Below are 56654 nucleotides of genomic sequence, written 5' to 3'. Positions count from 1 at the left end.
CGACGACGGGGTGGCGGAACGTCTTCTGCCCGGCGTAGTGCCGGCGCACGTCGTGGGACGCCCACAGCTCGCGGAACCGCTCGCTCCGCGTCGAGAGCTCGCCCACGAGGGCCTGGAGGCGCCGGTCGTGCGGGCTGCGGCCGGCCTCGCGGCGCAGGATCGTGACGTTCGTCCACGCCGCGCGGTCCCAGTCGGGGTAGAAGTCGTGCGACGCGGGGTCGAGGAAGATGTGCCGCGAGAAGTTCGCCGGGCCCGCGGAGCCCGCGGTCATCGGCGCGTACATCGCGTACCCGAGCGCGTTGGCCGCGACGAGGTCCATGCGGTTGTTCTGGATGAACGCGGGCGCCGTCGTGATCGCGTCGAGCAGGTACTGCAGCTCGGGGCGCACCGGGGTGTCGCCGTGGCCGCGCTGCGGGCGGGCGCCGACGGGGTTCGCGGTGCGCGCGAGGTCGAGCAGGTGCTCGCGCTCGGCCGCGTCGAGGAGCAGGGCACGCGCCACCGACTCGAGCACGACGTCGGACACGCCCCGCAGGTTTCCGCGCTCGAGCCGCGTGTAGTAGTCCACGCTCACGCCGGCGAGCCGGGCGACCTCGTCGCGGCGTAGTCCCGCGACGCGGCGACGGCCGCCGAACGTCTCGATGCCGGCCTGCTCGGGGGTCACCCGGGCCCGGCGGCTCATGAGGAACTCGCGCACCTCGGAACGGTTGTCCATGGCCTCCACGTCTTTCACGGTACGTCGGGACGACGGCGGGCCGCGCGGGCGGGAGTGCCGTGGCCTCCCACCCGCGCGGGGGCACGTCAGCCCGGGTACTCCTCGGGGGCGAGGAGGTCGCCCCACGTCGTCTCGGGCTCGTCGACGCCGGGCGCGGGCGCCTCCCACAGCGCGAGATGGCACAGGAAGCTGTCACCGCTCGCGCCGTGCCAGTGCCACTCGCCCGGGGGCGTGTAGACGGTGTCGCCCGGCCGGAGCTCGACGACCTCCTCGCCCCGCGACTGCACGTAGCCGAACCCCTCGGTGACGTGCAGCGTCTGCCCGACGGCGTGCCGGTGCCACGCGGTGTGCGCGCCGGGGGCGAAGCGGACGAGGTTCAGGCGCGCCCGCGACGGCTCCGTGCCCGCGTAGTAGGAGTTGAACCAGACGTCACCGGTGAACCACGAGGCGGGTCCCTTCACGGTCGGCGTCGTCGGCTGCCTCTCGGTGCTCATGTCTCTCCTCCTGTCAGGACGTCGTTCAGAACGCGACGAGCGTCTTGAGGGACTCGCGGCGGTCCATCGCGGCGTAACCCTCGGCGATGTCGTCGATCGCGACGGTCTTGTCGAACACCCGGCCGGGGTCGATCTCCCCGCGGAGCACCTGCGGGATCGCGTCCTCGAGGTACGCGCGGACGGGTGCGGGCCCGCCGGTGAGCGTGATGTTGCGGCCGAAGAGCGAGCCGAACCCGACCGGTGCGTCCTCGTACTGCGGGACGCCGACGCGGCTGATCACGCCCCCCGCGCGCACGACGCCGTAGGACTGCTCGTAGGCGGGCATGTGCCCGACGGCCTCCAGCACGACGTGGCTGCCCAGGCCGCCGGTGAGGTCACGGACCCGCTGGATCCCCTCGGCGCCCCGCTCGGCGACGACGTCGGTCGCGCCCCACTCGCGCCCCAGGTCGGTCCGCGACGTGTGGCGGCCCATGAGGATGATGCGCTCGGCGCCCATCTGCCGTGCGGCGAGCACGGCGGACAGCCCGACGGCGCCGTCGCCGATGACGGTGACGGTCGTCTGCGCGGAGACGCGCGCCATGTGCGCCGCGTGGTAGCCGGTGAGGTACACGTCCGAGAGGGTGAGCAGCGAGGGGAGGAGCGGGCTCGTCTCGTCGACGTCCGGCACGGCGACGAGGCTGCCGTCCGCGAGCGGGATGCGCGCGAGCTCGGCCTGCTGGCCACCCACGTCGCCGGGGTTGCCGTAGAACCCGCCGTGCGGGCACGCGGTCTGGAAGCCGTCGCGGCACACGGGGCACGTGTTGTCCGACCACGCGAACGGCGCGATCACGAGGTCGCCCGCGCGGACGGTCGTGACGGCAGAACCGGTCTCCTCCACGATGCCGAGGAGCTCGTGCCCGATCGGGACGCCTTGGTCGGTGTGCGGCATGGAACGGTAGGGGTGCAGGTCGGACCCGCACACGCACGCGCGCACCGCGCGCACGATCGCGTCGGTCGGCTCGACGATCGTCGGGTCGGGGCGGGTCTCGACGCGGACGTCGCGCGCGCCGTAGATGACGGTGGCCTTCAAGGAGCTCTCCGTTGCCGGTGGGGAACTGGGTGCGATCACCATTCGACACCGGGTGCGCGTACTCCTGGGAGTCCCGCTCCTACAGGGTTCTGGCAGTACCTCCCACGACCGGATCGGTGCAGCGACCGGGGGACGGTCAGACATCGGGCCCGGTGGAAGGCTCCCCGTCGTCGACGTGCACCATGACGAGGGCGACGTCGTCCTGGGCGCCGTGGGGGACGAGCTCCGCGAGGAGCGCGTCCAGCAGTTCCTCGGGGGCCACGTCGCCGAGCCCCTCGACCCGGCCCGGGAGCTCGTCGAGCACCTCGCGCAACGACCGGTCCCGGCGCTCGACGAGCCCGTCGGTGTAGAGCAGGAGCGTGTCGCCCGGGTCGAGCGACGCCTCGTGCTCGGTGCGCGGGCCGCCCAGCCCGACGCCGAGCATGGGCGACGGGCGCGCCGTGAGCAGGTGCGCGGTCCCGTCCGCGCGGCGCACGACCGGCGGGACGTGCCCGGCGCTCGCCCAGCGGACCGCGCGCCGTCCGGCAGGTCCGGGGGCGCCGATGCGCGCGACGGCGACCGTCGCCAGCGCCTGGAGGCCGAGCCCCTCGGCGGTCTGCTCGGCGGCGTCGAGCGCGGTGGCAGGGCCGGCGTCGGTCGCGAAGGCGACGGAGCGGAGGACGCCGCGCAGGTGGCCCATGTGGGCCGCGGCGGCGACGTCGTGCCCGGTCACGTCGCCGACGACGACGGTCGTCTCGCCGTCGGGGTGCACGAACGCGTCGTACCAGTCGCCGCCGACGTGCACCTCGGGGACCGCCGACCGGTAACGCACGTCGATCGCCAGCCCCGGGATGTCGGGGGGCGGGGTGAGGATCGAGTCCTGGATCGCGAGCGACGCGCTCCGCTCGCGCGTGATCACCTCGGCGTAGCGGTCGACCGACGAGCCGAGGAGCAGCCCGCGGTCGACGAGCGACATCGCGTCCGGGCAGTCGCTCACCTCGCCCCGGCCGGTGTCGGGCGCCGCGGGGCCGCGCGCGAGCACGACGCTCGTCACGTCCTCGGCGCGGTGCACGACGGCCGACACCCGACCGCCCGCGTCCAGGACGGGGAGGTTGGTCGTGATCCACCACCGCTCGGCCCACCTGCCGTCGGGGCGGCGCAGGTCGTACCGGTGCGGCCCGATCATCTCGAGGCGGCCCGTGCGTGCGACCCTCTCGAGCGACCGGACGACCCGTTCGACGGAGCTGCCGTCGGGGCCGTGAGCGGGGAACACGTCGAGGTAGTGGCGGCCGACGACGGCGCTCGCGGGCACGTCGATCGTGCGCAGCAGCGACTCGTTGGCGTCGAGCACCGTGAGGTCCGGGGAGAGCACGGCCTTGGGCGCCGTGAGGACCGCGAAGACGGCGTGGTAGTCGACGGGGCCGGCGGCCCCGTCCGCGTCGCGAGGCGTCCGGACGGCGCCCCCCTGGTTCCCTGCCACACCACGAGCCTGCGCCCATCGCCGGTACTCGCAAGGGCGGGCGACCGCGACGTCCCGCTCGGGACGCCCTGGCGCCCTCGCCGGCGGCCGTCGACCGGGGGCTACCCGACCGCCGTGACGGGCGAGGCGAGCGGCGTGCCGGACCCGTCGCGGCGCTGGTCGACCTCCGGCAGGTCGACGGCCTGGCCGCCGGAGCCCGTGGCACGGGCGGGACCCTGCCCGACCCACGCGAGGATCAGCGCGTCCTCGCCCTTGAGGAACCGCTGCGCCCGGACGCCGCCGGTGCCGCGGCCCTTGCCGGGGTAGAGCTCGTACGGCGTGACCTTGCCGGCCCCGGTCTGGGTGCCCGCGAGGGCGCCCGACGACCCGGCGACGGTGACGACGACCCCGAGGTCGCGCACGTCAGCCGGCACGACGCCGAAGAACGCGACCCGGTGGCCGTCCGCGAGCCGGATGCCGGCCATGCCGCCGGCCGCACGCCCCTGGGGCCGCACCGCGGACGCGTCGAAGTGCAGCAGCGACGCGTCGGTGCTGACGAACACGACCTCGTCCGCGTCGGTCGCGGGCGCTGCGCCGACGACGGTGTCGCCGTCCTTGAGGCCGATGACCTCCCAGTCGTCGCGGTTGCTCGGAACGTCGCCCGGGGCGACGCGCTTGACGACGCCCTGCGCGGTGCCGAGGGCGAGCGGGGGAGCGTCCGCGTCGAGCGACGCGATCGTCACGGCCTCCTCGCCGGGCGCGAGCGCGACGACCTCGCTGAGCGGCACGCCGCCGGACAGGCTCGGCGCGCTGTCGGTCGGTGGCAGCGCGGGCAGGTCGAGCACGGAGACGCGGACCATCCGCCCGCGGCTCGTGACGAGCCCGACCTCACCGCGCGCCGTCGTGCGGACGGCGGCGCGCAGCACGTCGTGGGCGGCGCGCGGGCCGGAGCGCGCCGGCTCCGTCTCGTCGCTCGTGCGGGCCAGCAGACCGGTGGCGGAGAACAGCGCCCAGCAGGGCGTGTCCGCGACCTCGAGCGGGACGGCCGCGGTCGTGGTCGGCGCGGCGCCGGCCGACTCCAGGAGGATGGTGCGGCGCGGGGTGCCGTACGTCTTGGCGACGTCCGCCATCTCTGCCGACACGACGGCGCGCAGCTTCGCGTCGCTGCCGAGGATCTCCTGGAGCTCCTCGATCTCGCGGCGCAGCGTCTCCTGCTCCTTCTCGAGCTCGATGCGCGAGAACTTGGTGAGGCGGCGGAGCTGGAGCTCGAGGATGTACTCGGCCTGCGGCTCGGAGAGGTCGAACACGGTCTGCAGGCGTCCGCGGGCCGTCGCGGCGTCGTCGGACGAGCGGATCACCTGGATGACCTCGTCGATGTCGACGATGGCGATGAGCAGGCCGTCCACGAGGTGGAGCCGCTCGGACCGCTTGCGCAGCCGGTAGGCGGAGCGCCGGCGCACGACGTCGATGCGGTGGTCGACCCAGACCGAGAGCATCTCGCGCAGGCCGAGCGTGCGCGGCTGCCCGTCGACGAGCGCGACGTTGTTCATGCCGAACGAGTCCTCGAGCGGCGTGAACTTGTAGAGCTGCTCCAGCACCGCCTCGGGGTTGAAGCCCGTCTTCACCTCGACGACGATCCGCAGCCCGTGCTCGCGGTCCGTGAGGTCGGTCGCGGCGGTGATGCCCTGGATCTTCTTCGTCCTGACGCCCTCGGCGATCTTCTCGATCACCTTCTCCGGGCCGACGAGGTACGGCAGTTCGGTGATGACGATGCCCTTGCGGCGCGGGGTGAGGTTCTCCACGCGGGCGGTGGCGCGCGTGCGGAAGGTGCCGCGGCCCGTGCGGTAGGCGTCGCGGACGCCGTCGAGACCGACGATCTTGCCGCCCGTCGGCAGGTCGGGGCCGGGGACGAACCGCATGAGCGCGTCGAGGTCGGCGTCCGGGTGCGCGACGAGGTGGCGCGCCGCGGCGACGACCTCGACGAGGTTGTGCGGCGCCATGTTGGTGGCCATGCCGACCGCGATGCCCGACGCCCCGTTGACGAGCAGGTTGGGGATCGCCGCCGGGAGCACCTCGGGCTGCTGGAGCTTGTTGTCGTAGTTCGGCACGAAGTCGACGACGTCCTCGTCGAGCCCCGCCGTCATCGCGAGCGACGGGGGAGCGAGGCGCGCCTCGGTGTACCGGGAGGCGGCGGGGCCGTCGTCGAGCGTGCCGAAGTTGCCGTGCCCGTCGACGAGCGGGAGGCGCAGCGAGAAGTCCTGCGCGAGGCGCACGAGCGCGTCGTAGATCGCGGCGTCCCCGTGCGGGTGCAGCTTGCCCATGACCTCGCCGACGACGCGCGCCGACTTCACGTGCGCGCGGTCGGGGCGCAGGCCCATGTCGGCCATCATGTAGAGGATGCGGCGCTGGACGGGCTTGAGGCCGTCGCGCGCGTCGGGCAGGGCGCGGGAGTAGATGACGGAGTAGGCGTACTCGAGGAACGACGTCTCCATCTCCGCCTGGACGTCGACGTCGACGATCTTCTCGTTCACCTCGGCCGGGTCGAGCGAGGGGGTCGAGGACTTGCGCGCCATGTGCCTGCGGGCTCCTGCCGTTCGGTGCGCCGCGAGGGCGCGGGATCTGTGCCGGCGTGCGCCGGTGGTGACGTGCTGCGGTCGCGCGCCGCACGCGAGGGTACGCCAACCGTCCGACATGCCGCGTCGCGTCGCCTGTCGAGGGACCATTGTCCTCCCTGGTCGGGCCGGGGTGGCGCAGGCGCACCGCGCCACCCACCGCATAGCCTGGGGGCGTGAGCGACGGCGGCGCAGCCGGGCGGGGCCCGGACCGGTACCCGGTGGAGTGGGAGGCGGACGTCGTCCTGCGCGACGGGACGACGACGCACGTGCGCCCCATCCGCCCCGAGGACGCCGACGCGCTGCAGCGATTCCACGTGGGCCAGTCCGAGCGCTCGACGTACCTGCGCTTCTTCGCCCCCATGGAACGGCTCTCGGAGCGCGACCTGGAGCGGTTCACGCGGGTCGACCACGTCGACCGCGTCGCGCTCGTCGCGGTCCGTCCGCGCGACGAGGCGGCCGGACCCGCGGAACCGGCCGGGGAGGAGAGGACCGGCGACGTCGGCGAGGACATCATCGGCGTCGCGCGCTTCGACCGCACGGGCGCGAGCGAGGCCGAGGTCGCCTTCAACATCGCCGACTCGGCCCAGGGCCGGGGGCTCGGCTCCGTGCTGCTCGAGCACGTCGCCGCGGCGGCGCGCGAGCGCGGCGTGCGGCGCTTCACCGCCGAGGTGCTGCCGCAGAACGGCAAGATGCTCGCCGTCTTCCGCGAGGCCGGGTACGACGTGCGCCAGCAGATGGACGACGGGTTCGTCCAGGTGAGCGTCGACCTCGACCCCACGGAACGGTCGCGAGCCGTCATGGCGGACCGCGAGCACCGCGCCGAGGCGCGGAGCATGCAGGGGCTGCTCGGTGCGACGAGCGTCGTGCTCGTGGGCCCGGGCGCGCCGGTCGACGGCGGCCAGGACCCCGACGGCGCGCCCCTCGACCGCGTCCTCGCGCACCGCGCCCTGGCCGCGCTCGTGCGCAGCCCCGACGTGACCGTCCACGTGGTGGGTGCCGGCGTGGGCGGGCCCGACGGCGGGGCGGCGCCCCGCACGCACGCGACCCTCGCCGACGTCCCGGGCCCCGTGGACCTCGCGGTCGTCGCGCTGCCGCCCTCGGACGCGATCGAGGCGGTCCGCCAGCTCGCGCGCCTCGAGGTGCGCGGCGTCGTCGTGCTGTCCGCCGGGTTCGCCGAGACCGGGCCGGACGGGCTCGCGCTCCAGCGCGAGCTCCTGCGCGTCGCGCACACGGCGGGGCTCCGCGTCGTCGGGCCCGCAAGCTACGGCCTGCTGCGCACGGGCGAGACCCGCGAGCGGCCCGCGCTCGCGGCGACGCTCGCCGAGGACCTGCCGCTGCCCGGCGTCGTGGGCCTGTTCAGCCAGTCGGCGCCCATGGGCGTCACGCTGCTCGCGACCACGGCGCGACGCGGGCTGGGCGTGTCGTCGTTCCTGTCCGCGGGGCACCGGGCCGACGTGTCGGGCAACGACCTCATGCAGTACTGGCAGGACGACGCCGCGACGCAGGTGGTCTGCCTGTACCTCGAGTCGATCGGAAACCCGCGCAAGTTCTCGCGCATCGCGCGCCGCCTCGCGTCGGTCAAGCCGGTCGTGGTCGTCACGGCCGGGCGCTCCGGCCAGGTCGTGCCGCCGGGCCACGCCGTGCGCTCGACCCGTGCGCCCCGCCGCACGCTCGAGGAGATGCTGCGCCAGTCGGGCGTGATCCGGGCCGAGAACACGCACCACATGATCGACATCGCCCAGCTTCTCGCGCACCAGCCGCTCCCGGGCGGGCGCCGCGTCGGCATCCTCGCGAGCTCGGCGTCGCTCGCCGCGCTCGTGGCGGAGGCGTCGTCGTCGGCGGGCCTCGTCGTCGCACGGTCGGACTTCCTGCCCGAGGACGCGTCGTCGGACGAGCTCGCCGCCACGGTCGACGCGCTCTACGCGCCCGACGCGTGCGACGTCGTCGTGGTGGTCCAGGTCCCCGTGGTGCACCCGCGCCGCGAGGACCTCTCCCGGGCCGTCGCGCGCGCGGCGGCGCGCACGGGCCGCACGACGGTCGCGAGCATGCTCGGGCTCCACGGCCTCACCGACGAGCTCGCGGCCCCGGCGCCCGACGCGTCGGGCGGTGCGTCCGACGTCCTGCTGCGGGTCCCGGCCTACTCCACGCCCGAGGACGCGGTCGCCGCGCTCGGGGCCGTCGTGCGCTACGCCCGCTGGCGCGAGGCGGACCACGGGACGCCGGTGCGCCCCGCGGGCGTCGACGCGAGCCGCGCCCGCGCCCTCGTCGAGAGCGCCCTGGCGGGCCGGGACGCCGTCGACCTCGACCCCGCGACGACCGCCGAGCTGCTCGCGTGCTACGGCGTCCGCGTGTGGCCCGCCCGCCGCGTCCGGACCGCCGACGAGGCCGTCGCGGCCGCGCGCGAGATCGGCTGGCCCGTCGCGCTCAAGAGCACGGCGGCCGGGCTGCGCCACCGCGCGGACCTCGGCGGCGTGCGCCTCGACATCGCGGACGAGGCGGAGCTGCGGTCCGACGTCGCGCAGATGCGCGAGGCGCTCGCGGCCGTGCTGCCCGGCGCCGCCGACCAGCCGTTCGAGGTGCAGGCGATGGCCGACGCCGGCGTCGCGTGCGTGGTGCGCTCGACGGAGGACCAGCTCTTCGGGCCGGTCGTGTCGTTCGGCCTCGCAGGTGACGCGGTCGACCTCCTGGGCGACGTCGCGTACGGGGTGCCGCCGCTGACCGACGTGGACGTCGCGGCCATGGTGCGCTCGGTGCGGGCGGCCCCGCGGCTCTTCGGGTACATGGGCACGCACGTCGTGGCCACGGCCGCGCTCGAGGACGTCCTGGCGCGGGTGTCCGTGCTCGCGGACGACCTGCCGGAGGTGCGCAGCCTCGAGCTCTACCCCGTCGTCGTGTCCGAGCACGAGGCCGCGGTGCTCAGCGCGCGCGTCACGCTCGCGGACGCCCAGCGCGCCGACGCGCTGCGCCGCGCGCTGCCGGGCTGACGTCCGGTCGTCCGTCCCCAGGCGGTACGAGCGGGTGGCCGCGGCCGCTCGCCGGATGGGAGAATGCGCGGGTGCCCTCAGCAACCTCGAACCCCTGGACCGACCTGACGACCCAGCTCCACCGCGCCGGCTACTACCCGGAGCTCGTCGCGGACGTCCTCGACCTCGCGGTCGCGGGGGAGGAGATCGTCTCGCACCTCGTGCTCCCGGAGACGACGTTCGACGCGTCCGAGGTGCGCCGGCACCTCACCGTGCTCGTCCTGACCCCCACGCGGCTCGTCACGGCGCACGTCGACGACCACCCGGCCGACAGCGAGAACCCGTCCGCGTCCGCCGCCGCCACGACCGAGTCGGTGCCGCTGGCCGAGGTGCGGTCCGTGTCGCTCACGCACGTCGTGGCCGAGCCGCACGAGCACCGCGCGGGCGCCGCCCCGCTCGAGGTGACGCTCGCCCTCGGCTGGGGCGCGGTCTCGCGCGTCGACCTCGAGCCCGCAGGGTGCGCGGACCCGAGCTGCGACGCCGACCACGGGCTCACGGGGCAGATCACGCCGGACGACGTCGTCGTCCGCGTGAGCGCCGAGGCGGAGGGTCGTGACGCCGTGCGCGCCGCGGTCGACTTCGCGCGCGCCCTCTCGCGCGCCACCGCGAGGCACAGCGCCCGGTGAGCGAGGCACGCACGGACGAGGCCCCAGCCACCCCCGCGCTCCCCGCGGGCCTGCTCGCGCCCGACCTCGGGCTGGGCGGTCTCTCCGCGGTGCTCCCCGGGGCGGCGGGCGCCCTCGGCGTCCGGTTCGCGACCGCCACGGGGCTCGGGAGCGAGGAAGCGCGCTCGGCGCTCGACCTGCCGCGCGCCGAGCGGGTGTGCGTCGTCCTCGTCGACGGGCTGGGGCACGTCAACCTCGCGGAGCGCGCCGGGCACGCGCCGTTCCTCCGCTCGCTCCTGCCCGACGCGCGGGCGCTCACCTCGACCTTCCCCAGCACGACGGCCGCCGCGATCGGCGCGTTCGGCACCGGCACCGCCCCCGGGCGCACGGGCATGCTCGGGTACACGCAGCGCAACCCGGCGACGGGCGGGCTCGCCAACATGGTGTCGTGGGACGGCGCCCCGCCGCCCGCGGAGCTCCAGCGCGAGACGCCCGTGCTCGAGCGGCTCGCCGCGGTGGACCTCGCCGTGACCTCGACCGGCCCCGCACGGTTCGCCGGGTCCGGCATGACGGTCGCCGCCCTGCGGGGAGGGTCGTACGCCGCCGCCGAGGGACTCGGGGCGCGCGTCGACGCCGCGGTGCGGGCCCTGTCCCGGCCGGGCCTCGTCTATCTGTACTGGGGCGAGGTGGACAAGGCGGGGCACCACCACGGCAGCACGTCCTGGCAGTGGGGCGACGAGCTCGAGGCGCTCGACCGTGAGCTCGCCCGCCTCGCCCGGTCGGTCCCGCGCGGCACCCTCGTGCTCGTCACCGCGGACCACGGGATGGTCGACGTCGACCCGGCCCTGCGTCGCGACGTCGCCACGGACCCGGTGCTCGCGCGGGGCGTCGCGCTCGTCGGCGGCGAGCCGCGCGCGGTGCACGTCTACACGGAGCCGGGGGAGACGACCGCCGTCGCGGCGCGCTGGCGCGACGTCCTGGGCGACGACGCGCTCGTCCTGGAGCGCGAGGAGGTGCTCGCGCGGGGTCTCCTCGGGCCCGACCCGCGGCCGGAGGCGGTCGCGGCGGCGGGCGACGTGATCGTCGCGCTGCGCGGCCGCGCCACGGTGGTCGACTCGCGCACCCAGACGCCTGCGTCGCTCGCGCTCGTCGGCGTGCACGGCTCGCTCACCGAGCGCGAGATGCGCGTCCCGCTGCTCGTCGCGGGGACCTGACCCCGGCGACGCCCCGCGCCACGCCACGACGCGGCCGCCCGCGACCGCACCGACCGACCCGCACCGACCTCGCGAAGGAACGCCCGATGGCCGAGCTCGTCTTCTTCTCCGGGACCATGGACTGCGGCAAGTCCACCCTCGCCCTGCAGCTCGACCACAACCACGCCGCCCGTGGCCGCCGGGGGCTCATCTTCTCCCGCAACGACCGGGCCGGCTCCGACCGGCTCTCGTCGCGGCTCGGGCTCGAGGTCGTCGCGCGCGAGGTGCGCGACGACACGGACTTCTGGTCGCTCGTCACGGCCGAGCAGGACCCGGTGGACTACCTGGTCTGCGACGAGGCGCAGTTCTACTCCCCGGCGCAGGTGGAGCAGCTCGCGCGGCTCGTCGACGAGACGGAGATCGACGTCTTCGCGTTCGGCATCACGGCCGACTTCCGTACGCGGCTCTTCCCCGGCTCGGCCCGGCTCATCGAGCTCGCCGACCGGGTCGAGGTGCTGCAGGTCGAGTCGCTGTGCTGGTGCGGCCGACGCGCGACGCACAACGCCCGCACGGTCGACGGCAGCATGGTCGTCGAGGGCGACCAGGTCGTCGTCGGGGACGTCGGGGCGGGCTCGGGGGAGATCGGCTACGAGGTGCTGTGCCGTCGGCACCACATGCGCCGCATGACCACGGCCGTCGCGCGCCGCCAGGCCGCGGCCGACGGGCTGCCGTTCGACCTGCCGCACTGAGCAGGCGCCCGGCGACGGTGCCCTCGGCCGGCGCGCTGCGCCTACTCGGGGCGCGCCCCGAACACGATCTCGTCCCAGCTCGGGACCTTCGCGCGGGAGCGGTTCTTGCCCTTGCGGGGCTCGCGCGCGGTCTGGGGCCGCGCCGCGCGCTGCGGCTCGTCCGCGTCCACCGAGACCGTGCCGCCCGAGCGCTCCTCGCGCGGAGGAGGGCCGCCCGCGCCGTCCTGCGGGCCCGAGGAGGGGTCGTCCGGGGCGTCGTCGGGCACCGGGTCCGGGAGGCGCACCGCGTCGAGCGGACGGACGGTCGGGAGGTGGACCACGGTCGCCCCCGCGGGTGCGGCCGTGTCGTCCGGAGCGTCCTGCGACGCGTCCTCGTCGTGCCGGGCCCCCACCTGCGGCCCGAACCCCTCGAACGGCTCCTGACCCTCGACCTCGACGGGGCCGGCCGGGGCCTTGCGCGGGCGCACGCCCCGGCGCTGGCTCAGGTCGTCGAGGAGCTCGGCCGTCCCGTCGTCGGGCGGGGTCGGGGGAGCGGCACGGAGCCCCCGACCGCGCCCCGTCGCGTCGACGTCGAACACCGCGACGGCGCCGGGCGTCGGGTCGCGCGGGGCGTCGGTGCCCGAGAGCCAGCGGGCCTCGTCGTCGAGCGCCTGGAGCGCGCGCGTCGCCGCGTCGTACTCCCAGCGGGCCGTCCGGCTGCCCGTCCCGACCTCGAACGCCGCGGTCACGACCCACGACGCCCCGGGCTGGCGAGCGGCGCTCCACTCCACGGCGTCGGGCTCGACGTCGCGCGCGGCGAGCCGCTGCGCGACGAGCTCCCCGACCGTCGGCGAGTCCTCCTCGTGCCCCTGGCGGGACGCGCGGACCCGGTCGACGACGTACTCCTGCTCGGCGACGACCGGGCCCGCGAAGCGGCGCACGTGCTCCACCCCGAGGCCCGCGGCCTCGGCGACCGCCTCCACGGACTCCCCGGCGCGCAACCGGGCCTGGATCTCGCGCGGGGCGAGGTTGCGCTCGCCCTCCGCGCGCAGGTGCTCCAGGTGCGGGCGGTCGCGGCGCACGGCCGCGCGCAGCGCCTCGGTGATCGGCAGCGTGAACTCCGCGCCGCCCCGCGCGCGCAGGACGAGGTGCTCCCCGTCCTCGTGCAGTCTCACCAGCTCCAGCTCGTCCATGGACCCTCCCGTGTCGCCGCGCCCGGTGGCGCTCGCGGTGCCGCTCCCGGAGCCGCCCGGTCGCCCGATGCCGCCCCGGTCGCCGGTGCCGTGCCGCGACCCCGTCTCCCGGGCCGGCGGACCGCGACGACCGCGTCACCGCTCCCTCGAGGGTGCCATCGTCCCACCCGCGAGCCGCGCAGCACGCGCGGTGTGCCGCGGACTCGGCGCGCGCTCGTCCGCGCCCCGGGTGCGGGCGGCTGGGATGATGCCGGGTGTGATCCTCGACCTCGTGCCCGGCGACGCCCTCGAGCTCGGCGGCGTCTTCTTCGCGGCGCTCTCGGGCGGGCTCGCCGCCGTGCGCAAGCGGTTCGACCTCGTGGGCGTCCTGGTCCTCGCCTGGGTCGCCGGCCTCGGCGGCGGTCTGCTGCGCGACGTCCTGATCGGCGCGATCCCCCCGGTCGGGATCTCCGACTGGCGGCTCGTCGCCGTCGCGGTGCTCGCGGGCGTCGTGACGTTCTTCTGGCACCCACGTCTGGAACGGCTGCGGCGGAGCATCATCGTGCTCGACGCGGGCGCGCTCGCGCTCTTCGTGCTCTCCGGCACGATGAAGGGCCTCGAGTACGGGGTGGGCCCGCTCGCGGCGGTCTTCGCGGGCGTCATCACCGGCGTCGGCGGCGGGATCCTGCGCGACCTGCTGACCAACGAGGCGCCGCTCCTGTTCCAGGACAAGCAGCTCTACGCGATCCCGGCGCTCGCGGGCGCCGCGCTGACCGCCGCGCTCGCGGAGGCCGGCGCGCTCGGCCTGCTCTCCCAGGCGGCGGTCCTCGCGCTCGTGTTCGGCTTCCGCCTCGTCTCCCTCCGTCTGGGCTGGTCCGCCCCGGGCCCCTGGGAGGGTCGCACCGCACGCCGTGGGTCGGGCAGGATGTGACCCGTGCGCCTCTTCATCGACGACCCCCGACAGCCCGACGACGTGACCGTGGCCGACCTGCGCGACCTCGCCGAGCGCCTCGCGCGCGAGGCCGGGGACCTCGTCCGCTCCGGCCGCCCCGACCGCGTCGAGGTGGCCGCCACGAAGTCGACGGCCACGGACGTCGTGACGCGCATGGACGCCGACTCCGAGGCGCTCCTGCGACGCGGCATCGCGGCGGCCCGCCCGGACGACGCGATCCTCGGCGAGGAGGAGGGCGCGTCCGCAGGCACGTCCGGCATCACCTGGGTCATCGACCCCGTCGACGGCACGGTCAACTACCTCTACGGGATCGCGTCGTACGCGGTGTCCGTCGCCGCCGTGGTGGGCCCGCCGGACCCGCTCGAGTGGACCGTCCTCGCCGGTGCGGTGCACTCCGTCGTCGACGGCCGCACCTGGACCGCGGGCCTCGGGGCCGGGGCGACGGTGGACGGGCGTCCGGTCCGCGTGAACGCCGAGACCGACCTGGGGCAGTGCCTGGTCGGCACGGGCTTCGGGTACGACGCGGGGCGGCGCCGCGCACAGGCGCGCGTGCTGGTCGACGTGCTGCCCCGGGTGCGGGACATCCGTCGCCTCGGCTCCGCGGCGATCGACCTGTGCCTCGTCGCCTCGGGCGAGCTCGACCTCTACTACGAGCGCGGCCTCAACCCGTGGGACATGGCTGCGGGCGCCCTCGTCGCGCACGAGGCGGGCGCGCGCGTGACGGGTCTGCGAGGCCGTGCCGCGGACCGCGAGATGACCGTCGCGGGGCCGCCCGAGGCGGTCGCCCGGCTCGTCCGGATCCTCGAGGACGCGGACGCCGACTCGGACTCCTGAGCGCGGCCGGGTGGACTGGGAGCGTTCCCGCCCGGCCGGCCCGGACGACCCCGTGTTCGCCCGTGACGAACGACACCGGGCGGGCGGGGTGCCACAGGGTGCATCCCTCCCGGAAATGGTGCAGAATCCGGTGGCCCGCCGGGAACAATTCCGGTGCGCCGTGCATTGACCAGCGTGCAACGCCTCGACGACCTCGGGGCACGACACGTCACGGGGTGCCCCCGCGCCCCGCACCTGTGCCGCCCGGCACGACCGGCCATCGCCGGTGGTCCCGGACGAGCACTGTCGCGATCGACGAATACTCCGGAGAGTGACCCCACAGATGGCAACAGACTACGACGCCCCCCGCAAGAGTGAAGAGGAGCTCAGCGAGGACTCGCTCCAGGAGCTCCAGGCTCGTCGCTCCGACAAGAGCTCGGGCGTCGTTGACGAGGACGAGACCGAGGCGGCGGAAGGTTTCGAGCTGCCCGGTGCCGACCTGTCCGGCGAGGAGCTCTCCGTCCGGGTCCTGCCTCGTCAGGCCGACGAGTTCACGTGCTCGAGCTGCTTCCTCGTGCACCACCGCAGCCAGCTCGCGTACGAGAAGAACGGGCAGCAGATCTGCTCGGAGTGCGCCGCCTGACCTGCACGACGCCCGAAGGCCGCCGCCCCCTCCCCCGGGGCGGCGGCCTTCGCCGTTCCTGGCGGCGCCTCGCGCCGCACCCGTCAGGACGCGCGTGCGGCCCGGACCGCGTCCGCGAGGCGCTGCGGGTGGCGCGTGGAGACGAGCCAGTACGGCGTCGGGTCCTGCGGGTCGTCGAGCACCACGTGCACGCCGGTGCGGGCCCACGCGCGCAGGCACACGTAGGCGCGGGCGTCGAGCCGGGGCCCGAGCTGGACGCGCATCGCCTCCGCGTCCAGGGTCGTGACCTGACCGAGCAGCGACGCCGGGACGTGCGCACGCCCGGCGCGGAGCTCGCCGTCCGCCACCGCGACGACCGGGGAGGTCCACCAGAGCGCGACGACGCCCGCCACCGCGGCGAGCGCGCCCACGCCGAGCGCGATCGCGTGGCTCGCGGGCCACAGCGCGATCCCGAGCACCAGGGCGAACCCGAGGGCCGCGGCCCAGCCGCCGACGCCCGGGACGAGCCGCTCGCGGTACGACGTCAGGCCCTCGGCGCGGGGTGCCCCGGCGGTTCCCGGGGTCGAGGAGGGCGTGCTGCGGTCGGCGGGGTCCGTCATGGGTCCATCATCCCAGCAGTCGGGGCGTCGCCCGACGTGCTCGCCCGGCCCGCCCCGGACCATTAGGCTCTGCCGGGTGCCGAACCACCACCAGCCCGAGACCGGGGACGTCGACGTCCTCATCACGCTCCTCGACGACGTCCCGGTGCCGTCCTACGCCCACCCGGGCGACGCCGGCGCCGACCTCGTGACGACCGTCGACGTCGAGCTGGCACCGGGGGAGCGCGTCGTCGTCCCGACGGGCGTCTCGATCGCGCTGCCCGACGGCTACGCGGCGTTCGTGCACCCGCGCTCCGGCCTCGCCGCGAAGCACGGCCTGACGGTCGTCAACGCGCCGGGCACCGTCGACGCCGGCTACCGCGGCGAGATCAAGGTGACGCTGCTCAACACCGACGCGCGGGAGGCCGTCGCCCTGCGCCGCGGCGACCGCGTCGCGCAGCTCGTGGTGCAGAAGGTCGAGCGCGCGCGGTTCGTGCAGGCCGAGCGGCTGCCCGGGTCGCACCGCGGCGAGGGCGGCTTCGGGTCGAGCGGCGGGTGGGGCGCGGCGACCTGACAGGTCGCGTACGGGCGACGGCGCGGGAGCCGCACGCCCGTCGTCGCACAGCGAACGTCGCACCACGACCGTCGCTGCGCGGGCTAGTGTGGAAGCAGCGCGGGGCGAGCGCCCCGCGAGGAGTCCCGGCCGAGGGCCGGGCAGGTGAAGGAGTTCCTCCGTGGGTCTGTTCCGTCGCTCCAGGTCGTCCGAGCCGACCGAGTCGCCCGAGCCGTCGGCGCCGTCGGGCGCGACGTCCGAGCAGGTCGACGACGGCGCTCCCGTCGCCGACCCGACCGACGCGAAGCCGGCCCGCGGCCCGTACGACTCCTCCCAGGTGCCCGAGCGCGGGCCCCGCCTCGACCTGGGCGCCGTGTGGCTGCCCGGCGTGCCCGGCATGGAGCTGCGCATGGAGGTCGACAAGAAGACCCAGCGCATCACCGGCGTCGCGTGCGCCGTGGCAGGCTCCGGGCTGCAGGTTCAGGCCTTCGCGGCGCCGCGCACGGAGGGCATCTGGGACGAGATCCGCGGCGAGATCGCCGCGTCGGTGACCAAGCAGGGCGGCACGGTCGACGACCTCCCCGGCCCGTTCGGCCGCGAGCTGCTCGCCCGCATCCCCGCGCAGACGCCGGACGGGCGCCCGGGCGTGCGCCCCGCGCGGTTCGTGGGCTTCGACGGCCCCCGCTGGTTCCTCCGCGGCGTCCTCACGGGCAAGGCGGCGGTCGACCCTGCCGAGGCCCGGCTGCTCGAGTCCGTGTTCGCCAACATCGTCGTCGTGCGCGACCAGAGCCCGCGCCCGCCGCGCGACCTCCTCGCCCTGCACCTGCCGGGCAAGGGGCCGGCCGCGGCGGCACCGGCACCCGCCGGCGCGCCGGAGACGCCCTCGTTCGACCCGCTGACGCGTGGGCCGGAGATCACGGAGATCCGCTGACATGGCCCCCACCCTGCGGGACGCCTGGCGCACCGCTCTCGCCTCCCAGGAGGAGCTCGCCGCCGACGAGGAGCGCTCCGAGGCCGCACGGCAGAAGGGCTGCCGCGCCGTGTCCGAGCTGCCCAACCGCCGCCGGGCCAAGATCTCGGGCGTCCTCCGGTCGGTCGTGCTGCGTCCGCGCGAGGGCGTCCCGACGGTCGAGGTGGAGCTGTTCGACGGCTCCGGCGTCGTGGACCTCGTGTGGCTGGGCCGTCGTCGCATCGCGGGGATCGAGCCCGGCCGTCGCGCCCTCGTCGAGGGCCTGGTGTGCGACGTCGACGGTCGCCGCACCATCTTCAACCCGCGCTACGAGCTCCTCGCCAAGCCGGGGGAGTGACCTCGCGCCCGCCCGCGCGGCGGTGCCGTACGATCCTGCGGACGTGCGGTGGCCGATCGGGCCGCACGCCCGGACCGTGACCGACCGATCCCGAGCCACCGAGGACGCCACCAGATGACGACCAGCAGCGACGCGAGCGGCGGTCCCGCGGACGGCCGTCCCGGCCCCGGGCAGGCTCCGGAGGGGATCGCTCACGACGCCGAGGTCGCGGAGACGGTCGTCGACGACGTCGCCGCGCCCGAGGACGGTCGCGCCCGGGGCGTCCGCGCGCTCGCCGGGCAGGACTTCTCCGTGGCCGACGCGATCGGGGGCGTGCGCGGGCTCGTCGAGTCGGTCGCCCCGGGCCTCGTCTTCGTCGTCGTCTACGTCGCCACGACGAACCTGCGGTGGGCGCTCGTGACCTCGGTCGCGGCGGCGCTGATCGCCGTCGCGGCGCGACTGGTCCAGCGCACTCCCGTCACGCAGGCGTTCGGCGGTCTCCTGGGCGTCGGCATCGGCGTGGTCTGGGCGTGGCGCTCGGGCGAGGCGCAGGACTACTTCGCGTGGGGCCTGTGGACGAACGCCGCCTACCTCGTCGCGCTCCTCGTCTCCGTCCTGGCCCGCTGGCCGCTCGTCGGGCTCGTGGTCGAGGGCTTCCGCAGCGGCTTCGGCGCGGGCGGCGCGTCCGGGTCGGCCGGGACGACGGCGGAGGGGACGCCCGACGCGGCCGCCGCCCCGGACGCCTCGGCCGAGCAGCCCGTGGGGGCCGCGACGTCGGCCGCAGCACCTGCTGACGCGAACGGCGGCGAGCCCGGCGCGTTCGCCCGCTGGGCCCGCGCCTGGCGGTCCGACCGGGCCCTGATGCGCCGGTACACCGCCGCGACGTGGCTCTGGATCGGCCTGTTCGCCGCCCGGCTCGCGGTCCAGGTCCCGCTCTACCTCGACGGCGACGTCGGCTGGCTCGGCACCGCGCGCCTCGTCATGGGCATCCCGCTGTGGGCCCTCGTCCTGTGGCTCACGTGGATCCTGGTGCGCCGGCCGCACGGCGCGGCGGCCCCGTCGGCGTAGAGCCGACGACCGCGGCCGCGCGCCCCGTCAGAGAAGGGTGTCGTCGGCCTCGGGCGCCTCGACGGGCGCGTCCGGAGCGGTCGGCTCCACCTCGGTCCGGCCGGCGAGGAGCCGGCCGAGGGCACCCTCGTCCGCCTCGTCGCCCGTGACGAGCAGCAGCTCGTCCCCGGCCTCGAGCGTGTCGTCCTGGCTGGGCGCGATCGGCCGCGTGCCGCGGACGATCGCCGCGAGCACCGTGTCCGCGGGCCAGCTCACCTCGCCGACCCGGTGACCGACGAGCGGCGAGGTCGGCGGCAGCGTGACCTCGAGGATGTCCGCGCCGGACTGGTGGAACGTGAAGATGCGGACGAGGTCGCCGACGGCGACGGCCTCCTCGACCATCGCGGTCATGATGCGGGGCGTCGAGACGGCGACGTCCACGCCCCACGACTCGTCGAACATCCACTCGTTCTTCGGGTTGTTCACGCGGGCGACCGTGCGGGGCACCCCGAACTCGGTCTTGGCGAGGAGCGACACGACGAGGTTCACCTTGTCGTCGCCCGTGGCCGCCACGATGACGTCGCACTCCTCGACCTTGGCCTCGGCGAGCGTCGAGAGCTCGCACGCGTCGGCGAGCAGCCAGTCGGCCTCCGCGACCTGGGCGACCCGCATGGCCGCCGGCTGCTTGTCGATCAGCATGACCTCGTGGTCGTGGCTGAGGAGCTCGCGGGCGATCGAGCGGCCGACCGAGCCCGCCCCGGCGATCACGACGCGCATCACTCGGCCTCGACCTTCGGGGCGTGGGTGAGCTTGCGTTCGACGACGGCGGCCTGCTCGTCGTCCATGAGCACGTGCAGCACGTCGTTCTCCTGCAGGACGGTGCGGTCGGTGACGAGGACCCCGTCGCCGAAGCGGCTGACGAACGCCACGCGAGCGCCGGTGGCGTCCTCGATGGCGCGGACGGTGCGCCCGACCCAGTCGGGGTGGAAGTCGACCTGCGCGAGCCGCACGCGCCCGGACGGGTCGCGGTACTCGTCGGTCGCGCCGAACGGGAGCATGCGGCGCAGCACCTGGTCCGCGGTCCAGCGCACGGTCGCGACCGTGGGGATGCCGAGGCGCTGGTAGATCTCCGCGCGCTGGGGGTCGTAGATGCGGGCCACGACCTTCTCGACGCCGAACGTCTCCCGCACGACGCGCGCGGAGAGGATGTTCGAGTTGTCGCCGTCGGAGACCGCGGCGAACGCGTAGGCCTCCTCGATCCCGGCCTGCACGAGCGTGTCGCGGTCGAACCCGACCCCGGTCACCTTCTTGCCGGTGAACTCGGCCGGGAGGCGCCGGAACGCGTCGGGGTTCTGGTCGACGACGGCGACGGAGTGGCCGCTCGACTCGAGAGACTGGGCGAGCGTCGCGCCCACGCGGCCGCAGCCCATGATGACGAAGTGCACGCACCGAACGCTACCGCTCGCGGCGCGGTCGGGCGCGCACCAGCGCGACCGGGCGCCGTCGGGCATAGCATGTGGCCTCGTGTCGGAGATCGCTGATGCCGCGAAGCGGCTGCTGCTCGGGCGGCCGGTCCGCAGCGAGCACCTGGGGCACACGCTGCTGCCCAAGCGTGTAGCCCTGCCCGTGTTCGCGTCCGACGCCCTGTCGTCGGTCGCGTACGCCCCGGACGAGATCCTCCTGACGCTCGCCCTCGCAGGCCTCAGCGCGACGATGATCTCGCCGTGGGTGGGCCTCGCGGTCGTGGTCGTGCTGCTGACCGTCGTGGCGTCGTACCGCCAGAACGTGCGCGCCTACCCCTCGGGCGGCGGCGACTACGAGGTCGCCACGGTCAACCTCGGCCCGACGGCGGGAGTCGGCGTCGCGTCGGCGCTCATGGTCGACTACGTCCTCACCGTCGCCGTCTCGATCTCGTCGGGGGCGCAGTACGCGGCCAGCGCCATCCCGGCGCTGCGCGACCACGAGGCGGCCTTCGCGATCGGGCTCGTCGTCGTCCTCACGCTCGTCAACCTGCGCGGGGTCAAGGAGTCCGGGACGTTCTTCGCGATCCCGGTCTACCTCTTCATGCTGGCCATCGGCACGACGGCGATCGTCGGGTTCTTCCAGTACGTCACCGGCAACCTCGGCCCGGCGGAGAGCGCGGAGTTCGAGCTCACGGCGGAGAGCGGGTTCGACCAGGGTCTGATCGGCATCGCGGGCGCGTTCCTCGTGGCCCGGGCGTTCGCCTCCGGCTGCGCCGCCCTGACCGGCGTCGAGGCCATCAGCAACGGCGTCCCGGCGTTCCGCAAGCCCAAGTCGCGCAACGCCGCCACGACGCTGGCCCTGCTGGGTGGCATCTCCGCCGTGATGATGATGTCGATCCTCTTCCTCGCGCGCGCGACCGGCGTGCACTACGCCGAGGACCCGCACACGCAGCTCTCGCTGAACGGGGAGCCGCTGCCCGTGGACTACGTGCAGCACCCGGTGATCGGGCAGCTCGCCGAGACCGTGTTCAGCGGGGCGCCCGTGCTCTTCTACGTCGTGTCCGCGGTGACGGGGCTCATCCTCGTGCTCGCGGCGAACACGGCGTTCAACGGCTTCCCCGTCCTCGGCTCGATCCTCGCGAAGGACGGCTACCTGCCGCGCCAGCTCCACACGCGCGGCGACCGGCTCGCGTTCTCCAACGGCATCATCACGCTGGCCGTCGCGGCGATCGTGCTCATCTGGGCGTTCGACGCGCAGGTCACGCGCCTCATCCAGCTCTACATCGTCGGCGTGTTCGTGTCGTTCACCCTGTCCCAGCTCGGCATGGTGCGGCACTGGACGCGCGCGCTGCGCACCGAGCACCAGCCCCGCGAGCGGGCACGCATGCGGCGCTCGCGCGTGGTCAACACGGTGGGTCTGGCGATGACCGGGACGGTCCTCGTCATCGTCCTCATCACGAAGTTCACCCACGGCGCCTGGATCGCGATCCTCGCGATGGCGCTCGTGTTCGTGCTCATGAAGTCGATCCGCAAGCACTACGACAGGGTGCGCGACGAGCTCGCGCTCGGCGACGAGGCCGCCGCGGCCCGCGCCCTGCCCAGCCGCGTGCACGCGATCGTCCTCGTGTCCAAGATCCACCGCCCCACGATGCGGGCGCTCGCGTACGCACGGGCGTCGCGCCCGTCCGTGCTGGAGGCCGTCACCGTCGGGGTGGACTCGGAGGACGTCGAGGACCTCATGCGGCAGTGGGAGGCGCTCGACCTCCCGGTCCCGCTGCGCGTCCTGGACTCGCCGTTCCGCGAGATCACGCGCCCGGTGCTGTCGTACGTGCGCTCGGTCCGCAGAGAGTCGCCGCGCGACCTCGTGGTCGTCTACATCCCCGAGTACGTCGTGGGCCACTGGTGGGAGCAGCTCCTGCACAACCAGAGCGCGCTGCGCCTCAAGGGCCGCCTGCTCTTCACGCCGGGCGTCGTCGTGGCGTCCGTGCCGTGGCAGCTCGCCTCGACCGAGGGGCAGACCGGGCTCGAGGGCGAGGGGTTCCGCCAGCGCTTCACCGGGTACTGATCCCCGCGCGGCCACGGTCGTGACCCGGGCCCGTTCCCGAGGGGGGAGCGGGCCCTCGGCGTGCGCGGAGCGGCGTCCCGGCGGGTGCGTCGGGCCGGGTCCGGGATACTGGGGGCATGCCGTCCTCCTCGCGTGGTCCTGCCGTGCCCTCCGACCGACCGTCCGACCCCTTCGCCGACCGCCGTGCCGCGCGGGGTGGCCGACGCACGACCCGTCGCGCGGCGGGGCGGGCGACGCGACAGTCGGCACGGGTCGACCCTCGACCTGAGGTCGAGGTCGAGCTCGAGGTCGGCCCCGTCGCGCACGGCGGACACTGCGTCGCGCGGTACGAGGGTCGAGTCGTCTTCGTCCGTCACACCCTGCCCGGGGAGCGCGTGCGAGCCCGCGTCACGGAGGGCGGGGACGCCGCGAAGTTCTGGCGCGCCGACGCCGTCGAGATCCTCGAGGCGTCGCCCGACCGCGTCCCGTCGGTGTGGCCGGAGGCCGGCCCCGGGGGCGTCGGGGGCGGCGAGCTGGCGCACGTCGCGCTCGACGCGCAGCGCCGCTGGAAGCGGGACGTGCTGGCGGAGCAGCTCCGTCGGCTCGGGAAGGTCGACCTCGACGAGGTTGACCCTCAGGTAGAGGTCGAGGGTCTGCCCGGCGACGCCGAGCGCGGCGGCCTCGGCTACCGGACGCGCGTGGATCTCGTGGCCGACGGCACGGGCCGCGCGGGCATGCACCGCTTCCGGTCGCACGACGTCGTCGCGCTGGACGGCATGCCGCTCGCCACCGAGGACGTGGCGGAGCTCGCGGCGCGCGAGAAGGTCTTCACGCGCACCTGGCGTCCGGGCACGCGGATCGAGCTCGTCGCCCCGGCCGGCTCGGCGCCGGTCCTCCTCGTGGACGGCGAGCCGTGGCGGTCGGGCTCGCCCGACCAGCGCCCGAACGCGCGCCGCAGCGTGACCGAGCGTGTCGTGCTCGGCGACCGGCAGCACGAGTACCGGGTCGCGGCGGGCGGGTTCTGGCAGGTGCACCGCGAGGCACCGGCCACGCTGGCGCGCGCGGTGCTCGACGGTGCGGGGGACGTCGAGGGCGCGCGCGTGCTGGACCTCTACGCGGGTGCCGGGCTGTTCACCGCGCCCCTGGCGGCGGCCGTCGGGGCGACCGGCTCGGTGGTCGCCATCGAGGGCGACGAGCGGGCCGTGCGCGACGCGCGCCGCAACGCGCACGGGCTCGACCGGGTGGAGCTGCACCACGGCCCCGTCGAGCAGGTGCTCGCGGGCGACGAGACCGGCGCCGACGTCGTCGTGCTCGACCCGCCGCGCGTCGGCGCCGGCCGCGCCGTGGTCGAGGCGATCGCCTCCCGGCAGCCGTCCCGGGTCGTGTACGTCGCGTGCGACCCGGCCGCGCTCGCGCGCGACGTCGCCTACCTCGCCGGCCACGGCTACGGGCTCGCGTCCCTGCGCGCGCTCGACCTCTTCCCGATGACGCACCACTTCGAGGCCGTCGCGGTCCTGACGCGCTGACGTCGCCGGACGCGCTCGGCCCTGCGCGAACCCGGGTACGCCGGAGCGCGTGCCGGGAGGACGATGAGAAGACGGTCGGACGAGCGGGACGGTGAGGGACGTGACGAGCACCAGCACGACGAGCGAGACCACGGCGAGCGGGACGACGGCGGTGACGGCTCCGGCGGGGGACCGGGCGTTCCCCGTGCCCGACGACGTGCGCGACGTCGTCGGCGTCGGCGTCCTGCTGCCGAACGGACGGCTCGCCGGGCGGAGCTTCGCGTCGCGCGCCGAGGCGGAGGCGTGGGCGCGCCCCGACGAGGGGGAGCAGGTCGTCGAGCTCAACCTGCTGTGCGACTGCGACCTCTGAGCGGATGGGACGGCCATATATCTTGACGTCAAGATATATGGGGTATGCTGGTCGCGGTGCAGGTCGCAGCGGGTCGTGGACGAGCCGCCGACCACCGCTAGGGCGGTCCTCCGGGCCCGGCCTGAGCGGCGCGCCGGCCCGGCGTAGGCTGGGCGAAGCCCCCTGAACCATGGCATCCGTGCCACCGTCTCGCCACGAAGGAGCTACGAGTGAGCAGCGTCGACACGTTCGGGTCGAAGGGAACGCTGGAGGTCGGTGAGAACTCGTACGAGATCTTCCGCCTGTCCGCCGTCGAGGGTGTCGAGCGCCTCCCGTACAGCCTGAAGATCCTTGCCGAGAACCTCCTGCGCACGGAGGACGGCGCCAACATCACGGCCGACCACGTGCGCGCGCTCGCGTCGTGGGACCCGGACGCGCAGCCCGACACCGAGATCCAGTTCACGCCCGCGCGCGTGATCATGCAGGACTTCACCGGCGTGCCCTGCGTCGTCGACCTCGCCACCATGCGCGAGGCCGTCGCGGAGCTCGGCGGCGACCCGTCGCGCATCAACCCGCTGGCACCGGCCGAGATGGTCATCGACCACTCGGTGCAGATCGACGTCGCGGGCCGCTCGGACGCGTTCGAGCGCAACGTCGAGTTCGAGTACCAGCGCAACCACGAGCGCTACCAGTTCCTGCGCTGGGGCCAGACGGCGTTCGACGACTTCAAGGTCGTCCCCCCGGGCACCGGCATCGTGCACCAGGTGAACATCGAGTACCTCGCGCGCACGGTCATGACCCGTGAGGTGGGCGGCGTGCTGCGCGCCTACCCGGACACGTGCGTCGGCACCGACTCGCACACGACGATGGTCAACGGCCTCGGCGTGCTCGGCTGGGGCGTCGGCGGCATCGAGGCCGAGGCGGCCATGCTCGGCCAGCCCGTCTCGATGCTCATCCCGCGCGTCGTGGGCTTCAAGCTCAACGGTTCCATCCCGGCGGGCGTGACCGCGACCGACGTCGTGCTCACCATCACGCAGATGCTGCGCCAGCACGGCGTGGTCGGGAAGTTCGTCGAGTTCTACGGCGCGGGCGTCGCCCAGGTGCCGCTCGCGAACCGCGCGACGATCGGCAACATGAGCCCCGAGTTCGGCTCGACCGCCGCGATCTTCCCGATCGACGGCGTGACGATCGACTACCTGCGCCTCACGGGTCGCAGCGACGAGCAGCTCGCGCTCGTCGAGGCGTACGCCAAGGAGCAGGGCCTGTGGCTCGACCCCGCCTCCGACAGCTACGTCGAGCCCGTCTTCTCGGAGTACCTCGAGCTCGACCTCGCGACGGTCGTCCCGTCGATCGCCGGCCCCAAGCGCCCGCAGGACCGCATCGAGCTCTCGAACGCGAAGTCGGCGTTCGAGCGCGACCTGCCCACCTACGCGCCCGAGGTCCGCGACCTCGTCGACGAGGCGGAGAAGGAGTCGTTCCCGGCGTCCGACTCGCCCGCCATCACGCCCAACGGCCGCAAGACCGTGAGCGTCACGGACACGGACGGCAAGACGTTCGACCTGTTCCACGGCGCCGTCGCGATCGCGTCGATCACGAGCTGCACCAACACCTCGAACCCGTCGGTCATGCTCGCCGCCGCGCTCCTCGCGAAGAAGGCGGTCGAGAAGGGCCTCGAGGCCAAGCCGTGGGTCAAGACGTCCATGGCCCCGGGCTCGCAGGTCGTGACGAACTACTACGAGAAGGCCGGCCTGTGGCCGTACCTCGAGAAGCTCGGTTTCCACCTCGTCGGCTACGGGTGCGCGACGTGCATCGGCAACTCGGGCCCGCTCGACGAGAAGATCTCGGAGGCGGTCAACGAGCACGACCTCGCCGTGGTGTCGGTCCTCTCCGGCAACCGCAACTTCGAGGGCCGCATCAACCCCGACGTGAAGATGAACTACCTCGCGTCGCCGCCGCTGGTCATCGCGTACGCGCTCGCGGGCACCATGGAGTTCGACTTCGACCACGACCCCCTGGGCCGGGACGAGGCGGGCCACCCCATCTTCCTGCGCGACATCTGGCCGACGCCGGACGAGGTCCAGGCGACGATCGACGCGTCGATCGACCGCGACATGTTCACCAAGGACTACGCGGACGTCTTCACGGGCGACGACCGGTGGCGCGCGCTCGAGACGCCCGAGGGCGACACGTTCGCGTGGGACGCCGAGTCGACCTACGTGCGCAAGCCCCCGTACTTCGAGGGCATGGGCATGGAGCCGTCGCCGGTCACGGACATCTCCGGCGCGCGGGTCCTCGCGAAGCTCGGTGACTCGGTCACGACCGACCACATCAGCCCCGCGGGCGCCATCAAGGTGGACTCGCCGGCCGGGAAGTACCTCGCCGAGCACGGCGTCGCGCGTCGCGACTTCAACTCCTACGGCTCGCGCCGCGGGAACCACGAGGTCATGATCCGCGGCACGTTCGCGAACATCCGCCTGCGCAACCAGCTCCTCGACGACGTCGAGGGCGGCTACACCTTCAACTTCGTCAAGGGCGCGCAGGACACGATCTACGACGCCGCGCAGGACTACGCCGCGCAGGGCACCCCGCTCGTCATCCTGGGCGGCAAGGAGTACGGCTCCGGCTCGTCGCGCGACTGGGCGGCCAAGGGCACGGCGCTCCTGGGTGTCAAGGCCGTCATCACCGAGAGCTTCGAGCGCATCCACCGCTCGAACCTCATCGGCATGGGCGTCCTGCCGCTGCAGTTCCCGGCGGGCGAGAACGCCGGGTCGCTCGGCCTCGACGGCACGGAGACGTTCGACATCGCCGGCATCACGGCGCTGAACGACGGCTCCACGCCCGCGACCGTGAAGGTCACCGCGACCAAGGCCGACGGCACGACGGTCGAGTTCGACGCGGTCGTGCGCATCGACACCCCCGGCGAGGCGGACTACTACCGCAACGGCGGCATCCTGCAGTACGTGCTCCGGTCGCTCGTCGCCTGACCCGGTCCGGCCCGACGGCGCACGCGCACCCCGGCGGGGCGCTCACCTCTCGAGGTGGGCGCCCCGCCGTCGTCTCCGGACGGCGCGCCGATCTCGCCCTGAGATCGGCATGCTCGGTCGAGGTCGGCACGTCCGGCCGACATCGGCGGCCACGATCGCCGAACCGTCACCGGAGTGCCGATCTCGCGCGTCGCCGCCTTGCGGCGAGAGACTGGGGCATGGGTACCGAGAACATGACCCGGCCGAGCGGCGCGGACGTCGAGGCGTTCCTCACGGCGGTGGAGCACCCCGTCCGGCGCCGCGACGCGTACCGGCTCGTCGAGCTGATGGGACGGGTCACGGGGGAGCCCGCGCGGATGTGGGGCTCGTCGATCGTCGGGTTCGGCACCTACCACTACCGCTACGCGAGCGGTCGCGAGGGCGACATGGCGGCGGCGGGCTTCTCGCCGCGCAAGGCCGCGACGACCGTGTACCTCATGGACGGCGTCGACGCCCACGCCGCGCTCCTGGAGCGGCTCGGCCCGCACACCGTCGGCAAGGGCTGCCTCTACGTCAAGGACCTCGACGCCGTCGACCTCGACGTGCTCGAGGAGATCGTGCGCCGCTCCTCCGCGACGCTCACGGACGACCCCGCGTTCGGCAGGCGGCTCTCCGGTCCGACGGCGCAGGATCCGACGGCGCAGGGGCCCTCCTCCTGACGCGAGGGTGCCGCCGGGTCAGAGCGGGGCGTCGAGCGTGCGGGTCCGGTCCCAGGGCTCCGTCCAGCCGAGCCGGTCGAACAGCGCGTCGAGGATCCCGCCCGTGAACCCCCAGACGAGGTGCTCGCGCCCGTCGGCCTCGACGAGGAAGCCGGGGCTCTTGTGCACCCGGCGGTCGCGCCGCACCGTCACCGTGCGCCGCCGCTCGGGGTCGAGGAGGTCGGCGACGGGTACGCGGAACACGTGCGCGGACTCGGCGGCGTCCACCGCGCGGACGGGCGTGGGCCGCGACCACCACGCCAGGACCGGGGTGACGAGGTGGTTGCTCACCGGCACGGGCAGCTCGCCGAGCGTCCCGAGCACGTCGACGCCGTCGGGCTCGAGCCCCGTCTCCTCCTCGGCCTCGCGCAGCGCGGCGCCGACCGGGCCCGCGTCCTCGGGCTCGAGGCGGCCTCCGGGGAAGGCGACCTGGCCGGGGTGGTGGCCGAGCGTCGCGGCGCGCGCGAGCAGGAGCACGTCGAGGTCGCGGGGCACCGAGGCCGCGGCGTGCTCCGCGGGGACGCGGTCGAGCGCGCCGAACAGCAGGAGGACGGCGGCCCCACGGGCGTCGGCGCGCAGGGCGCCGACGGCGTGCCGCCACGGCTCGGGCCAGGCGCCCCCGTCGCGCGCGAGCGCGGCGAGCTGCTCGCGCGCGGCCGGGCGCGAGCCCGCCGGGTCGGCGGTCACCAGCTCACCGGGAGCGGGCGGCCCTCCTCGTAGCCCGCGGCGGACTGGATCCCGACGACGGCGCGGTCGGCGAACTCCGCGAGGCTCGACGCGCCCGCGTAGGTCGCGGAGCTGCGCAGCCCCGACGTGATCTGGTCGAGGAGGTCCTCGACGCCCGGGCGCTGCGGGTCGAGGAACATGCGCCCCGAGCTGATGCCCTCCTCGTAGAGCGCCTTGCGCGCACGCTCGAACGGCGACCCGCCCGCGGTGCGCGCCGCGACCGCCCGCGCCGACGCCATGCCGAAGCTCTCCTTGTAGAGCCGACCCGTCCCGTCGTCGTGCAGGTCGCCGGGGGACTCGTACGTCCCCGCGAACCACGAGCCGATCATCACCTGCGAGGCACCCGCGGCGAGCGCGAGGGCGACGTCGCGCGGGTGGCGCACGCCGCCGTCGGCCCAGACGTGCTTGCCGAGCTCGCGCGCCGCGGCGGCGCACTCCAGGACGGCGGAGAACTGCGGGCGCCCCACGGCGGTCATCATGCGCGTCGTGCACATCGCGCCCGGGCCGACGCCCACCTTGACGATGTCGGCGCCCGCGGCGACGAGGTCGCGCACGCCGTCCGCGGTCACGACGTTGCCCGCGACCACGGGGACGTCCGGGCCGACGGAGCGCACGGCGTCGAGCGCCTGGAGCATCTTGGCCTGGTGGCCGTGCGCCGTGTCGACGACGAGCACGTCGACGCCGGCCGCCAGGAGCTCCTTGGCCTTGGCGGCGACGTCGCCGTTGATCCCGACGGCGGCTCCGACGCGCAGGCGGCCCGCTGCGTCGAGCGCGGGTGCGTAGACGGACGAGCGCAGCGCGCCCTTGCGCGTGAGGACGCCGACGAGCGCCCCGTCGCGCGTCACGGGCGCGACCTTGAGGCGCGCGCTGTGGAGCTGCTCGTAGGCCGCCTCGAGCCCGGCGCGACCGCCGTCGAGGACGGACGCGTCGAGGACGAGGGGGTCGGTGGTCATGACCTGGTGGACCTGGGTGAAGCGGTCGACGTCGGCGCAGTCGGCCTCCGTCACCACGCCCACGGGCCGGCCGTCGTCCACGACGACCGCCGCGCCGTGCGAGCGCTTGCCGATGAGGGTGAGCGCCGTGTGCACGGTGTCGTGCGGGCCCACGACCACGGGCGTCTCGATGACGGGGTCCTTGGACTTCACGTCGGCGACCACGTCGGCGACGACGTCGGTCGGCACGTCCTGCGGGATGATCGCGACGCCTCCGCGGCGCGAGACCGTCTCCGCCATGCGTCGGCCCGCGACGGCGGTCATGTTCGCGACGACGACGGGGATCGTGGTCCCCGTCCCGTCGGCGGAGGAGAGGTCGACGTCGAAGCGCGAGGCGACCTCGGAACGCGACGGGACGAGGAAGACGTCGCCGTACGTGAGGTCGGTCGCGGGGGACTGGCCGGGCAGGAAGCGCATGCCCCCATCCTACGAGGTCGGAGCCCGTCGTTGTCCGCAGTGCGGAAGTGAGATTCCACGAACGGGTGGTCCGTGCGTCGGGCGCCGGAGTGTGCGTCAATGGCGTGAAGGTCCCGTCGCCCCGCGCACCGCTGCGCAGGTCACCTGCCCGGACGGCCTAGAGTTGTCGGGCTGGTCGCACGGGAACGGAACGGAGCATCTGCATGAGCCTGCTTGGCACGATCACCTCGCCCGAGGACGTGCAACGGCTGACCCTCGAGCAGACGCGGGAGCTCGCCGGCGAGATCCGTGCGTTCCTCGTCGACTCGGTCTCGCGCACCGGCGGGCACCTCGGTCCGAACCTCGGGGTCGTCGAGCTGACGATAGCGATGCACCGCGTGTTCTCGTCGCCGACCGACACGTTCGTGTTCGACACGGGCCACCAGTCCTACGTGCACAAGCTCCTCACCGGGCGCCAGGACTTCTCCGCGCTGCGCAAGCAGGGCGGCCTGTCCGGCTACCCGTCGCGCGCCGAGTCCGACCACGACGTCGTCGAGAACTCGCACGCGTCGACCGCGCTCTCCTGGGGTGACGGCATCGCGAAGGCGAACGTCGTGCGCGGCCTCACCGACCGGCACGTCGTCGCGGTCATCGGCGACGGCGCCCTCACGGGCGGCATGGCCTGGGAGGCGCTGAACAACATCGCCGAGAGCCAGGACCGGCGCCTCGTCGTCGTGGTGAACGACAACGGCCGCTCCTACTCGCCGACCATCGGCGGGCTCGCGCACCACCTGTCGACGCTGCGCACCACGCACGGCTACGAGAGCTTCCTGCAGTGGGGCAAGCGCACCCTCAACCGGTCCGGCGCCCCGGGTCGGTTCGCGTACGAGTGGCTGCACGGCCTGAAGAAGGGCCTCAAGGACGTCGTCGCCCCGCAGGGCATGTTCGAGGACCTCGGCATCAAGTACGTCGGTCCCGTCGACGGGCACGACGTCGAGGCGATGGAGCACGCGCTGCGCCGGGCCAAGGCGTACGGGGCGCCCGTGATCGTGCACGCGATCACCGAGAAGGGCCGCGGCTACACGCCCGCCGAGCAGGACGTCGCCGACCGCTTCCACGCCGTCGGGAAGATCCACCCCGAGACCGGGCTCCCGGTCGCGCCGTCGCGCTTCGGCTGGACGAGCGTCTTCGCGGACGAGATCGTCCAGATCGGCCGCCGCCGCTCCGACGTCGTCGCGATCACGGCGGCCATGCTCGAGCCGGTGGGCCTCAAGCCGTTCGCGCAGGCCTTCCCCGAGCGCACGTTCGACGTCGGGATCGCCGAGCAGCACGCCGCGACGTCCGCCGCGGGCATGGCGTTCGCGGGCCTGCACCCCGTCGTCGCCGTCTACGCGACGTTCCTCAACCGCGCGTTCGACCAGGTCCTCATGGACGTGGCGCTGCACAAGGCCGGCGTGACGTTCGTGCTCGACCGCGCCGGGATCACGGGCGACGACGGCGCGAGCCACAACGGCATGTGGGACATGGCGATGCTGCGCATCGTGCCCGGCCTGCGGCTCGCCGCGCCGCGCGACGAGGAGACGCTGCGGACGGCGCTGCGCGAGGCCGTGGACGTGGACGACGCCCCGACGGTCGTGCGCTACCCGAAGGGAGCGCTCGGGGACGCGCTGCCCGCTGTCGACACGGTGGACGGCGTGGACCTGCTCGCCGTGCCGGACGACGCGCCGAAGATCGCTCCTCAGGGTGCGGCCCCCCGCGCCCGGGTCCTGATCGTCGGCCCCGGGTCCATGGCGCGTGTCGCGCTCGACGCGGCGCAGACGCTCACGGCCCACGGCGTCGACGTCACCGTCGCGTCCCCCACGTGGGTCCTGCCGATGCCGAGCGCGCTCGTCAAGCTCGCCGGCGAGCACGACCTCGTCGTGAGCGTCGAGGACGGCGTCGCCGACGGCGGCGTGGGCGCGCTCCTCGCGCAGCGCTCGCTCGAGGGCGGCGTCCGCACGCCCGTGCACGCGCTCGGCCTGCCCGCGCAGTTCCTCGACCACGCGACCCGGGACCAGGTGGCCTCGGCGTACCGGCTCACGCCGGCCGACGTCGCGCGCGACGTGCTGGACGCGCTCGCGGCACTCACCCGCGGCTGAGTCGTCGGAGCGAGGGCGCTCGTCGCGGACGCCTCGGCGGTGCGGGGGTCGTCCGGGCTAGGGTCCAGGCGTGATCTGGCTCCTCGACCTCGACAACACGCTCGTCGGCCGCGACGACGCCTTCGCCGCCTGGGCGGCCGCCGCCGTCGCCCACGCCGGTCGTGACGCGTCCGACCTCGCGGCGATCGTCGCGGCCGACCGGGGCGGGTTCGCCGTCAAGACCGACGTGGCGCGCGTCATCGTCGACCGTCTCGGCTGGGACGAGGACCTGCCCGCCGCGGTCGACCGCTTCCGCGCCGGCATCCTCGACCACGTGCGCGCGTACGACGGCGTGCTCGACCTGCTCGACGCCCTGCGCGCCGACGGCGACCTGGTGGTCGTGGTGACGAACGGGACGTCCCCCCAGCAGCGCGGCAAGCTCGCCCGCTGCGGGGTCGGGGCGCACGTCGACGCCGTCGTCGTGTCCGGCGAGGAGGGCGTCGACAAGCCCGACCCGCGGCTCCTCGAGATCGCGCTGGACCGCGTCGGTGCGACCGACGCCGACCGCGCACAGGTCTGGATGGTCGGGGACGCGGCGCACGCCGACGTCGCCGCCGGCCGGGCCGCCGGCACGCGCACCGGCTGGGTCTCCCACGGGCGCCCATGGACGGACGGGCTGCTGCCGGACGTCCTGGGGGCGACGGTGCACGACGTCGTCGCCCGCGCCCGCGCGGCGGCCCTCACCGCGCCGTAGCGCGCGCCGGGCACCCGGCCACGGGCGCCCCGGCGGGGCGTCAGGAGTGCGTGACCTCGACCGCCTGCTCGACGACCGCACGCAGGTCCCCGCCGGACGCCGCGTGCCACGCGCGCTGGCGCTGGGCGCCGTTCCCGCCGGACCAGAGGCGTCCGAGGAGCTCCGTCACGGCGTCGAGGTCGCCCGCGTCGACGAGGGCGTCCCGCACGTGCGCGACGAGCTGTCCGACGACGTCGTGCGCCGGGGCGGGACGCCAGGTGAGCGGCGAGACGAGGTCCTCCTCGAGGCCCGAGCGCCCGGCGCGCCACGACGCGGTCCGCAGGATCTCGGGGCGGAGCTCCGGGGGCGCGACGCCGTCCGCGGCCTCGCGCGCCGCGGTCTCGACGAGGCCGCGGCTGAGGGCCGCGAGGAGCGTCGCCGTGTCGGGGTCGAGGCACACGTCGGCGACGCGGATCTCGACGGTCGGGTAGCGCGACGAGAGCCGCGCGTCGAAGTAGACCATGTTCTCGTCGAGGATCGTCCCGGTCGCGACGAGGCCGTCGACCGCCGCGCGGTACGCCTCGGGCGTCCCGAACGCGCGGGTCGGGCCCGACGTCGGCCAGCGGGACCAGACCTGGGACCGGAAGCTCGCGTACCCGCTGTCCTGGCCCTGCCAGAACGGGGAGTTGGTGCTCAGCGCGAGGAGCGTGGAGAGCCACGGCCCGATGCGGTCGAGGACGGTGACCCCCTCGGCGTCGTCCGCGACGGCGACGTGCACGTGGCACCCGCTCGTGAGCTGCTCGCGCGCCGTGAGGCCGAACGCGGCGCGGGCCTCGAGATAGCGCAGGCGGGAGACGGTGGTGCCCTCGAAGGGCAGGGGCGAGGTGGAGAGCGCCGCGACCCGGGCACCGACGCGGTCCGCGGCCTCCTGGGCGCGCTGCCGTCCCGCGCGGATCTCCGTCGCGAGGTCGTCGAGCTCGCGACGCGGGTGGGTCGCGGTCTCGAGCTGCTCCTCCATGAACTCCGACTCGAGCGAGCCGGTCCCGCCGCCCTTCTCGTCGGTGCCCGACGCCTCCAGGGCCTCCGCGGCCCGGGCGACCGGATGGCCGTCGTCGCCGACGAGCAGGAACTCTTCCTCGACCCCTACGGTGCGCTTCACCCGGGCAGTCTCACACGGAAGCCGCGAGCACGTCGGGCGGGCGTGTGACGTGCGTCCGTGTCGTGCGTCACGGGCGCGTGCCGCCTCGGTCGCGCCCGGGTCCCGAGGGCTTGTGAAGGTCATCACAAGGGGTGGTCCCGACAGGGTGCGAGGGGCGAGAGAACCGCGAGATCCCGCGGTTCCTGCGGGGTCCCGCCCGGCTCGGGACCTAGGTCCCCGGACGGCCCGAAACCCCTCCGCGCGACGCCGCGTGAACCTAGCCTGGAGGTGGCGAAGGAGCCCGTCGGAACCTCGACCGAGGGCCTCCACCCGAGGCCCCCGCGAGGCCGGCGGGTCCGGCCGGCGCGCGGACCCGCGCGTCAGGCACGAGGGAGGTCCAGATGACCAGCGTTTCCGAGGCACCCGGCACGACGAGCGGCGGCCGTGCGGTGGAGGGCGGCGTCGACGCGCAGCACGACACCGCGCACGTCCCCGCGTGGGAGGGCTTCACCGACGGCCCGTGGCGCGACACGGTCGACGTGCGCGACTTCATCCAGCGCAACTACCGCCCGTACACGGGCGACGCGTCGTTCCTCGCCGGGCCCACGGAGCGCACGACGGGGATCTGGGACACGCTGTCCGCGATGTTCCCCGAGGAGCGCGAGATGGGGATCTACGACGTCGACCCCCACACGCCCGCGGGGATCACGGCGCACGCCCCGGGCTACATCGACAAGGCGCACGAGGTGATCGTCGGCCTGCAGACCGACGCCCCGCTCAAGCGCGCGATCATGCCGAACGGCGGCTGGCGCATGGTCGAGGGCGCGCTGCAGACCTACGGCTACGAGGTCGACGAGACCCTGAAGAAGGTCTTCACCGAGTACCGCAAGACGCACAACCAGGGCGTGTTCGACGTCTACCCGCCGAACGTGCGCGCGGCCCGCAGCTCGCACATCATCACGGGCCTGCCCGACGCCTACGGCCGCGGCCGGATCATCGGCGACTACCGCCGCGTCGCGCTCTACGGCGTCGACGCCCTGATCGCCGCGAAGAAGCTCGACAAGCTCGGTCTCGACACGCAGCCGTTCAGCGAGCAGGTCGTGCGCGAGCGCGAGGAGCACGCGGAGCAGATCCGTGCGCTGGGCGAGCTCAAGGAGATGGCGGCCGAGTACGGCTACGACATCTCCGGCCCCGCGACGTCGGCGCGCGAGGCCGTCCAGTGGCTCTACTTCGCCTACCTCGCCGCGGTGAAGGAGCAGAACGGCGCCGCGATGTCGCTCGGCCGCACGTCGACCTTCCTCGACGTGTTCATCGACCGCGACCTCGAGGCCGGACGCATCACGGAGTCCGAGGCGCAGGAGATCATCGACGACTTCGTCATCAAGCTGCGCATCGTGCGGTTCCTGCGCACGCCCGAGTACGACGCCCTGTTCTCCGGCGACCCGACGTGGGTCACCGAGACGATCGGCGGCATGGGCGAGGACGGGCGCCCGCTCGTCACGAAGAACTCGTTCCGGTTCCTCCAGACGCTCTACAACCTCGGCCCGGCTCCCGAGCCGAACATGACGGTCTTCTGGAGCCCGGCGCTGCCGCAGGGCTTCAAGGAATACTGCGCCCAGGTGTCGATCGACACCTCGGCCGTGCAGTACGAGTCGGACGAGCTCATCCGCCAGCACTGGGGCGACGACGCGGCGATCGCGTGCTGCGTGTCCCCGATGCGCGTCGGCAAGCAGATGCAGTTCTTCGGCGCTCGCGTGAACCTCGCCAAGACGCTGCTCTACGCGATCAACGGCGGGCGCGACGAGATCTCCGGCAAGCAGGTCTCGCCGGTGGCGGCTCCCGTCGAGGGCGACGTGCTCGACTTCGACGACGTCATGGCGAAGTTCGACGCGACGATGGACTGGCTCGCCGAGACGTACGTCGAGGCGCTCAACTGCATCCACTGGTCGCACGACAAGTACGCGTACGAGCGCATCGAGATGGCGCTGCACGACAAGGACGTGCTGCGGACCATGGCGTGCGGCATCGCGGGCCTGTCCGTCGCGGCGGACTCGCTGTCGGCGATCAAGCACGCGAAGGTCTCCGTCGTCCGCGACGAGCGCGGCCTCGTCGTCGACTACGTGACCGAGGGCGAGTACCCCACGTACGGCAACGACGACGACCGGGCCGACGCGATCGCCGTCGACCTCGTCGAGCGGTTCATGGCGAAGGTGCGCACGCACCCGACGTACCGCGACGCCGTGCCGACGCAGTCGGTCCTGACGATCACGTCGAACGTCGTGTACGGGAAGGCGACGGGCAACACGCCCGACGGCCGCCGCGCCGGCGAGCCGTTCGCCCCGGGCGCCAACCCGATGAACGGGCGCGACACGCACGGCATGCTCGCCTCGGCGCTGTCGGTGGCCAAGCTGCCGTACGACGAGGCGCAGGACGGCATCTCGCTGACCAACACGGTCGTGCCGAGCGGCCTCGGGCGCACCCAGGAGGAGCAGGTGACCAACCTCGCCGGCCTCCTGGACGCCTACATCGGGTCCGAGGGGTACCACATGAACGTCAACGTGCTGAACCGCGAGACGCTCCTGGACGCCATGGACCACCCGGAGAACTACCCGCAGCTGACGATCCGCGTGTCCGGGTACGCGGTGAACTTCGTCCGCCTCACGCGCGAGCAGCAGCTCGACGTGCTCTCGCGCACCTTCCACGGCGCGCTCTGACGAGCGCTGAGGAGCCAGCCATGACCGTCACCCTTCCCGGCCCCGCCGTCCGCCCGTCGCGCGGGTGCGGCGTCGTCGAGAGCAACCTGCCCGACGACGCCACGCGCCTCGACGTCCCGGGCGCCCCGACCTCGGCGGCCGAGCCCGCGGCGTCGGGCACGCCCGTGGGCCACGCCCGCCGGGCGGGCGCGGGCCTGGACGGGCTGACGGTCGCGGACGTGGACCGGGCCGACAAGCTCGCGGCGATGCGCGCGGGCGAGCTCGGCTCGGTCCACTCCTGGGAGCTCGTCACCGCCGTGGACGGCCCGGGGACCCGGCTCACGGTGTTCCTCAACGGCTGCCCGCTGCGGTGCCTGTACTGCCACAACCCCGACACGTTCGCGATGAAGGACGGCAGGCCCGTCACGGCGGACGAGCTCCTCGGGCGCCTCCGGCGCTACCTGCCCGTCTTCCGGGCCACCCACGGCGGGCTCACGCTCTCCGGCGGCGAGGTGCTCATGCAGCCTGCGTTCGCCGCCCGCGTGCTGCGCGGGGCCAAGGCGATGGACGTGCACACCGCGCTCGACACGTCGGGCTTCCTCGGCGCGAACGCCACCGACGCGATGCTCGACGACACGGACCTCGTGCTGCTCGACGTGAAGTCGGGCGACCCCGACACGTACACGAAGGTCACGAGCCGCGACCTCGAGCCGACCCTGTGGTTCGGGCGGCGGATCGCCGAGCGCGGGCTCACCGGCCACGCGCCCGAGGTCTGGGTGCGCTTCGTCCTCGTCCCGGGCCTCACCGACGACCCGGACAACGTCGAGAAGGTCGCCGCGTACGCGGCGTCGCTCAACGCGATCCGCCCCGGCACGGTGACACGCGTCGAGGTGCTGCCCTTCCATCAGATGGGCCGCGACAAGTGGGACGCCCTCGGGCGTACCTACGAGCTCGACGACACGCCCACGCCGTCCCCGGAGCTCACGGAGCGCGTGCGCGACCAGTTCCGCGCCCACGGCCTGACGACGTACTGACCCGACCCGCCGACGAGCGCCCGCTCGCCGAGACGTGAGAAGTGGCCCCGGACCGCCGTGCTCCCGGGGCCACTTCTCTCGTCTCGGCGGGTGCGCGCTCCCCGGGGCGGGGTCAGGTCGTAGGGTGCGCGGGTGCCTGCCGCTACCGTCGACGCCCACGACCCCCGATGGACCGACGCCGGGAGGCGGTGGACGGAGCGCGTCGCCGGCGCGCTGGCCAACCTCGCGAGCCCCGACGGCGGGGGCCCTGTCGTCGTCGAGCACATCGGGTCGACGGCGGTCCCCGGGCTCGCGGCGAAGCCGATCATCGACCTCCAGGTGCGCGTCGCGCCGCTGCCCTCCGAGGCGGAGCTCGACGCCGCGCTCGGGCCGCTCGGGTTCTCGATCGAGCGCGGCGCGCGCCCCGACTCGCCCGGCGTGTACCGGGACGTCCCGCGCCCGGGCGCCGACCCTGACCCCGAGCTCTACGCCAAGCGCCTGCTCACCCGCCCCGGTGACGAGGGTGAGCCGCCCGTGATCCTGCACATCCGGCGCCTCGACTCGCCGTTCGCGGCGTACGTCGTCGCGTTCCGCGACTGGCTGCGCGCCGTCCCCGCCGAGGCCGCGGCGTACGAGGCGACGAAGCGCAGCCTCGCCGCGCGCCACGCGGACGCCGACGACTACGACGACTACACGCGCGACAAGACGGCGTTCCTCGACGCGGCGCAGTCCCGGATGGAGCGCTGGACGGCGGAGGCCGGCAGGTCGTCGTGAGGGCGCCGGAGCGTGCCTGCGGCCGGGAGCGATACTGTGGTGATACCACGTCGGGAGGTGCGGGATGAGCGGCAACCAGATGGTCGTGCGGTTCACCGAGGACGAGAAGCGCGTCCTCGAGGCGGCCGCGGAGCGCGAGGGGCGCTCGCAGAACGAGATCGTCCGTGAGGCCGTACGACGGTACGGCGCGGAGCGCGACGCCCTCCGTGATCGACTGATCGCGGACGCGATCCGCGAGTACGGACCCGTGCTCGACAAGCTCGCCTGAGGTGGTCGCGTCGCGAGAGGTCGAGTACCTCGAGGTCGGGGACCTGCTCGCGGCGGCGCGCGCGCTGCTCGGGGCAGAGCCGGTCGTCCGCGACTGGGGTGCGCTCGACTCGGCCGAGCATCGTCCGCGCGCCTCGATGTTCGGTGAGGAGGCGTACCCGTCGCTCGACCTGAAGGCGGCCGCGCTGATGCTCTCCGTCGTCCAGAACCACGCGCTCGTCGACGGCAACAAGCGGCTCGGTCTCGTCGCCGTCGTCGTGTTCTACGGCATGAACGGTGTCGCGCTGCGTGCTCCCCACGACGACGTGTACGAGCTGACGATGTCGATCGCCGACGGTTCGACGCACGACGTGACGTACGTCGCCGAGTGCCTCGCTCGCTGGCACGCGTGACCGCGCCGCGCGCGACGCTGCCCGACGTCGCCACCGCTCGGGCGGTCGTCGCGGACGCGGACGCCCTCGCCGCGCAGCTCGCGGCGCTCTCTGCCGCGCCGGCGACGGCCCGCGACCAGGTGCGTGCCGCCTTCGGCGACAGCCGTGAGGAGAAGGTCCTGGCGCGCCTCGACACGGTGGACGTCGGCTCGCTGCGCGACGTGACGCGCGAACGGCTGCGGCTCGGGGCGCTCGCGGACGCGGGCGTGCGGACGGTCGGGGCGGTCGCGCGGCTCGGGCGCGACGGTCTGGAGCGGGTCCCGGACATCGGCCCGCAGACGGCGACGCATCTGCTCGCGGCCGCCGAGCAGGTGGCGCGCGCCGTGCGCGAGAGCCTGCGCTTCCGGATCGACCTCACGCCGACCGACCCGGTCGCGACCGCGCTCGTCCAGGCGCTGCACACGCTCGACCAGGCCGACGCCGCCGTCGCGCGGTACGGCGACCAGGTGCGCGCCGCGCTCGCCGAGCACGAGCGCGTGCGCGACGACGCGCGGGTCGCCGCGAGCGGAGCGCGTCGCCTCCTCGCCTGGGGCGAGCGCCGGCGTCGGGCGTTCGCGGCGGTGGCGACGCTCGCCGGGGTCGCGGAGCGGGCGCGGGAGACGGGGCTGGACGAGGAGGCCCGGCGCGTCACCGCGCTGCTCGCGGAGCCCGCGCGCCCCTACGACGCCTGGGCGGACTTCCGGCGCCGGTCCGCGGCGTACTACGCGCTGCTCGACGGCGTGGCCCCCACCGGGCGCGACGTCGTCGCTGCCGCCGGCCACCTGCCCGCGGAGCTCGTCGACCGCGTGCAGACGCAGGCGCTCGACGAGACCCTGCTGCGGGTGTCGTTGCGCGGGTACCAGGCGTTCGGGGCGCGCTTCGCGCTCGCCCAGCGGCGCGTCGTCCTCGGCGACGAGATGGGGCTCGGCAAGACCGTGCAGGCGATCGCCGTCGTCGCGCACCTCCTCGCGCGCGGCGCGACGCACGCGCTCGTCGTGTGCCCCGCGAGCGTCCTGGAGAACTGGGTGCGCGAGCTGCGGACGCACGCGGACGTCGCCGTGCACGTCGTCCACGGCGAGGACCGGGACGACGCGGCGGAGGCGTGGCGTGCGTCCGGCGGCGTCGCCGTCGTGACGTTCGCGGGCCTGCGCCGCGCGGGGACCGAGATCCTCGTGCCAGCGGGGTCCAGCGCCCCCGCCGTGCTCGTCGTGGACGAGGCCCACTACGTGAAGAACCCGCTCGCGAAGCGGTCCGTGGCCGTCGCGGCCCTCGCGCGGGGGACCGAGCACGTGCTCCTGCTCACGGGCACGCCCATGGAGAACCGCGTCGAGGAGTTCCGCACCCTGCTGGGCTACCTCCAGCCCGCGCTCGCCGCACGCCTCGACGCGGCCCACGGCGCGGCGGGCCCCGACGCGTTCCGGCACGCCGTCGCGCCCGCCTACCTGCGGCGCAACGCCGAGGACGTGCTCGAGGAGCTGCCGGAGCTCGTGCAGGTCGACGAGTGGGAACGGCTCGGGGCGGTCGACGGCGCGGCGTACCGCGCGGCGGTCGCGGCGGGGTCGTTCATGGCGATGCGACGAGCGGCGTTCGCGGTCGACCACCCGGAGGACTCGGCGAAGCTCCGCCGACTCGTGGAGCTCGCGCGCGAGGCGGCCGAGAACGGACGCAAGGTCGTGGTGTTCTCGTACTTCCGCGACGTGGTGGACACGGTCGTGCGCGCGCTCGGCGACCTCGCGCTCGCTCCGCTGACCGGCTCCGTGCCCGCCCGGACGCGCCAGACGATCGTCGACGACTTCACGGTGGCCGAGGTCCCGCGCGTGCTCGTGAGCCAGATCGACGTCGGGGGAGTGGGCCTCAACCTCCAGGCGGCCTCCGTGGTCATCCTGTGCGAGCCCCAGACCAAGCCCACAACCGAGGCGCAGGCCGTCGCGCGCGCCCACCGCATGGGGCAGGTCGAGACCGTCCAGGTGCACCGCCTGCTCACGGTCGACAGCGTCGACGAGCACCTCGTGCGCCTGCTCGGGACGAAGGCGCGGCTGTTCGACGCGTACGCGCGGCGCAGCGCGCTCGCCGAGGAGGTCGCGGGCGCGGTCGACGTGTCCGAGGCGTCGCTCGCGCGCGCCGTGGTCGACGCCGAGCGGGCGCGGCTCTTCGTCGACCCCGCCGTCACGTCGGTCGAGGACGCGGTCACCGAGGACTGAGCGACGGTCCGGACGCGCCGGTGCGCCTGACGGCCTAGCGTCTGTCGTATGACCGACGACACCGGCACGTCCGCGATCCCCGCCCCGCCCCTGACCCCGCTGCCCGAGGACTGGTCCACGGCGCTCGCCGTGGTCGCCCATCCCGACGACATGGAGTTCGGCGCCGCCGCTGCCGTCGCGCGGTGGACGGGGCAGGGCAAGCGGGTCGTGTACTGCATGGTCACGAGCGGCGAAGCCGGCATCGACGGCATGGACCCGGACGAGGCGCGACGCGTGCGCGAGGCGGAGGAGGTCGAGTCCGGGCGGGTCGTCGGCGTCGAGGAGGTCGAGTTCCTCGGGCTGCCCGACGGCGTGCTCGAGTACGGCCTGCCGCTGCGGCGGGCGATCGCGGGCGCGATCCGGCGCCACCGGCCCGACGTCGTGATCACCGGGAACTACCGCGAGACGTTCCCCGGCGGGATGCTCAACCAGGCGGACCACATCGCGACGGGACGGGCCGTCGTCGACGCCGTGCGCGACGCGGGGAACAGGTGGGTGTTCCGCGAGCAGGTCGAGACCGACGGGGTCGAGCCCTGGGGCGGCGTGCGCCAGGTCTGGGTCGCGGGCTCGCCCGACGCCGCGCACGGCGTCGACGTCAGCGCGACCTTCGACGCGGGGGTCGCGTCGCTGCGCGCGCACGCCGCCTACCTCGACGGGCTGGGGTGGGAGGACTTCGACCCCGCGGCGTTCCTCGCGTCCATGAGCGCGCCCACGGGGGAGCGCATGGGGGTCGCGCACGCGGTCGCGTTCGAGGTGCTGCGCATGGGCTGGGAGGACTGACTCACGCCCGGTCGGGCTGCTCCTCGATCGTGACGACCTTGAGCTCGGGCGCGAACCCGTAGAGCCTGCCGTCCTGCGCGCCGACCCACCACTTCCCGCACATCGCGGTCGCGCCCTGCTCGGTGCCCGCCTCCCACCAGGAGGCCTCGAGCGTCGCAGCGGTGCGGTAGTCGTCCGCGGTCAGGTCGCCGCGCTCGGGCCGGGGCTCCAGGGGGTGCTCCGACGAGACTGCGGTGCAGCTCGCGGGCAGCGCCCCCAGGTCGGCGGTCATCGAGAGGATCCGCTCGTCGCCCGTCGTGCGGACCACCTCGCGCACGTCCGTGGCCGAGTCGGGCACCCAGTCGGGCAGGACGCCGTCGGCCTTGCCGGCCTCTCCCGTCGCGAACTCGTAGGTCTTGGTGTGGCCCGCACGGTTCTCCGCGACGGCCTCGCCGATGCTGCCGCACGCGGAGAGCAGGAGGGCAGCGCCGGCGGCGAGCGTGAGGGCGCCGAGCATCCGGCGCTCGGTCGTGCCGCGGGGCGTGGTGGTCAGAGGGAGGTCGGTGGCGGGCTGGGCGGGGGTGCGGTTCGTCATGGCCACGACGCTACGGAGCGCGTGGCGTCGGCGGATCGGGCCGCGAGCGGAACCTCCGCGCGGTCGTCGTACGACCACGGGAGGGCGCTCGCGGCCCGGCGTCCGACCCCGGTCGGTCAGGCGCGCGACGCCGCCGGGACGTTCGCGACGCCGTCGGGCAGGAAGCGGCGGCCCAGGACCTTCTCGCTGTAGCCCGTGCGGTCGAGGTACGGCGTGATGCCGCCCAGGTGGAAGCCCCACCCCGCGCCGAGGATCATGCACAGGTCGACTTGCGACGGGCTCGCGACCACGCCCTCGTCGAGCATGAGCCCGATCTCCCGCGTGAGCGCCGTGAGCACGGAGTCGAGGACGCCGGCCTCGTCCAGCGCCCCGTCGCCGCCTGCCTCGCCGGTGCCGAAGACCCGCTGGATCGCCGGGTCGACGGGCTTGGGCAGGCCCTTCGGCGCGTCGAGGACGACGGGGATCTGCTCGTCCACGATGCGCTGCAGGCCGGGCGACTCGGGGAACCGGTCGCCCAGGTCCTCGCGCAGCGACGTGAGGACGTGCAGGCCGACGGCCGGTCCGACGAGGTCGAACAGCGCGAACGGCGGCATCGGCAGGCCGAGCGGCGCGACGGCGCGGTCCGCGATCTCGACCGACGTGCCGTTCTCGACCGCCTCGACGATCTTGCCCATGAGCAGGATGAGCAGGCGGTTGACGACGAACCCGGGACGGTCGGCGACGAGCACGGCCGTCTTGCGGAGCTTCTTCGTCATGGCGAACGCCGTCGCGAGGGCGGCGTCGTCGGTCTTCGCCGCCTGGATGATCTCGACGAGCGGCATCTGGGCGACGGGGTTGAAGAAGTGCATCCCGACGACGCGCTCGGGGTGCTGCAGGTCGGCCGCCATCTCGGTGATCGACAATGCGGACGTGTTGGTCAGCAGCACGGCCTCGGGCGACAGGACGCCCTCGAGCTCGGCGAACACCTTCTTCTTGAGCCCAAGGATCTCCGTGACCGCCTCGATGACGACGTCGCAGCCCGCGAAGTCGCCGAGCTCGGTCGTGCCGTGCACGGAGCCGACGACGCGCGCGCCGGTGTCCGCGGACATGCGGCCCGAGCGCACGAGCTTCTCCACGGTGGAGCGGACGTAGCCGAGGCCCTTGTCGACGCGCTCCTGGTCGAGGTCGCGCATGACGACCGGCACCTGGAGGCGCTGGGCGAACAGCAGCGCGATCTGCGCGGCCATGAGGCCCGCGCCGACGATCCCGACGCGGGTGACGGGGCGGGCGAGCTTGGCGTCGGGCGCGCCCTGGGGCCGCTTGCCCTTCGAGACGAGCTGGAACGCGTAGACGCTCGCGCGCATCTCGTCGCTCATGATGAGGTCGGCCAGGGCCTCGTCCTCGGCGGCGAACGCCTCCTCGCGCGACGCGGTGCGCGCGGCGGCGACGAGGTCGAGCGCGCGGTACGGGGCGGGGCGCGAGCCCGCGACCACGGCGTCCAGGCGCTGGCGCGTCCCGGCGACGACGGCGTCCCACACGGGCTGCGGGTCGAGCTCGCGCCGCTCGACCACGATCTCGCCGCGCAGCACGGCCTCGGCCCAGCGCAGCGAGGACTCGAGGAAGTCGGGCGCCTCGAAGAGCGCGTCGACGAGCCCGATCTCGTACGCCTCCTTCGCCTTGAACGGCTTGTTCGCGGCCGGGCGGGCGAGGATGACGTCCATCGCCTTCTCGACGCCGAGCAGGCGCGGCACGAGGTACGCGCCGCCCCAGCCGGGGACCAGGCCCAGGCCGACCTCGGGCAGCGCGAGCGCGCCGGCGTCGGACGCGACGGTGCGGTACGTGCAGTTGAGCGCGACCTCGAGGCCGCCGCCGAGCGCGACGCCGTTGACGAACGCGAACGTCGGCACGCCCATGTCCTGGAGCAGCGTGTACGCGGCGTGCCCGGCGCGCCCGAGGGCGAGCGCGTCGTCGCGCACCTGAACGGCCGCGGCCTGCGTGAGGTCCGCGCCCGCGGCGAGGAAGTAGGGCTTGCCGGTGATCGCGACGGCGACGATCTCGCCGTCCGCGGCCCGGCGCCGCAGCGTCTCGAGGGCCGCGTGCAGCTCGGCGAGGCCCTCGGGGCCGAGCGTCGTCGGCTTGGTGTGGTCGAGCCCGTTGTCGAGCGTGACGAGGGCGAGCGTGCCCGTCCCGCCGGGGAGCGCGACGTCGCGCACGAGCGAGTGCGTGACGCGCTCCCCGCGCGCGGCGTCCTTCGTCGCGTCCGCGGAGATGGTGGGCGTGGTGTCGGTCGGTGCGCTCATCGTCAGTTCTCCGCGGTCTCGAAGGTGTGGCCGGAGTAGTCGGCGTGGTGCGGGTTCTCCCAGACGACGGTGCCGCCCATGCCGAGGCCGACGCACATGGTCGTCAGGCCGTAGCGCACCTCGGGGTGCTGCTCGAACTGGCGCGCGAGCTGCGTCATGAGGCGCACGCCCGACGACGCGAGCGGGTGGCCCATGGCGATGGCGCCGCCGTACTGGTTGACGCGCTCGTCGTCGTCCGCGATGCCGAAGTGGTCGAGGAACGCGAGCACCTGGACCGCGAACGCCTCGTTGATCTCGAACAGGCCGATGTCGTCGATCGTCAGGCCCGCGGACGCGAGCGCGCGCTCGGTCGCGGGGACCGGCCCGATGCCCATGACCTCGGGGTCGACGCCCGCGTACGCGTAGGCGACGAGGCGCATGCGTGCCGGCAGCCCGAGCTCGTCGGCGACGTCGCCCGCGGCGAGCAGGCACGCCGTCGCGCCGTCGGTCAGCGGCGAGGCGTTGCCCGCGGTGACCTTCCCGCCGGGGCGGAACGGGGTCTTGAGGTCGCGGATGGAGTCGACCGTGGTGCCGGGGCGGGGCAGCTCGTCGGCCGTGGCCAGGCCCCAGCCGAGCTCGGTCGACCGGGTCGCGATCGGCACGAGGTCGGGGGAGATGTCGCCGTTCGCGAGGGCCTTGGCGTACTTGGCCTGGCTCGCGACGGCGTACGCGTCGGCACGCTCCTTGGTGAGGTGCGGGTACCGGTCGTGCAGGTTCTCGGCCGTCGCGCCCATGACGAGCGCGGAGGAGTCGACGAGGCGCTCGGCGACGAACCGCGGGTTCGGGTCCGACCCCTCGCCCATGGGGTGGTGGCCCATGTGCTCGACGCCGCCCGCGACGACGACGTCCTGCGCGCCCACGGCGACGTTCGCCGCCGTGGTCGTGACCGCGGTCATCGCTCCCGCGCACATGCGGTCGATCGCGAAGCCGGGCACCGACTTGGGCAGCCCCGCGAGCACGGCGACGCTGCGGCCGAGGGTGAGGCCCTGGTCACCCGTCTGCGTGGTCGCGGCGAGCGCGAGCTCGTCGATGCGCTCGGCGGGCAGCTCGGGGCGACGGCGCAGGAGCTCGCGGACCGTCTTCACGGCGAGGTCGTCCGCGCGGGTCTCGGCGTAGATCCCGTCGGGGCGCGCCTTGCCGAACGGGCTGCGCACGCCCTCGACGAAGACGACGTCGCGCACGGGGCGGTGACGCGAGCGCTGGCTGGCCGCCTGGGTGGGTGCCGAGGTGGGAGAGGGGGCCTCGTTGGCCACGGTCATGGCATCTCCATCCGATGCAGATGGTCGGGACGGCGGTGTCCGGGAGCGGCACCGCTCGGGGGTCGTACGTGCGATACACGCTACCGCGGGTATCGGGAAAGCACGAGACCGATGCTACGACATGAAGAGACCCGGTATCGCATCGCGCGATACCGGGTCTCTCCGGGGTTCGGGGCGGTCGGGAGCCCGCGTCAGCGGCTCCCGCGGAGCTTGCGCACGACCTTCTTCGCGGTGGGCAGGCCCTTGTTCCAGGCGGAGTACCACATCGAGAACGGCACGTCGACGCTGTGCACCAGCTCGTCGTCGTGCTGGGCGAAGCTGCGCTTGAACTCGCTGATCCCGTCGTTGAGCAGCCCGTTCATGTCGTACCGCACGAGCCCCGCCTCCTGGGCGAGCGTGATGGCGTGCCACTTCACCGGGGCGTTGGCGCGCAGCTTGCGTCCCGCGTCGTTGATGCCGCCGTAGAGCTCGAACGACGTCGTCGCCGACGACACGCACCACACGAACGACACCGGGGCGCCCTCGGAGAACGCGGCGACGAGCACCGAGTGCTCGCCGAGCTCGCGGTGGATCGCGAGGTAGTACTCGTCGTCGTGCAGCGCGAAGCCCGCGCGCTCGGCCGTCTCGTGGTAGACGTCGAGGACCTGGCGGACCTCGCCCTCGTCCGTCACCCGCCGCACCTCGAGCCCGGTGCGCGCCGCCTTGCGGATGTCGTACCGCGTCGACTTGCCCATGGCCTTCGTCAGCTCGTCCTCGGACTTCGTCAGGTCGAGGATCAGCGTGACCGGGTAGAGGATCGGGTTCGCCGCGGGGCGGGCGTCGGGCAGCGCGAGGTGCGTCCCGACCGGCCAGTCGGGCTCGATCGTGACGCCCACGCCGCCCACGCTCGACTTGCACCACGCGACGACCGCACGGGTCACGGCGTCGCGCGTCGCGTCGTCGCCCACGCCCGGACCGACGCCCCAGCCGTCTCCCGCCGGCGCGATCACGGGCCCGCGGGGCACGTGGCACAGCGCCTTGAACTGCGCGGGCAGCGAGCGCACGAGCACCTGCGCCAGACCGCGGACGCGGCCGTCGGCGTCCACCGCCTCCACGCGGTGCGGGGTCCACGCCCCGGTGGCCTTGACCTCGCCCCAGCCCCAGAGCTGGAGGGGGTGGCCGCCGAGCTCGTTCACCCGGGCGTCCCAGGAGGCGCGGTCGGTGACTGTCCGGATCGTCAGGTTCGCGTCGTGCACGCGGACGACCCTACCCGCTCGCTACGCCCCGGCGATGTTCGCGAACGCCTCCGCGAGGGGCTGGGCGACCAGCGCCACCTGCCAGTCGCGAGCACCCCGCCCGTGGAGGAACGCGGAGATCGCCGCCGCGTCCAACGGGTCCGGCGGCGTCCAGCACAGACGGCGCAGCGCGTCCGGCTGGAGCACGTTCTCCACCGGGACCGCGTAGCGCTCGGAGAGGCCCTGGACTACCGCGCGCGCCGCGTCGAGACGGGCGGCCGCGCCGGGGTCGCGATCGGCCCACGCGCGCGGCGGCGGCGGGGCGTCCGTGCGTGGACCGCGGGTGGTCGGCAGCGCGCTCGCGGGCAGCGCGAGCGCGGAGTCGATGGCGCGCTGCCAGTACGCCGCCCGGCGGCGCGTGCCCTTGCCCGCGAAGGGCGGCAGGTCGACGAGCTGCCCGGCCGTCCGGGGCAGTGCCTCCGCCGCGGCGACGATCGCACGGTCGGGCAGCACCCGGCCCGGCGCGATGTCCCGCGCGCGGGCGGTCGCGTCGCGGGCCTCCCACAGGCTCCGCACGACGGCCAGGCGCCGCGGGTCCCGGAGCGTGTGCGTGCCGGACGTGCGCCGCCACGGTTCGGGGCGCGGCGCGGGCGGGCCCGCGGTCCGCACCGCCTCGAACTCCTCCGCCGCCCAGCCGGCCTTCCCCGCCTCCTCGAGCCGCTCGCCGAGCACGCGGCGCAGCGGGACGAGCACCTCGACGTCGAGCGCGGCGTACCGCAGCCAGTCGTCCGGGAGCGGTCGGGTCGACCAGTCGACGGCGGAGTGCTCCTTCGCGAGGCCCAGGCCGAGCACGTCGGCGACGACGGCCGCGAGGCCGACGCGCTCCATGCCGAGCAGGCGCGCCGCGAGCTCGGTGTCGAACACGCTCGCCGGGACCACGCCGTGCTCGGCGAGGCCCGGCAGGTCCTGCGACGCGGCGTGCAGGACCCACTCCGCGTCCCCGACCGCCTCGCGCAGCGGTGACAGGTCGGGCACCGCGACGGGGTCGACGAGCGCGGTCCCCGCGCCCTCGCGGCGGACCTGGACGAGGTAGGTGCGCTGCCCGTAGCGGTAGCCCGACGCGCGCTCCGCGTCGGCGGCGACCGGGCCGGTCGCGGCGGCGAACGCCTCGACGACGCGCGCGAACGCGGCGGGGGTGTCGACGACGGGCCCGAGCCCGTCGGACGGCTCCGTCAGCGGGGTGACGACGGGCCCGGGCCCGTCGCCGGCCACTCCGGTCGCAGGGGTCGGGTCGAGCGGCGGGGGTGCGGGTGCTGCGGTCGAGCTCATGGGTTCACGGTATTGCGTCGGGTGGCCGGTCGAGCACCGAGGGGCGTCACGCCGTCGGGCAGGGGCGGCAGCCCGGCGGCCGTGCACAGCAGCTGCGCCCAGGCGGCGAGGTGGTCGCCGAGGTCCGCCGCGCCCGCGGGTCCCGCGGCCACGGGGGTCCACGACGCGCGCATCTCGAGCTCCACGTCGTTGTGCTTGCCGGCGAGGGCGCCGAAGCTCTGGGACAGGACGCGCGTCACCGTGCCGCCCTCCGCGCGCACGGCCGCGCCCGTGTCGTGGAGCGCGTCCTCGAGCCAGGTCCACGCGACCTCGGCGAGCATCTCCTCGGACGCCATCTCCGGCTCCAGCGTCGCGCGCACCATCGTCACCACGCGGAAGCTGCCCTGCCACGCCTCCTGGCCCTCGGGGTCGTGGAGCACGATGAACCGCCCCGACGCGAGGTCGGGGTCCTCGGACCGTGCCGCCTCGACCTCGCCCGTGAGCGCGACCGACCACGGCGCGATCCGGCGGGGGGCGGGGACCTCGCGCAACGTCACCTCGGGTCGGAGCCGCCGCGCGCCGAGGGCGTCGAGGACGGCACGGAACGCCGGGGGAGCGTCGGTCCCGTGAGCGGTGATCACTCTCGGCACACTACGAGCCGACCGGACGAACCGGACGCGCGCCGCGCGGCTGTCATCGAATCGTGATCCCGACTTCGTCAAGAACGCTGCGGGTGACCGGATCGTGGCCCCTCGGGAGCGGTGCGGCGCACGAGGACTAGGCTGGCGCCGTATCCATCACCGGTGCACCCGGCCGCGCGCCCGCGCCCGGCCCGGAACGGCTCCGCGCCCTCCCGCGCGCGGTCGTCGTGCGCCGGGACCGACCCTCGAGGAGCAGGGAAGCAGATGTCAGCACGCGCACAGATCGGTGTGACCGGACTCGCCGTCATGGGTCGCAACCTGGCCCGCAACTTCGCCCGGCACGGCTACACGGTCGCGGTGCACAACCGCTCGTACGCCAAGACCGAGTCCCTGATCGCCGAGGCGGGCAGCGAGGGCGACTTCGTCCCGTCCGAGTCGATGGCCGACTTCGTGGCGTCGCTCGAGCGCCCGCGCAAGGTCGTCATCATGGTCAAGGCGGGCGCGGCCACCGACGCCGTCATCGACGAGCTCGTGCCGCTGCTGGAGGAGGGCGACATCGTCGTCGACGCCGGCAACGCGCACTTCCCCGACACGATCCGCCGGGAGAAGGCGCTCGCGGCCCAGGGCCTGCACTTCGTCGGCACCGGCGTCTCGGGCGGCGAGGAGGGCGCGCTCAACGGTCCGTCGATCATGCCGGGCGGCACGCGCGAGTCCTACCAGAGCCTCGGCCCGATCCTCGAGGACATCTCGGCGAAGGTCGACGGCACGCCGTGCTGCACCTACGTCGGCCCCGACGGCGCCGGCCACTTCGTCAAGATGGTGCACAACGGCATCGAGTACGCCGACATGCAGCTCATCGCCGAGGCGTACGACCTGCTCAAGCAGGGCCTCGGCGCGTCCGCGCAGGAGATCGGCGAGATCTTCGCGCAGTGGAACACGGGCGACCTCGAGTCGTTCCTCATCGAGATCACCGCGGACGTGCTCCAGCACGTGGACGCGGAGACCGGCAAGGCGTTCGTCGACGTCGTGCTCGACCAGGCGGAGCAGAAGGGCACCGGCCGCTGGACGGTGCAGAACGGCCTCGACCTCGGCGTGCCGATCACCGGCATCGCGGAGGCGACGTTCGCCCGCGCGCTGTCCGGCTCGGTCCCGCAGCGCGAGGCGGGTCGCGCCGCGCTGCCCGCCGACGCCGCGGCGTGGGACGTGCAGGACCGCGACGCGTTCGTCGAGGACGTGCGCCTCGCGCTCTACGCGTCGAAGGTCGTCGCGTACTCGCAGGGCTTCGACCAGATCGCGGCGGCGTCCGCCGAGTACGGCTGGGACATCGACCGCGGCGCGATGGCCCGCATCTGGCGCGGCGGCTGCATCATCCGTGCGCGCTTCCTCAACCGCATCACCGAGGCGTACGAGCGCGACGCGCAGCTCCCGCTGCTCCTCGCGGACGAGTACTTCACCGCCGCGGTGGGCAACGGCCTCGCGGCCTGGCGCCGCGTGGTCTCGCAGGCCGCCCTCAACGGCGTCCCGACGCCGGCGTTCTCGTCGTCGCTCGCCTACTACGACGGCGTCCGGGCCGAGCGCCTGCCCGCCGCGCTCATCCAGGCGCAGCGCGACTTCTTCGGCGCGCACACCTACCGCCGCGTCGACAAGCCGGGCACGTTCCACACCGAGTGGTCGGGCGACCGGACCGAGTCCGACGCCTGACGGCTCGCCACCGCACGCACCGACGGCGGTCGTCGCGCTCCGGCGCGGCGGCCGCCGTCGCGTGTCCGCCCCTCCCGGGTCGGGGCCCGACGCCGCACGCGCGGACCGTGCCCGTCGGGTGACGTGGCAGGCTAGGCCCGGCGGGCCGCTGCGTCGGCTCGACCTCTCTGACCCCCTCTGACGCCGGACGACACGGAGAACGATGAGCCGCCACCCCCAGGACGCGACCGCGACGAGGATGCTCGCCGACCGGACGGGCACCGACCCGGCCGACTGGTTCCTCGTCTTCAAGGCCCGCTACGGGATGGAGGTCGTGTTCCGGGCGCTCGCCGACGTGCGCGGCGCGGGCGACGTGGTCACCCAGGTGTTCACGTGCTCGACGGCCGTCGACCCCGTCCTCGTCGCGGGCCTGCGGCCCGTCTACGCCGAGGTGTCCCCGGCGACCGTCGCGATCGACCCCGACCGGCTCGCGGTCGGGCCGGCCACGCGCGCCGTCGTGCTGCAGAACACGTTCGGCATCGTCGACGACGCGGCCGCGCTCCGGCTGCGCGCCGCGGCGCGCTCGGTCGGGGCGCTCCTCGTGGAGGACAGCGCGCACTGCGTCACGCGCCTCGCGCGCGACGCCGACGGGTCGCCGGTCGCGGACGTCTCGTTCCACTCGTTCGGCGTAGAGAAGATGCTGCCGACGCGGTTCGGCGGCGCCGTGTGGGTGAGCCCGGCGCTCGACCCGACGCTGCGCGCCGCGATCGTCTCCGCGCTCGACGCGCTGCCGGTGGTGGGGGCACGGCTCGACCTCGCCGCGCGCAGCTTCCGGACGCAGGTGCGGGTGCTCAACCGGCTCCCGGGCGGCGCCGCGGGAAAGGTGCGCGGCGCGCTCACCGCCGTCGGCGCGTACGAGCCGGCGATCGCCCCCGTGGAGAACCGGGGCGGCCTCGCGCACCCGCCGCAGCGCCCGTCGTCGTGGGTCACGGGCCGGATGGTCGACGCGCTGCGGTCGAGCGGCGACGTCGAGGCGCGTCGCGCGGACACCGTGGCGGAGTACGTGCGCGGGCTGTCCGACGTCGTCGAGGTGCCGGCGGGGGTCGGCGAGCGCGCGCCGCTCGTCCGGTTCCCGTTCTTCGCGCCCGACGCGGCGACCGCCGACCGGCTCGTGCGGGAGCTCACCGTCGCCGGGTTCTACGTCGGCAAGTGGTACCGCCCCGCGCTGTTCCCCGGCCCGGACGACCCGACGGTCTACGGGTACACGCCCGGCGACCCCGCGCTCGCGACGACGGAGGACCTCGTGGCCCGCGTCGTCAACCTGCCGACGACGGTCGGGGTCGCGACGGCGCGCCGCATCGTCGAGGCCGTGCGGTCGGCACTGGGCGCCTGAGCCTCTCGACCAGGCGATCCCCGCGGGCCGACCAGGCGATCCCTGCGCGTCAGCGATGCTGGACGCGCCGAGACCGCCTGGTCGGCGGGAGGGTCATGCCGACGGGCGTGAACGCGCGAACTTCACGTAGTCGAGCGTGTGGCGCAGGTCGACGCGCCACACGTCCACCCGGCGGCGCAGGCTCCTGTCCGGCGCGTAGCGCAGCGTGTGCCAGACGCCGTGCTTGCGGGCCTTCTTCACGCGGTGGCGCAGCGACACCGGCACGAGCGCCCGGACGACCGGGTAGGGCACGTTGACCCACAGCCGCGCCTCCGACGTGACCTGCTCGGGCAGCTCGCGCCCGTGGACCAGGTCCTCGACGTAGCAGCGCGCGAGGTTGCCGCCCGCGGCCATCGTGTAGAAGCTCGCGGCGCCCTGACGCAGGTTCACCTCGAGGATCTTGCTCGTGCCCGTGCGGCGGTCGTACATGACGTCGAGGTTCGCCGCGCCCACGTAGCCGAGGCTGTCGAGCAGGTGCCGGACCGACTCGGTGAGCCTGTCGTCCTTCATCGTGACGACGGCGTTGTAGTTCCCGACGAGCTTCGGGTCGTACTCGCCGAGCACGATCTGCGCCGCGGAGAGGAACCGCAGGCGGCCGTGCCGGTCGGAGTACGTGTTGACCACGCGCATGACCGACTCGTCGCCCGCGAGGTACTCCTGGACGATGAGGTCGTCCGCGTACCCCGCGGCGTAGATGCGGCGCGCGACGTCGCGCAGCTCGGCGGCGTCCTGGACGAGGTAGACCTTCTTCTTGCCCTCGAACTGCAGGCGCGGGTACGTGTCCGTGTCCGACGGCTTGAGGATGAGCGGGTACGGGAACGGCAGGTCCTCGCCGAAGCCCGGCGCGTCGACGTCCGCCGCCGTCGCGATCACCGTCTCCGGGTGCGGCACGCCCAGCTCCGCGCAGGTGCGGTAGAAGTCCGTCTTGTTCATGAGGCGCGCGGCCAGCTCCTGGCCGACGAGCGGGATGACGTACAGGTCCTGGAGCTCGGCGCGGTGCGCGATCACGACGTTCGTGTAGAACTCGATGTTCGCGATGAGCAGGCGCTTGCGGCCCGGGAACTCCTCGGCGAGCTCGCGCAGGACCGCGACGATGCGCTCCGGGTCGTCGAAGTCGCGGTAGGTGCGCACGTCGACGATGCGGGAGTCCGCCGTCTCGCGCAGCGGGAAGCGGCCCAGGGCCAGCGTGCGGACGCCGTACGCCTCGTGCAACGACCTCGCGATGTTGTAGGTGTTGAGGTTGGTCCCCAGGACGATGGGGAGGAACTCGGCGTTGCCGTACGTCATCGCGGAGGGTCGTCCGTTTCTCTGTGTGGTCGGCGGGCGTCCGCCATCCTACGGGCCGGGTACGGCCGCGCCCGGGCCGAGGCCCTCGCCCGCGACACCCACGCCCGTGGGGTCCTGACCGAGCGGACGACGACGCCGTGCCCGGCCAGCACGCGCACGAGCTCGTCGTGGCCCCGTGAGACGTCCCAGTGCACGCCCACCATGCCGGCGGCGCGCGCGCCCTCGACGTTGCGCGCGGTGTCGTCGACGAACAGCACCTCGTCCGGGTCCGCGCCGATGCGGCGGGCGGCCTCGACGAAGAACCGCGGGTCGGGCTTGGCGAGCCCGAGCTCGCACGAGTACCAGCTCGTGTCGAACTCCGCGTCGTAGCCGAGGGTCCGGCGCATGAACGGCACGCGACGGCTCTCCTGGTTGGTGCCGAGGTGCACGCCGTAGCCGCTCGCGCGCAGCGCCCGCACGACGTCGAACGACGCGTCCACGACCTCGAGCGCGTCGAACCAGATCGCGCGGTACACGTCCTCCGCCGGCTCCGTCACGCCGTAGCGCTCGAGCCCGGCAGCCAGCACAGGGAGGTAGTCGCCCTCGCCGACGAGCATGGGCAGCTCCTCGCTCCAGGTCTCGAGCAGGAACTCCCGGGTCCGGTCCCCGAGGTAGCGCTCGACCGCCGCGTACCAGCCGTCGGGGATGTGCTGGAGCACGCCGTCGGCGTCGAACAGGACGTGGCGTACGGTCATGGCCGCCACCCTAGCGGCGGGGTCGTCAGGCCGGGACCTGTGGCCGTGGCGGCGGGTGGGGCGGGCCGCCGTAGGATCCACGGGTGACGTCGCGACCGGACCAGGACCACGCCCAGCCCCTCGTCGGAGTGCTCGGAGGGGTCGGGCCGCTCGCCACGGCGTACTTCCTCCAGCTCCTCGTCGAGCTCACGGAGGCGGAGCGCGACCAGGACCACGTGGATGCCGTCGTGCTCAACCACGCGACGATCCCCGACCGCACGGCGTTCATCCTCGGCCGCTCGGACGCGGACCCGGGTCCGGTGCTCGCGCGCGACGCGGAACGGCTCGAGCGCTTCGGGGCGGACTTCCTCGTCATGCCGTGCAACACGGCGCACTACTTCACCCAGCAGGTGCTCGACGCGATCAGCGTCCCGTTCGTGTCCATCATCGACACGACAGTCGACGCCGCCCGGGCGCGGGTCGCGGACCTGCGCGCGGTGGGGCTGCTCGCGACGGCGGGGACCGCGGCGTCGGGCGTCTACCAGGACGCCTTCGCGCGTCACGGCGTCGACGCGCTCGTCCCGGACGAGGCCGACCAGGCGCTCGTCTCGCAGATCATCTACGAGCAGGTCAAGGCCGGCCGGCCGGTCGACATCGAGACGTTCCGCGCCGTCGCGGGGCGGCTCGTCGAGCGGGGTGCCCAGGTGATCGTGCTGGGTTGCACGGAGCTGTCGGTCGTCGCCGTCGACCACGACCTGCTCGCCGACCCGCTCTACCTCGACTCGACCGACCAGCTCGCCCGCGCGACCATCCGTCGCGCGGGGCACCGCGTGCGCGAGGGCTGACCAGGCCTCTCTCCCTCGGCGGACCGGGTCTCTCCCTCGGCAGAGGGGTTCGGAGCCGGGTCAGCCGAGCTCGCTCGTGCCCGAGTACAGGTGCAGCACCGGGACGTGGAGCTCCTCGCGCGCGCGGGACGCCCAGTCGGTGTGGAACGTGTCCTCGACCGCGTGCGGGTAGGTCACGACGACGATCTCGCGCACGCCGTCCGCGGCGACGGCCTTGTGCAGCGCGGGCAGCGGGTCGTCGTCGACGACGGCGCCGTCGGCCTCGCGGCCCGCCGCGCGCAGCTCCGCGACGCTGCGCTCGAGCTGCTCGCCTGCCGTCGCCGTGGCCTGGACCGGCGAGGGCTCGCGACCGAGGACCTCGTCCCATGCCTCCTTGAGCTCGCCCACGCTGAGGTGGTCGATGATCCCGGAGATCACGTTGCGCTCGGTGTCCGCGGGCACGAGCACCCGGTAGGCGAGCTGCTCGCCCTCGTGCAGCGACAGGATGTGCTGCACGTCGGCCGGGTTCAACGTGTCTTCGGTCAGGACGAGGATCGTGTCGGTCACGCGGGTCAGCCTATCGGCAGGAGCCAGCGCGCGGCGGTCGTACCGGCGGGGGAGCCGGGCCGGTCCTCGGGGCTGTGCAGCAGGTGCGCGAGGCGGGCGCCCCGGGGCGGGAGCGCCGTCGTGCCCGACGGCGCCGCCCCGGCCACGATGCGGCCCGGGCCCTGCCCGACGACGCTCGGCGTCGTGGTGACGCACAGCTCGTCGACGAGGTCCGCCGCGAGCAGGTCGCCCAGCAGCGTCGGCCCGCCCTCGGTGAGCACGCGGGCCAGCCCGCGCTCGGCGAGCGCGGCGAGCCCCGCGGCGAGGTCGACGGCGGCTCCCGGCGCGTGCCCGTCCCGCGTGCCCGCGGTGTCCTGCCCGACGACGAGCACCCGGTCCGCGGGCACGTCGCCCGTCGCCGTGGCCGCCCCGGCGGGGCCGGTCAGCACGAGGGGCGGCCGGTCGCCGCGGGCGAGGGCCTCGGGGACGCGGCCGGTCCGCGTCACGATCGCGAGCTCGAGCGGCGCGTCGTGCAGGTGCCGCAGCCCGCGCGGCCGGTCGAGCGCGGTGTACCCC

Annotated in this window: 49 protein-coding genes and 2 pseudogenes (2 of these 51 only partly in view); 28 read left to right on the top strand and 23 right to left on the bottom strand. The window is 74.4% G+C overall.

Annotation, left to right across the window (positions count from 1 at the left end; translation table 11 throughout):
• From ACTJIY_RS02355 to ACTJIY_RS02330, 6 genes and pseudogenes are all read right to left on the bottom strand, one after another.
• A protein-coding gene (locus tag ACTJIY_RS02355) for a helix-turn-helix transcriptional regulator (protein ID WP_440672948.1) crosses the window boundary here: on the bottom strand, positions 1-712 show its 5' portion. 167 nt of this gene lie to the left of the window's left edge; the window shows 712 of its 879 coding nt (coding positions 1-712); the start codon lies at positions 710-712; its stop codon lies beyond the left edge, outside the window.
• An 86-nt stretch (positions 713-798) separates the two neighbouring features.
• Positions 799-1206: a (R)-mandelonitrile lyase gene (locus ACTJIY_RS02350; RefSeq protein ID WP_353709395.1), complete on the bottom strand. Its 408-nt coding sequence runs from the start codon at positions 1204-1206 to the stop codon at positions 799-801.
• A 25-nt stretch (positions 1207-1231) separates the two neighbouring features.
• Positions 1232-1822 (bottom strand): annotated as a pseudogene (locus ACTJIY_RS02345) (zinc-binding dehydrogenase); the annotation flags it as partial.
• 57 nt (positions 1823-1879) lie between these two features.
• Positions 1880-2317, bottom strand: a pseudogene (locus ACTJIY_RS02340) (alcohol dehydrogenase catalytic domain-containing protein); the annotation flags it as partial.
• 94 nt (positions 2318-2411) lie between these two features.
• The gene (locus ACTJIY_RS02335; RefSeq protein ID WP_440672949.1) at positions 2412-3734 is read right to left on the bottom strand and encodes a PP2C family protein-serine/threonine phosphatase; all 1323 of its coding nucleotides are present in this window, start codon (positions 3732-3734) and stop codon (positions 2412-2414) included.
• Between the two features lie 101 nt (positions 3735-3835).
• Complete coding sequence (locus ACTJIY_RS02330; RefSeq protein ID WP_440672950.1) at positions 3836-6286, bottom strand: DNA gyrase/topoisomerase IV subunit A; 2451 nt, start codon at positions 6284-6286, stop codon at positions 3836-3838.
• 215 nt (positions 6287-6501) lie between these two features.
• Here ACTJIY_RS02330 and ACTJIY_RS02325 point away from each other — a divergent pair, with 215 nt between their 5' ends.
• The 4 genes from ACTJIY_RS02325 (at position 6502) to ACTJIY_RS02310 (ending at position 11898) form a co-directional block, all read left to right on the top strand.
• The gene (locus tag ACTJIY_RS02325; RefSeq protein WP_440672951.1) at positions 6502-9312 is read left to right on the top strand and encodes a bifunctional acetate--CoA ligase family protein/GNAT family N-acetyltransferase; all 2811 of its coding nucleotides are present in this window, start codon (positions 6502-6504) and stop codon (positions 9310-9312) included.
• 71 nt (positions 9313-9383) lie between these two features.
• A complete protein-coding gene (locus ACTJIY_RS02320; RefSeq protein ID WP_253049090.1) occupies positions 9384-9977 on the top strand; it encodes a DUF5998 family protein in 594 nt (197 codons plus the stop codon).
• Positions 9974-11170 carry an alkaline phosphatase family protein gene (locus ACTJIY_RS02315; protein ID WP_440672952.1) on the top strand — a complete coding sequence of 399 codons (1197 nt, stop codon included), beginning with the start codon at positions 9974-9976 and terminating at the stop codon, positions 11168-11170. The genes ACTJIY_RS02320 and ACTJIY_RS02315 overlap by 4 nt, the downstream gene beginning before the upstream one ends.
• 86 nt (positions 11171-11256) lie before the next feature.
• Complete coding sequence (locus tag ACTJIY_RS02310; RefSeq protein WP_440672953.1) at positions 11257-11898, top strand: thymidine kinase; 642 nt, start codon at positions 11257-11259, stop codon at positions 11896-11898.
• Positions 11899-11939: 41 nt separating this feature from the next.
• On the opposite strand, the gene sepH is transcribed toward ACTJIY_RS02310, so the two are convergent.
• The gene (sepH, locus tag ACTJIY_RS02305) at positions 11940-13070 is read right to left on the bottom strand and encodes a septation protein SepH (RefSeq protein ID WP_440672954.1); all 1131 of its coding nucleotides are present in this window, start codon (positions 13068-13070) and stop codon (positions 11940-11942) included.
• A 256-nt stretch (positions 13071-13326) separates the two neighbouring features.
• Here sepH and ACTJIY_RS02300 point away from each other — a divergent pair, with 256 nt between their 5' ends.
• From ACTJIY_RS02300 to ACTJIY_RS02290, 3 genes are all read left to right on the top strand, one after another.
• The gene (locus ACTJIY_RS02300) at positions 13327-13980 is read left to right on the top strand and encodes a trimeric intracellular cation channel family protein (RefSeq protein ID WP_253049103.1); all 654 of its coding nucleotides are present in this window, start codon (positions 13327-13329) and stop codon (positions 13978-13980) included.
• A 3-nt stretch (positions 13981-13983) separates the two neighbouring features.
• Complete coding sequence (locus tag ACTJIY_RS02295) at positions 13984-14835, top strand: inositol monophosphatase family protein (protein ID WP_440672955.1); 852 nt, start codon at positions 13984-13986, stop codon at positions 14833-14835.
• 322 nt (positions 14836-15157) lie between these two features.
• Positions 15158-15457, top strand: coding sequence for a DUF4193 domain-containing protein (locus ACTJIY_RS02290; RefSeq protein WP_047234722.1), 300 nt, complete (start codon positions 15158-15160; stop codon positions 15455-15457).
• A gap of 83 nt (positions 15458-15540) precedes the next feature.
• Here ACTJIY_RS02290 and ACTJIY_RS02285 read toward each other — a convergent pair whose 3' ends face one another.
• Positions 15541-16056, bottom strand: coding sequence for a DUF3093 domain-containing protein (locus tag ACTJIY_RS02285; protein ID WP_253049110.1), 516 nt, complete (start codon positions 16054-16056; stop codon positions 15541-15543).
• Positions 16057-16132: 76 nt separating this feature from the next.
• Between ACTJIY_RS02285 and dut the strand changes: the two genes are divergently transcribed.
• From dut to ACTJIY_RS02265, 4 genes are all read left to right on the top strand, one after another.
• Positions 16133-16609 carry a dUTP diphosphatase gene (dut, locus tag ACTJIY_RS02280; RefSeq protein WP_253049112.1) on the top strand — a complete coding sequence of 159 codons (477 nt, stop codon included), beginning with the start codon at positions 16133-16135 and terminating at the stop codon, positions 16607-16609.
• 160 nt (positions 16610-16769) lie between these two features.
• Positions 16770-17519 carry a DUF3710 domain-containing protein gene (locus ACTJIY_RS02275; RefSeq protein ID WP_353709392.1) on the top strand — a complete coding sequence of 250 codons (750 nt, stop codon included), beginning with the start codon at positions 16770-16772 and terminating at the stop codon, positions 17517-17519.
• A 1-nt stretch (position 17520) separates the two neighbouring features.
• Positions 17521-17895, top strand: coding sequence for an OB-fold nucleic acid binding domain-containing protein (locus ACTJIY_RS02270; protein ID WP_087471902.1), 375 nt, complete (start codon positions 17521-17523; stop codon positions 17893-17895).
• A gap of 114 nt (positions 17896-18009) precedes the next feature.
• A complete protein-coding gene (locus ACTJIY_RS02265; protein WP_440672956.1) occupies positions 18010-18942 on the top strand; it encodes a DUF3159 domain-containing protein in 933 nt (310 codons plus the stop codon).
• Between the two features lie 27 nt (positions 18943-18969).
• Here ACTJIY_RS02265 and ACTJIY_RS02260 read toward each other — a convergent pair whose 3' ends face one another.
• Together ACTJIY_RS02260 and ACTJIY_RS02255 are read right to left on the bottom strand one after the other, a co-directional pair.
• Positions 18970-19698 carry a potassium channel family protein gene (locus tag ACTJIY_RS02260; protein ID WP_353709390.1) on the bottom strand — a complete coding sequence of 243 codons (729 nt, stop codon included), beginning with the start codon at positions 19696-19698 and terminating at the stop codon, positions 18970-18972.
• The gene (locus tag ACTJIY_RS02255) at positions 19698-20351 is read right to left on the bottom strand and encodes a potassium channel family protein (protein ID WP_087472929.1); all 654 of its coding nucleotides are present in this window, start codon (positions 20349-20351) and stop codon (positions 19698-19700) included. The genes ACTJIY_RS02260 and ACTJIY_RS02255 overlap by 1 nt, the downstream gene beginning before the upstream one ends.
• A gap of 94 nt (positions 20352-20445) precedes the next feature.
• Between ACTJIY_RS02255 and ACTJIY_RS02250 the strand changes: the two genes are divergently transcribed.
• The 5 genes from ACTJIY_RS02250 (at position 20446) to ACTJIY_RS02230 (ending at position 27964) form a co-directional block, all read left to right on the top strand.
• On the top strand, positions 20446-22449 hold the full coding sequence (locus tag ACTJIY_RS02250; RefSeq protein WP_253049123.1) for an APC family permease: 2004 nt from the start codon (positions 20446-20448) through the stop codon (positions 22447-22449).
• A 116-nt stretch (positions 22450-22565) separates the two neighbouring features.
• The gene (locus ACTJIY_RS02245) at positions 22566-23954 is read left to right on the top strand and encodes a class I SAM-dependent RNA methyltransferase (RefSeq protein WP_440672957.1); all 1389 of its coding nucleotides are present in this window, start codon (positions 22566-22568) and stop codon (positions 23952-23954) included.
• Positions 23955-24054: 100 nt separating this feature from the next.
• Positions 24055-24303 carry a hypothetical protein gene (locus ACTJIY_RS02240; RefSeq protein ID WP_440672958.1) on the top strand — a complete coding sequence of 83 codons (249 nt, stop codon included), beginning with the start codon at positions 24055-24057 and terminating at the stop codon, positions 24301-24303.
• Positions 24304-24512: 209 nt separating this feature from the next.
• Entirely contained in the window at positions 24513-27266 is a 2754-nt protein-coding gene (gene acnA / locus ACTJIY_RS02235) for an aconitate hydratase AcnA (RefSeq protein WP_440672959.1), read from the top strand.
• 218 nt (positions 27267-27484) lie between these two features.
• On the top strand, positions 27485-27964 hold the full coding sequence (locus ACTJIY_RS02230; RefSeq protein WP_440672960.1) for a DUF1801 domain-containing protein: 480 nt from the start codon (positions 27485-27487) through the stop codon (positions 27962-27964).
• Positions 27965-27982: 18 nt separating this feature from the next.
• On the opposite strand, the gene ACTJIY_RS02225 is transcribed toward ACTJIY_RS02230, so the two are convergent.
• Together ACTJIY_RS02225 and ACTJIY_RS02220 are read right to left on the bottom strand one after the other, a co-directional pair.
• Positions 27983-28690 (bottom strand): NUDIX hydrolase, encoded by a 708-nt coding sequence (locus ACTJIY_RS02225; RefSeq protein ID WP_353709384.1) that lies wholly within the window; start codon positions 28688-28690, stop codon positions 27983-27985.
• A complete protein-coding gene (locus ACTJIY_RS02220) occupies positions 28687-30138 on the bottom strand; it encodes a GuaB1 family IMP dehydrogenase-related protein (protein ID WP_253049140.1) in 1452 nt (483 codons plus the stop codon). Before ACTJIY_RS02220 ends, ACTJIY_RS02225 begins: the two co-directional genes overlap by 4 nt.
• A 203-nt stretch (positions 30139-30341) precedes the next feature.
• Between ACTJIY_RS02220 and dxs the strand changes: the two genes are divergently transcribed.
• Both dxs and ACTJIY_RS02210 read left to right on the top strand, forming a co-directional pair.
• Positions 30342-32255: a 1-deoxy-D-xylulose-5-phosphate synthase gene (dxs, locus tag ACTJIY_RS02215; protein WP_253049143.1), complete on the top strand. Its 1914-nt coding sequence runs from the start codon at positions 30342-30344 to the stop codon at positions 32253-32255.
• A 70-nt stretch (positions 32256-32325) separates the two neighbouring features.
• The gene (locus ACTJIY_RS02210) at positions 32326-32988 is read left to right on the top strand and encodes an HAD family hydrolase (protein ID WP_440672961.1); all 663 of its coding nucleotides are present in this window, start codon (positions 32326-32328) and stop codon (positions 32986-32988) included.
• A 40-nt stretch (positions 32989-33028) separates the two neighbouring features.
• Here ACTJIY_RS02210 and ACTJIY_RS02205 read toward each other — a convergent pair whose 3' ends face one another.
• Complete coding sequence (locus ACTJIY_RS02205; protein WP_253049152.1) at positions 33029-34126, bottom strand: carboxylate-amine ligase; 1098 nt, start codon at positions 34124-34126, stop codon at positions 33029-33031.
• Positions 34127-34506: 380 nt separating this feature from the next.
• Here ACTJIY_RS02205 and pflB point away from each other — a divergent pair, with 380 nt between their 5' ends.
• The 7 genes from pflB to ACTJIY_RS02170 all read left to right on the top strand — a co-directional run bounded on the left by pflB (position 34507) and on the right by ACTJIY_RS02170 (position 42282).
• The gene (gene pflB, locus ACTJIY_RS02200) at positions 34507-36819 is read left to right on the top strand and encodes a formate C-acetyltransferase (protein WP_440672962.1); all 2313 of its coding nucleotides are present in this window, start codon (positions 34507-34509) and stop codon (positions 36817-36819) included.
• Between the two features lie 20 nt (positions 36820-36839).
• Positions 36840-37832 carry a pyruvate formate-lyase-activating protein gene (gene pflA / locus ACTJIY_RS02195; protein ID WP_440672963.1) on the top strand — a complete coding sequence of 331 codons (993 nt, stop codon included), beginning with the start codon at positions 36840-36842 and terminating at the stop codon, positions 37830-37832.
• A gap of 132 nt (positions 37833-37964) precedes the next feature.
• On the top strand, positions 37965-38585 hold the full coding sequence (locus ACTJIY_RS02190) for a GrpB family protein (RefSeq protein ID WP_440672964.1): 621 nt from the start codon (positions 37965-37967) through the stop codon (positions 38583-38585).
• Positions 38586-38649: 64 nt separating this feature from the next.
• On the top strand, positions 38650-38853 hold the full coding sequence (locus ACTJIY_RS02185; RefSeq protein WP_085388029.1) for a ribbon-helix-helix protein, CopG family: 204 nt from the start codon (positions 38650-38652) through the stop codon (positions 38851-38853).
• A gap of 1 nt (position 38854) precedes the next feature.
• Positions 38855-39244: a type II toxin-antitoxin system death-on-curing family toxin gene (locus tag ACTJIY_RS02180; protein WP_440672965.1), complete on the top strand. Its 390-nt coding sequence runs from the start codon at positions 38855-38857 to the stop codon at positions 39242-39244.
• Positions 39241-41463, top strand: coding sequence for a DEAD/DEAH box helicase (locus tag ACTJIY_RS02175; RefSeq protein WP_440672966.1), 2223 nt, complete (start codon positions 39241-39243; stop codon positions 41461-41463). The genes ACTJIY_RS02180 and ACTJIY_RS02175 overlap by 4 nt, the downstream gene beginning before the upstream one ends.
• 48 nt (positions 41464-41511) lie before the next feature.
• Positions 41512-42282 (top strand): PIG-L deacetylase family protein, encoded by a 771-nt coding sequence (locus ACTJIY_RS02170; protein WP_440672967.1) that lies wholly within the window; start codon positions 41512-41514, stop codon positions 42280-42282.
• 1 nt (position 42283) lies between these two features.
• Here ACTJIY_RS02170 and ACTJIY_RS02165 read toward each other — a convergent pair whose 3' ends face one another.
• From ACTJIY_RS02165 to ACTJIY_RS02140, 6 genes are all read right to left on the bottom strand, one after another.
• On the bottom strand, positions 42284-42856 hold the full coding sequence (locus ACTJIY_RS02165) for a hypothetical protein (protein WP_253049169.1): 573 nt from the start codon (positions 42854-42856) through the stop codon (positions 42284-42286).
• A gap of 116 nt (positions 42857-42972) precedes the next feature.
• Complete coding sequence (locus tag ACTJIY_RS02160) at positions 42973-45135, bottom strand: 3-hydroxyacyl-CoA dehydrogenase NAD-binding domain-containing protein (protein WP_440672968.1); 2163 nt, start codon at positions 45133-45135, stop codon at positions 42973-42975.
• 2 nt (positions 45136-45137) lie between these two features.
• A complete protein-coding gene (locus ACTJIY_RS02155) occupies positions 45138-46433 on the bottom strand; it encodes a thiolase family protein (protein ID WP_440672969.1) in 1296 nt (431 codons plus the stop codon).
• A gap of 191 nt (positions 46434-46624) precedes the next feature.
• Positions 46625-47668, bottom strand: coding sequence for a lipid II:glycine glycyltransferase FemX (locus ACTJIY_RS02150; RefSeq protein ID WP_440672970.1), 1044 nt, complete (start codon positions 47666-47668; stop codon positions 46625-46627).
• Between the two features lie 21 nt (positions 47669-47689).
• Positions 47690-48976 (bottom strand): HRDC domain-containing protein, encoded by a 1287-nt coding sequence (locus ACTJIY_RS02145; protein WP_440672971.1) that lies wholly within the window; start codon positions 48974-48976, stop codon positions 47690-47692.
• Positions 48973-49596: a DUF3000 domain-containing protein gene (locus ACTJIY_RS02140; RefSeq protein ID WP_308202237.1), complete on the bottom strand. Its 624-nt coding sequence runs from the start codon at positions 49594-49596 to the stop codon at positions 48973-48975. Before ACTJIY_RS02140 ends, ACTJIY_RS02145 begins: the two co-directional genes overlap by 4 nt.
• Before the next feature lie 264 nt (positions 49597-49860).
• Between ACTJIY_RS02140 and gndA the strand changes: the two genes are divergently transcribed.
• The gene (gene gndA / locus ACTJIY_RS02135; RefSeq protein ID WP_253049184.1) at positions 49861-51297 is read left to right on the top strand and encodes an NADP-dependent phosphogluconate dehydrogenase; all 1437 of its coding nucleotides are present in this window, start codon (positions 49861-49863) and stop codon (positions 51295-51297) included.
• Positions 51298-51499: 202 nt separating this feature from the next.
• Positions 51500-52669, top strand: a complete 1170-nt coding sequence (locus ACTJIY_RS02130) for a DegT/DnrJ/EryC1/StrS family aminotransferase (RefSeq protein WP_440672972.1) — start codon at positions 51500-51502, stop codon at positions 52667-52669.
• A gap of 93 nt (positions 52670-52762) precedes the next feature.
• Here the strand turns inward: ACTJIY_RS02130 and ACTJIY_RS02125 are convergent, their stop codons facing one another.
• Positions 52763-53995: a carboxylate--amine ligase gene (locus ACTJIY_RS02125; RefSeq protein WP_440672973.1), complete on the bottom strand. Its 1233-nt coding sequence runs from the start codon at positions 53993-53995 to the stop codon at positions 52763-52765.
• On the bottom strand, positions 53992-54729 hold the full coding sequence (locus ACTJIY_RS02120) for an HAD family hydrolase (protein WP_440672974.1): 738 nt from the start codon (positions 54727-54729) through the stop codon (positions 53992-53994). Before ACTJIY_RS02120 ends, ACTJIY_RS02125 begins: the two co-directional genes overlap by 4 nt.
• A gap of 83 nt (positions 54730-54812) precedes the next feature.
• Between ACTJIY_RS02120 and ACTJIY_RS02115 the strand changes: the two genes are divergently transcribed.
• The gene (locus ACTJIY_RS02115) at positions 54813-55553 is read left to right on the top strand and encodes an aspartate/glutamate racemase family protein (RefSeq protein WP_440672975.1); all 741 of its coding nucleotides are present in this window, start codon (positions 54813-54815) and stop codon (positions 55551-55553) included.
• A gap of 60 nt (positions 55554-55613) precedes the next feature.
• Here the strand turns inward: ACTJIY_RS02115 and ACTJIY_RS02110 are convergent, their stop codons facing one another.
• Entirely contained in the window at positions 55614-56099 is a 486-nt protein-coding gene (locus tag ACTJIY_RS02110; RefSeq protein WP_253049193.1) for a hypothetical protein, read from the bottom strand.
• A 5-nt stretch (positions 56100-56104) separates the two neighbouring features.
• Positions 56105-56654, bottom strand: the 3' portion of a protein-coding gene (locus ACTJIY_RS02105; RefSeq protein WP_440672976.1) for a dihydrofolate reductase family protein. The gene runs 329 nt beyond the window's last position; the window shows 550 of its 879 coding nt (coding positions 330-879); its start codon lies off the right edge, out of view; it ends in the stop codon at positions 56105-56107.

Source organism: Cellulosimicrobium sp. 22598, from assembly GCF_052044445.1.
Lineage (GTDB): Bacteria > Actinomycetota > Actinomycetes > Actinomycetales > Cellulomonadaceae > Cellulosimicrobium > Cellulosimicrobium cellulans_G.
The sequence above is the reverse complement of the archived record's forward strand: the minus strand, read 5'-3'. Positions and strand labels throughout refer to the sequence as shown.

What these genes read in the sequence shown, in the direction of transcription:
- ACTJIY_RS02310 (WP_440672953.1), top strand. Translation starts at nt 11,257, where the DNA reads ATGGCCGAGCTCGTCTTCTTCTCCGGGACCATGGACTGCGGCAAGTCC.
- ACTJIY_RS02120 (WP_440672974.1), bottom strand. Translation starts at nt 54,729, where the DNA reads ATGACCGTACGCCACGTCCTGTTCGACGCCGACGGCGTGCTCCAGCAC.
- ACTJIY_RS02160 (WP_440672968.1), bottom strand. Translation starts at nt 45,135, where the DNA reads ATGAGCGCACCGACCGACACCACGCCCACCATCTCCGCGGACGCGACG.
- sepH (WP_440672954.1), bottom strand. Translation starts at nt 13,070, where the DNA reads ATGGACGAGCTGGAGCTGGTGAGACTGCACGAGGACGGGGAGCACCTC.
- pflA (WP_440672963.1), top strand. Translation starts at nt 36,840, where the DNA reads ATGACCGTCACCCTTCCCGGCCCCGCCGTCCGCCCGTCGCGCGGGTGC.
- ACTJIY_RS02170 (WP_440672967.1), top strand. Translation starts at nt 41,512, where the DNA reads ATGACCGACGACACCGGCACGTCCGCGATCCCCGCCCCGCCCCTGACC.
- ACTJIY_RS02130 (WP_440672972.1), top strand. Translation starts at nt 51,500, where the DNA reads ATGAGCCGCCACCCCCAGGACGCGACCGCGACGAGGATGCTCGCCGAC.
- ACTJIY_RS02330 (WP_440672950.1), bottom strand. Translation starts at nt 6,286, where the DNA reads ATGGCGCGCAAGTCCTCGACCCCCTCGCTCGACCCGGCCGAGGTGAAC.
- ACTJIY_RS02285 (WP_253049110.1), bottom strand. Translation starts at nt 16,056, where the DNA reads ATGACGGACCCCGCCGACCGCAGCACGCCCTCCTCGACCCCGGGAACC.
- ACTJIY_RS02230 (WP_440672960.1), top strand. Translation starts at nt 27,485, where the DNA reads ATGGGTACCGAGAACATGACCCGGCCGAGCGGCGCGGACGTCGAGGCG.
- ACTJIY_RS02165 (WP_253049169.1), bottom strand. Translation starts at nt 42,856, where the DNA reads ATGACGAACCGCACCCCCGCCCAGCCCGCCACCGACCTCCCTCTGACC.
- ACTJIY_RS02270 (WP_087471902.1), top strand. Translation starts at nt 17,521, where the DNA reads ATGGCCCCCACCCTGCGGGACGCCTGGCGCACCGCTCTCGCCTCCCAG.
- ACTJIY_RS02265 (WP_440672956.1), top strand. Translation starts at nt 18,010, where the DNA reads ATGACGACCAGCAGCGACGCGAGCGGCGGTCCCGCGGACGGCCGTCCC.
- ACTJIY_RS02155 (WP_440672969.1), bottom strand. Translation starts at nt 46,433, where the DNA reads ATGACCGTGGCCAACGAGGCCCCCTCTCCCACCTCGGCACCCACCCAG.
- ACTJIY_RS02260 (WP_353709390.1), bottom strand. Translation starts at nt 19,698, where the DNA reads ATGCGCGTCGTGATCGCCGGGGCGGGCTCGGTCGGCCGCTCGATCGCC.
- ACTJIY_RS02350 (WP_353709395.1), bottom strand. Translation starts at nt 1,206, where the DNA reads ATGAGCACCGAGAGGCAGCCGACGACGCCGACCGTGAAGGGACCCGCC.
- ACTJIY_RS02185 (WP_085388029.1), top strand. Translation starts at nt 38,650, where the DNA reads ATGAGCGGCAACCAGATGGTCGTGCGGTTCACCGAGGACGAGAAGCGC.
- ACTJIY_RS02145 (WP_440672971.1), bottom strand. Translation starts at nt 48,976, where the DNA reads ATGAGCTCGACCGCAGCACCCGCACCCCCGCCGCTCGACCCGACCCCT.
- ACTJIY_RS02220 (WP_253049140.1), bottom strand. Translation starts at nt 30,138, where the DNA reads ATGCGCTTCCTGCCCGGCCAGTCCCCCGCGACCGACCTCACGTACGGC.
- dxs (WP_253049143.1), top strand. Translation starts at nt 30,342, where the DNA reads ATGAGCCTGCTTGGCACGATCACCTCGCCCGAGGACGTGCAACGGCTG.
- ACTJIY_RS02125 (WP_440672973.1), bottom strand. Translation starts at nt 53,995, where the DNA reads ATGACGTACGGCAACGCCGAGTTCCTCCCCATCGTCCTGGGGACCAAC.
- ACTJIY_RS02245 (WP_440672957.1), top strand. Translation starts at nt 22,566, where the DNA reads ATGCCGTCCTCCTCGCGTGGTCCTGCCGTGCCCTCCGACCGACCGTCC.
- gndA (WP_253049184.1), top strand. Translation starts at nt 49,861, where the DNA reads ATGTCAGCACGCGCACAGATCGGTGTGACCGGACTCGCCGTCATGGGT.
- pflB (WP_440672962.1), top strand. Translation starts at nt 34,507, where the DNA reads ATGACCAGCGTTTCCGAGGCACCCGGCACGACGAGCGGCGGCCGTGCG.
- ACTJIY_RS02255 (WP_087472929.1), bottom strand. Translation starts at nt 20,351, where the DNA reads ATGGGCTGCGGCCGCGTGGGCGCGACGCTCGCCCAGTCTCTCGAGTCG.
- ACTJIY_RS02290 (WP_047234722.1), top strand. Translation starts at nt 15,158, where the DNA reads ATGGCAACAGACTACGACGCCCCCCGCAAGAGTGAAGAGGAGCTCAGC.